General features: G+C 41.9%; 55 protein-coding genes (1 of these 55 running past the window's edge). 12 read left to right on the top strand and 43 right to left on the bottom strand.

The window, feature by feature from the left end; all coding sequences use genetic code 11:
* Nucleotides 1-788, bottom strand: the 5' portion of a protein-coding gene (locus MKX52_RS01835; protein ID WP_081112295.1) for a nucleotidyltransferase domain-containing protein. Its footprint begins 16 nt before the window's first position; the window shows 788 of its 804 coding nt (coding positions 1-788); the start codon lies at nucleotides 786-788; the stop codon falls past the left edge of the window.
* A 60-nt stretch (nucleotides 789-848) separates the two neighbouring features.
* On the opposite strand from MKX52_RS01835, the gene MKX52_RS01830 reads away from it, so the two are divergent.
* The gene (locus tag MKX52_RS01830; RefSeq protein ID WP_012008865.1) at nucleotides 849-1,163 is read left to right on the top strand and encodes a hypothetical protein; all 315 of its coding nucleotides are present in this window, start codon (nucleotides 849-851) and stop codon (nucleotides 1,161-1,163) included.
* A gap of 33 nt (nucleotides 1,164-1,196) precedes the next feature.
* Here the strand turns inward: MKX52_RS01830 and MKX52_RS01825 are convergent, their stop codons facing one another.
* On the bottom strand, nucleotides 1,197-2,153 hold the full coding sequence (locus MKX52_RS01825) for an acetylxylan esterase (RefSeq protein ID WP_342491353.1): 957 nt from the start codon (nucleotides 2,151-2,153) through the stop codon (nucleotides 1,197-1,199).
* Between the two features lie 237 nt (nucleotides 2,154-2,390).
* Between MKX52_RS01825 and MKX52_RS01820 the strand changes: the two genes are divergently transcribed.
* Nucleotides 2,391-3,176: a carbon-nitrogen family hydrolase gene (locus MKX52_RS01820; RefSeq protein WP_342491352.1), complete on the top strand. Its 786-nt coding sequence runs from the start codon at nucleotides 2,391-2,393 to the stop codon at nucleotides 3,174-3,176.
* A gap of 45 nt (nucleotides 3,177-3,221) precedes the next feature.
* On the opposite strand, the gene MKX52_RS01815 is transcribed toward MKX52_RS01820, so the two are convergent.
* Nucleotides 3,222-4,127 (bottom strand): LysR substrate-binding domain-containing protein, encoded by a 906-nt coding sequence (locus MKX52_RS01815; RefSeq protein ID WP_342491351.1) that lies wholly within the window; start codon nucleotides 4,125-4,127, stop codon nucleotides 3,222-3,224.
* A 118-nt stretch (nucleotides 4,128-4,245) separates the two neighbouring features.
* Here MKX52_RS01815 and MKX52_RS01810 point away from each other — a divergent pair, with 118 nt between their 5' ends.
* Nucleotides 4,246-5,019 carry a class I SAM-dependent methyltransferase gene (locus MKX52_RS01810; RefSeq protein ID WP_342491350.1) on the top strand — a complete coding sequence of 258 codons (774 nt, stop codon included), beginning with the start codon at nucleotides 4,246-4,248 and terminating at the stop codon, nucleotides 5,017-5,019.
* 215 nt (nucleotides 5,020-5,234) lie between these two features.
* On the opposite strand, the gene MKX52_RS01805 is transcribed toward MKX52_RS01810, so the two are convergent.
* The 6 genes from MKX52_RS01805 to MKX52_RS01780 form a co-directional block, all read right to left on the bottom strand.
* Nucleotides 5,235-6,611 carry an MFS transporter gene (locus MKX52_RS01805; RefSeq protein ID WP_342491349.1) on the bottom strand — a complete coding sequence of 459 codons (1,377 nt, stop codon included), beginning with the start codon at nucleotides 6,609-6,611 and terminating at the stop codon, nucleotides 5,235-5,237.
* Nucleotides 6,612-6,731: 120 nt separating this feature from the next.
* A complete protein-coding gene (locus MKX52_RS01800; RefSeq protein ID WP_342491348.1) occupies nucleotides 6,732-7,739 on the bottom strand; it encodes a LacI family DNA-binding transcriptional regulator in 1,008 nt (335 codons plus the stop codon).
* A 77-nt stretch (nucleotides 7,740-7,816) separates the two neighbouring features.
* Nucleotides 7,817-8,764, bottom strand: coding sequence for a dihydrodipicolinate synthase family protein (locus tag MKX52_RS01795; protein ID WP_342491347.1), 948 nt, complete (start codon nucleotides 8,762-8,764; stop codon nucleotides 7,817-7,819).
* A gap of 362 nt (nucleotides 8,765-9,126) precedes the next feature.
* Nucleotides 9,127-9,684 carry a shikimate kinase gene (locus MKX52_RS01790; protein ID WP_003214270.1) on the bottom strand — a complete coding sequence of 186 codons (558 nt, stop codon included), beginning with the start codon at nucleotides 9,682-9,684 and terminating at the stop codon, nucleotides 9,127-9,129.
* 134 nt (nucleotides 9,685-9,818) lie between these two features.
* Nucleotides 9,819-10,640 carry an ammonia-dependent NAD(+) synthetase gene (gene nadE, locus MKX52_RS01785; protein WP_211063376.1) on the bottom strand — a complete coding sequence of 274 codons (822 nt, stop codon included), beginning with the start codon at nucleotides 10,638-10,640 and terminating at the stop codon, nucleotides 9,819-9,821.
* A gap of 198 nt (nucleotides 10,641-10,838) precedes the next feature.
* Nucleotides 10,839-11,435, bottom strand: coding sequence for an urea carboxylase-associated family protein (locus MKX52_RS01780; RefSeq protein WP_012008858.1), 597 nt, complete (start codon nucleotides 11,433-11,435; stop codon nucleotides 10,839-10,841).
* A 79-nt stretch (nucleotides 11,436-11,514) separates the two neighbouring features.
* Here MKX52_RS01780 and MKX52_RS01775 point away from each other — a divergent pair, with 79 nt between their 5' ends.
* On the top strand, nucleotides 11,515-12,867 hold the full coding sequence (locus MKX52_RS01775) for an amino acid permease (protein ID WP_342491346.1): 1,353 nt from the start codon (nucleotides 11,515-11,517) through the stop codon (nucleotides 12,865-12,867).
* On the opposite strand, the gene MKX52_RS01770 is transcribed toward MKX52_RS01775, so the two are convergent.
* The 7 genes from MKX52_RS01770 to MKX52_RS01740 form a co-directional block, all read right to left on the bottom strand.
* On the bottom strand, nucleotides 12,862-13,620 hold the full coding sequence (locus MKX52_RS01770) for a YqcI/YcgG family protein (RefSeq protein ID WP_144468817.1): 759 nt from the start codon (nucleotides 13,618-13,620) through the stop codon (nucleotides 12,862-12,864). The genes MKX52_RS01775 and MKX52_RS01770 overlap by 6 nt on opposite strands.
* A gap of 180 nt (nucleotides 13,621-13,800) precedes the next feature.
* Entirely contained in the window at nucleotides 13,801-14,184 is a 384-nt protein-coding gene (locus tag MKX52_RS01765; protein WP_342491345.1) for a UPF0715 family protein, read from the bottom strand.
* A 103-nt stretch (nucleotides 14,185-14,287) separates the two neighbouring features.
* A complete protein-coding gene (locus MKX52_RS01760; protein ID WP_012008854.1) occupies nucleotides 14,288-14,917 on the bottom strand; it encodes a LysE family translocator in 630 nt (209 codons plus the stop codon).
* 112 nt (nucleotides 14,918-15,029) lie between these two features.
* On the bottom strand, nucleotides 15,030-16,217 hold the full coding sequence (locus MKX52_RS01755; RefSeq protein ID WP_342491344.1) for an MFS transporter: 1,188 nt from the start codon (nucleotides 16,215-16,217) through the stop codon (nucleotides 15,030-15,032).
* Nucleotides 16,218-16,271: 54 nt separating this feature from the next.
* The gene (locus MKX52_RS01750) at nucleotides 16,272-17,318 is read right to left on the bottom strand and encodes a Gfo/Idh/MocA family oxidoreductase (RefSeq protein ID WP_251184030.1); all 1,047 of its coding nucleotides are present in this window, start codon (nucleotides 17,316-17,318) and stop codon (nucleotides 16,272-16,274) included.
* Nucleotides 17,315-18,181, bottom strand: coding sequence for an HAD-IIB family hydrolase (locus MKX52_RS01745; protein ID WP_342491343.1), 867 nt, complete (start codon nucleotides 18,179-18,181; stop codon nucleotides 17,315-17,317). The genes MKX52_RS01750 and MKX52_RS01745 overlap by 4 nt, the downstream gene beginning before the upstream one ends.
* Nucleotides 18,156-19,481 (bottom strand): DegT/DnrJ/EryC1/StrS family aminotransferase, encoded by a 1,326-nt coding sequence (locus tag MKX52_RS01740; protein WP_144457168.1) that lies wholly within the window; start codon nucleotides 19,479-19,481, stop codon nucleotides 18,156-18,158. The genes MKX52_RS01745 and MKX52_RS01740 overlap by 26 nt, the downstream gene beginning before the upstream one ends.
* Before the next feature lie 109 nt (nucleotides 19,482-19,590).
* On the opposite strand from MKX52_RS01740, the gene MKX52_RS01735 reads away from it, so the two are divergent.
* Nucleotides 19,591-20,580, top strand: a complete 990-nt coding sequence (locus MKX52_RS01735) for a LacI family DNA-binding transcriptional regulator (protein ID WP_119124378.1) — start codon at nucleotides 19,591-19,593, stop codon at nucleotides 20,578-20,580.
* A 44-nt stretch (nucleotides 20,581-20,624) separates the two neighbouring features.
* On the opposite strand, the gene MKX52_RS01730 is transcribed toward MKX52_RS01735, so the two are convergent.
* The 3 genes from MKX52_RS01730 to MKX52_RS01720 all read right to left on the bottom strand — a co-directional run bounded on the left by MKX52_RS01730 (nucleotide 20,625) and on the right by MKX52_RS01720 (nucleotide 24,881).
* Nucleotides 20,625-22,247, bottom strand: a complete 1,623-nt coding sequence (locus MKX52_RS01730; protein ID WP_088000820.1) for an L-lactate permease — start codon at nucleotides 22,245-22,247, stop codon at nucleotides 20,625-20,627.
* A 39-nt stretch (nucleotides 22,248-22,286) separates the two neighbouring features.
* Nucleotides 22,287-23,234 carry an L-lactate dehydrogenase gene (locus MKX52_RS01725; protein WP_012008847.1) on the bottom strand — a complete coding sequence of 316 codons (948 nt, stop codon included), beginning with the start codon at nucleotides 23,232-23,234 and terminating at the stop codon, nucleotides 22,287-22,289.
* A gap of 216 nt (nucleotides 23,235-23,450) precedes the next feature.
* Entirely contained in the window at nucleotides 23,451-24,881 is a 1,431-nt protein-coding gene (locus tag MKX52_RS01720; protein ID WP_012008846.1) for a YfcC family protein, read from the bottom strand.
* 153 nt (nucleotides 24,882-25,034) lie between these two features.
* Here MKX52_RS01720 and MKX52_RS01715 point away from each other — a divergent pair, with 153 nt between their 5' ends.
* Nucleotides 25,035-26,162: a M20 peptidase aminoacylase family protein gene (locus MKX52_RS01715; protein WP_088000822.1), complete on the top strand. Its 1,128-nt coding sequence runs from the start codon at nucleotides 25,035-25,037 to the stop codon at nucleotides 26,160-26,162.
* A 42-nt stretch (nucleotides 26,163-26,204) separates the two neighbouring features.
* Here the strand turns inward: MKX52_RS01715 and MKX52_RS01710 are convergent, their stop codons facing one another.
* The 15 genes from MKX52_RS01710 to MKX52_RS01640 form a co-directional block, all read right to left on the bottom strand.
* Entirely contained in the window at nucleotides 26,205-26,927 is a 723-nt protein-coding gene (locus MKX52_RS01710) for an SDR family oxidoreductase (RefSeq protein WP_012008844.1), read from the bottom strand.
* Between the two features lie 124 nt (nucleotides 26,928-27,051).
* Complete coding sequence (locus MKX52_RS01705) at nucleotides 27,052-27,876, bottom strand: alpha/beta hydrolase (RefSeq protein WP_342491342.1); 825 nt, start codon at nucleotides 27,874-27,876, stop codon at nucleotides 27,052-27,054.
* A gap of 40 nt (nucleotides 27,877-27,916) precedes the next feature.
* The gene (locus MKX52_RS01700) at nucleotides 27,917-28,798 is read right to left on the bottom strand and encodes a glycine betaine ABC transporter substrate-binding protein (protein ID WP_342491341.1); all 882 of its coding nucleotides are present in this window, start codon (nucleotides 28,796-28,798) and stop codon (nucleotides 27,917-27,919) included.
* Entirely contained in the window at nucleotides 28,798-29,643 is an 846-nt protein-coding gene (gene opuAB / locus MKX52_RS01695; RefSeq protein ID WP_012008841.1) for a glycine/proline betaine ABC transporter permease subunit OpuAB, read from the bottom strand. Before opuAB ends, MKX52_RS01700 begins: the two co-directional genes overlap by 1 nt.
* Nucleotides 29,644-29,653: 10 nt before the next feature.
* Nucleotides 29,654-30,919, bottom strand: coding sequence for a glycine/proline betaine ABC transporter ATP-binding protein OpuAA (opuAA, locus tag MKX52_RS01690; RefSeq protein WP_012008840.1), 1,266 nt, complete (start codon nucleotides 30,917-30,919; stop codon nucleotides 29,654-29,656).
* Nucleotides 30,920-31,321: 402 nt separating this feature from the next.
* A complete protein-coding gene (locus MKX52_RS01685) occupies nucleotides 31,322-32,416 on the bottom strand; it encodes a toxic anion resistance protein (RefSeq protein WP_003217200.1) in 1,095 nt (364 codons plus the stop codon).
* A gap of 14 nt (nucleotides 32,417-32,430) precedes the next feature.
* Nucleotides 32,431-34,047: a YceG family protein gene (locus tag MKX52_RS01680; protein WP_342491340.1), complete on the bottom strand. Its 1,617-nt coding sequence runs from the start codon at nucleotides 34,045-34,047 to the stop codon at nucleotides 32,431-32,433.
* A gap of 70 nt (nucleotides 34,048-34,117) precedes the next feature.
* Nucleotides 34,118-34,933 carry an HAD family hydrolase gene (locus tag MKX52_RS01675; RefSeq protein ID WP_342491339.1) on the bottom strand — a complete coding sequence of 272 codons (816 nt, stop codon included), beginning with the start codon at nucleotides 34,931-34,933 and terminating at the stop codon, nucleotides 34,118-34,120.
* Nucleotides 34,930-36,039, bottom strand: a complete 1,110-nt coding sequence (locus MKX52_RS01670) for a cysteine protease StiP family protein (RefSeq protein ID WP_144473656.1) — start codon at nucleotides 36,037-36,039, stop codon at nucleotides 34,930-34,932. The genes MKX52_RS01675 and MKX52_RS01670 overlap by 4 nt, the downstream gene beginning before the upstream one ends.
* Entirely contained in the window at nucleotides 36,032-37,363 is a 1,332-nt protein-coding gene (locus MKX52_RS01665; RefSeq protein WP_342491865.1) for a phosphoribosyltransferase family protein, read from the bottom strand. The genes MKX52_RS01670 and MKX52_RS01665 overlap by 8 nt, the downstream gene beginning before the upstream one ends.
* Nucleotides 37,353-38,543 carry an HpcH/HpaI aldolase/citrate lyase family protein gene (locus MKX52_RS01660; RefSeq protein WP_144457188.1) on the bottom strand — a complete coding sequence of 397 codons (1,191 nt, stop codon included), beginning with the start codon at nucleotides 38,541-38,543 and terminating at the stop codon, nucleotides 37,353-37,355. The genes MKX52_RS01665 and MKX52_RS01660 overlap by 11 nt, the downstream gene beginning before the upstream one ends.
* A gap of 94 nt (nucleotides 38,544-38,637) precedes the next feature.
* A complete protein-coding gene (locus tag MKX52_RS01655) occupies nucleotides 38,638-39,417 on the bottom strand; it encodes a TerC family protein (protein ID WP_342491338.1) in 780 nt (259 codons plus the stop codon).
* A gap of 141 nt (nucleotides 39,418-39,558) precedes the next feature.
* Complete coding sequence (locus tag MKX52_RS01650; RefSeq protein ID WP_007498343.1) at nucleotides 39,559-40,137, bottom strand: TerD family protein; 579 nt, start codon at nucleotides 40,135-40,137, stop codon at nucleotides 39,559-39,561.
* 41 nt (nucleotides 40,138-40,178) lie between these two features.
* Complete coding sequence (locus MKX52_RS01645) at nucleotides 40,179-40,760, bottom strand: TerD family protein (protein ID WP_008342133.1); 582 nt, start codon at nucleotides 40,758-40,760, stop codon at nucleotides 40,179-40,181.
* 20 nt (nucleotides 40,761-40,780) lie between these two features.
* Nucleotides 40,781-41,383 carry a TerD family protein gene (locus MKX52_RS01640; protein WP_008342134.1) on the bottom strand — a complete coding sequence of 201 codons (603 nt, stop codon included), beginning with the start codon at nucleotides 41,381-41,383 and terminating at the stop codon, nucleotides 40,781-40,783.
* Nucleotides 41,384-41,795: 412 nt separating this feature from the next.
* Between MKX52_RS01640 and MKX52_RS01635 the strand changes: the two genes are divergently transcribed.
* Complete coding sequence (locus tag MKX52_RS01635) at nucleotides 41,796-42,788, top strand: LLM class flavin-dependent oxidoreductase (protein WP_342491337.1); 993 nt, start codon at nucleotides 41,796-41,798, stop codon at nucleotides 42,786-42,788.
* 209 nt (nucleotides 42,789-42,997) lie between these two features.
* Nucleotides 42,998-44,038, top strand: coding sequence for an acyltransferase family protein (locus MKX52_RS01630; RefSeq protein WP_342491336.1), 1,041 nt, complete (start codon nucleotides 42,998-43,000; stop codon nucleotides 44,036-44,038).
* Between the two features lie 20 nt (nucleotides 44,039-44,058).
* Here the strand turns inward: MKX52_RS01630 and MKX52_RS01625 are convergent, their stop codons facing one another.
* Nucleotides 44,059-44,838, bottom strand: a complete 780-nt coding sequence (locus MKX52_RS01625; protein ID WP_342491864.1) for a glucose 1-dehydrogenase — start codon at nucleotides 44,836-44,838, stop codon at nucleotides 44,059-44,061.
* A gap of 119 nt (nucleotides 44,839-44,957) precedes the next feature.
* Complete coding sequence (locus MKX52_RS01620; protein WP_039176249.1) at nucleotides 44,958-45,386, bottom strand: cell wall hydrolase; 429 nt, start codon at nucleotides 45,384-45,386, stop codon at nucleotides 44,958-44,960.
* A gap of 538 nt (nucleotides 45,387-45,924) precedes the next feature.
* Between MKX52_RS01620 and MKX52_RS01615 the strand changes: the two genes are divergently transcribed.
* Entirely contained in the window at nucleotides 45,925-46,983 is a 1,059-nt protein-coding gene (locus tag MKX52_RS01615) for a DUF4352 domain-containing protein (RefSeq protein WP_012008829.1), read from the top strand.
* Nucleotides 46,984-47,027: 44 nt separating this feature from the next.
* Here the strand turns inward: MKX52_RS01615 and MKX52_RS01610 are convergent, their stop codons facing one another.
* The 3 genes from MKX52_RS01610 to MKX52_RS01600 all read right to left on the bottom strand — a co-directional run bounded on the left by MKX52_RS01610 (nucleotide 47,028) and on the right by MKX52_RS01600 (nucleotide 49,420).
* Entirely contained in the window at nucleotides 47,028-47,366 is a 339-nt protein-coding gene (locus MKX52_RS01610; protein WP_144504148.1) for a hypothetical protein, read from the bottom strand.
* Nucleotides 47,367-47,504: 138 nt separating this feature from the next.
* Nucleotides 47,505-48,680: an ABC transporter permease gene (locus MKX52_RS01605; RefSeq protein ID WP_342491335.1), complete on the bottom strand. Its 1,176-nt coding sequence runs from the start codon at nucleotides 48,678-48,680 to the stop codon at nucleotides 47,505-47,507.
* Nucleotides 48,680-49,420 carry an ATP-binding cassette domain-containing protein gene (locus MKX52_RS01600; RefSeq protein ID WP_003217123.1) on the bottom strand — a complete coding sequence of 247 codons (741 nt, stop codon included), beginning with the start codon at nucleotides 49,418-49,420 and terminating at the stop codon, nucleotides 48,680-48,682. Before MKX52_RS01600 ends, MKX52_RS01605 begins: the two co-directional genes overlap by 1 nt.
* Nucleotides 49,421-49,581: 161 nt before the next feature.
* Between MKX52_RS01600 and MKX52_RS01595 the strand changes: the two genes are divergently transcribed.
* Together MKX52_RS01595 and MKX52_RS01590 are read left to right on the top strand one after the other, a co-directional pair.
* Nucleotides 49,582-50,283 (top strand): LytTR family DNA-binding domain-containing protein, encoded by a 702-nt coding sequence (locus MKX52_RS01595; RefSeq protein WP_088000793.1) that lies wholly within the window; start codon nucleotides 49,582-49,584, stop codon nucleotides 50,281-50,283.
* Nucleotides 50,284-50,480: 197 nt separating this feature from the next.
* Nucleotides 50,481-51,257 (top strand): GHKL domain-containing protein, encoded by a 777-nt coding sequence (locus MKX52_RS01590; protein ID WP_342491334.1) that lies wholly within the window; start codon nucleotides 50,481-50,483, stop codon nucleotides 51,255-51,257.
* 29 nt (nucleotides 51,258-51,286) lie between these two features.
* Here MKX52_RS01590 and MKX52_RS01585 read toward each other — a convergent pair whose 3' ends face one another.
* Nucleotides 51,287-52,216, bottom strand: a complete 930-nt coding sequence (locus tag MKX52_RS01585) for an aldo/keto reductase (protein ID WP_119124364.1) — start codon at nucleotides 52,214-52,216, stop codon at nucleotides 51,287-51,289.
* A 396-nt stretch (nucleotides 52,217-52,612) separates the two neighbouring features.
* On the opposite strand from MKX52_RS01585, the gene MKX52_RS01580 reads away from it, so the two are divergent.
* Entirely contained in the window at nucleotides 52,613-53,653 is a 1,041-nt protein-coding gene (locus MKX52_RS01580; protein ID WP_342491333.1) for a DUF4352 domain-containing protein, read from the top strand.
* Between the two features lie 54 nt (nucleotides 53,654-53,707).
* Here MKX52_RS01580 and MKX52_RS01575 read toward each other — a convergent pair whose 3' ends face one another.
* The 3 genes from MKX52_RS01575 to MKX52_RS01565 form a co-directional block, all read right to left on the bottom strand.
* Complete coding sequence (locus MKX52_RS01575; RefSeq protein WP_342491332.1) at nucleotides 53,708-54,793, bottom strand: SEC-C metal-binding domain-containing protein; 1,086 nt, start codon at nucleotides 54,791-54,793, stop codon at nucleotides 53,708-53,710.
* A gap of 191 nt (nucleotides 54,794-54,984) precedes the next feature.
* Entirely contained in the window at nucleotides 54,985-55,926 is a 942-nt protein-coding gene (locus MKX52_RS01570) for a response regulator (protein ID WP_012008820.1), read from the bottom strand.
* Nucleotides 55,927-55,930: 4 nt separating this feature from the next.
* Nucleotides 55,931-57,217, bottom strand: a complete 1,287-nt coding sequence (locus MKX52_RS01565) for a sensor histidine kinase (protein ID WP_342491331.1) — start codon at nucleotides 57,215-57,217, stop codon at nucleotides 55,931-55,933.
* Between the last annotated feature and the right edge of the window lie 454 nt (nucleotides 57,218-57,671).

Below are 57,671 nucleotides of genomic sequence, written 5' to 3'. Positions count from 1 at the left end.
TCAAGGGTAGACTGCAAAAGCTCATTTAATTCTTGCATCAGATTGTCTTTCGGCTGATTGTAGCTTTTCACCAATTCATCAAAACGCACTAGTTCTTTGTCGATAAATGGATGGACATGAGCGAGACGGTTCTCTACATCCATTTCTTCTCCGTCCATTTTACGTTTGAGCAGTTCGTGAATTTCTGTTAAAAGCGGGCCTTCCTCCACTAGATCCTTGAGCAATTCATGAAAGTCCATTGGTGGAACTGTTCGGTAACGTTCAATCCACTCGCAGGCAAGAAGCGGACGAAGCACATAGAAATACTTCTTGATTCGCACCTGCTCTCCTCGTAAATGCCGGCTCTCATTCCGCCTCGCCATATTGAGGTAATGATACATCAAAGCCGCAGGGTAAAACGCTCGATCCTTTAATTCTCTTAGCTTCTTTGCCAAAGAGAAAGATTCAGCATAGATGATATCAGAAGACAGCCATTCCATAATGGATGGATTTGATTTATTGAATAAACGAAGCGCCTTTCTCAGCTCCCAGCCGCTGATATCAAGCACGTCATCAATCGGTCGTTCAATGACATCACGATGCTCTTCCATCGCCCAATACCATTCTTTCCGGGGAACATATAAAAAACGAACATCATAATCACTATCGGTCGAGGGAAATCCCCATGCCCTACTGCCTGATTCGACGGCAAGACAAATCTTGACGTCATACGTTTCTTCGATGATTTTCAGCTCTTCCTTAATTCTCTCTCTCAAGCGTCCATCAACTCTTTCTATAGAATTCTGCATGACTTCTTCACGTTTTGGGAAAATACGAATAAGACATATATGAAAAAGGAGTTGGATCTGATGTCTATATCTCGCATTATGAAATGGATCACTGGGATTTTTGAAGCTTGCCTTGCCATCCCTGTGATCGGAGGTCTATTCGTTATTAGCAATGGCTATTCACCGCTTATGGTCATGCTTATTCTGCATATTATCACACTCGTCTTATCGAAGCGAGACCAGGGACCAATGATTGGAAGTATCATCGGAATTGTCACGTCCTGCCTTGCATGGATTCCGATTCTCGGATTCATTCTTCATATCATCACTGCCCTTGCTCTCATTATCACCGCGTTAGTGCCTGATGAAAAAACGAGACAGAATACGAGCTATTAAAAAAGAGGCCCTCCTAGAGCGGCCTCTTTTCTTTTAATTCGTTAAATGCTTTTGTAAGAAGGCGAGCTTCTCTGTTTGAAAAGCCGGGATGTACTCGTGTCCAAAGTAGCGATACACTTTTAAATCTTTATCTGTTTCTAAATGGTTGTATACTGCAAACACAGTAGATGGCGGGGTGATTTGATCGATCAAACCGATGGCCATTAATGTGGGCTGGTTCACCCATCCGGCTAAATTGATCAAATCAAAATAGCTTAACGTTTCAAATGCCTTTTCTTCCACTGCTGGATCACTGTTTCTGCGAAAGTATGAATTGATTTCTAAATAAGGCTGCTCCAATGCCACATCTACAGCACGTTCGAAATTCGATAAGTACGGATAATCTGCCACGACGACCTTTGGAATGTCTGAAAGTGCTGCAGCTGCAACCGCTAGTGCACCACCCTGGCTTCCGCCCACCACGCCAATCCGGTGTTCATCCACTTCTGGGAAAGACTGAATCACGTCGAGTGCTCGAACCGCATCTAAATAAACACCTCGATAATAGTAGGTCTCTTTCGATAAAATGCCCTTTGTCATCCACCCCAGAGCCTGCCCGCCTGGTGTCACTGTCTTATCTTCACTGCCGCCTTGACCTCGGACGAGCATACCAAATGTCGCATAGCCATGCAGTGCCCAATTGACAATGTCATGAATGCCGCCGTCATAGCTGGCATTATAGCCGTGAAAATGTACGAGTGCTGGGTGTGGGCCTGCTTGATCTGGTACTGCATACCAACCTTCAATTCGAGAATGTCCAAAGCTTTGATACGTCAGGCGATACACCTTCACTCCCTTTACTGGATAATCATAAGGTTCAAGTGCTGGCTCTGCCTCCACTTGGTTCAGTTCTTCAAGCGACGCCTTCCAAAAGTCTGAGAAATCAGAACGTGCTGTTTTCTTCGGTTTATACTTTTTGAGCTCATCTAATGGTAAATCAAACAATTGCATATCCTACTATCCCCCTTTGTTTTATTAGTTGTGTGTATCATATCACTGTTTTCTTGACGAAGAAAGCCATTTTCACCACAAAAGACAAAACCTTCTGACATTTCTATTGGCAAAGAAGATTGAAACCTTTATGATAAAGAAACTGGCTTGAAAACTAGAGATTCTTAGACAAAAACAAATCAACAGATCCATTCATGGATTTCACATTCGCAATCATTGAATAAAGGAGGCAACTGTATGAAAATCGCCCTTGTCCAAATGGACGTACAAATTGGAGAACCTGATGTAAACTTTCAAAAAGCAGAAGCATTTTTAGAAGAAGCGATCCGCCAGCATCCTGATCTGATCATTTTACCCGAAATGTGGAATACCGGTTACGCTCTTGAACAAGCCGATCAGCTTGCGGATGTAAATGGTGAACGCACAAAACAACTTTTCTCTTCCTTTGCCCGTAAGTACCAAGTGGTTCTTATCGCCGGAAGTGTATTGAACAAACGCACAGAAGATGAGAAGATCACCAACACAATGTATATCTTTAACCGCCAAGGTGAGCTTTTAGTTGATTATGATAAAATTCACTTATTCCGCCTAATGGATGAGCACAACTATTTAACCGCTGGTGATCAGCTTTGTTTATTTGACTATGATGAGGATGTGAAGATTGGTGCGATGATCTGCTACGACCTTCGCTTTCCGCAGCTTTCTAGAACACTTGTCAACAAAGGGGCAAAGGTGCTTATCAATTCGGCGCAATGGCCGTCAGCAAGAGTAGATCATTGGCGCAGCTTGCTCATCGCAAGAGCGATTGAAAATCAGTCCTTTATGATTGCTGTTAACAGAACAGGCACAAGCAGAGACACTGAATTCCCTGGTCATTCCATGGTGATTGATCCACTTGGCCGTATTTTACTTGAAACAAACCATGAGGAAGATATTTATTATGCGGACATTGAACTCCAGCTAGTGGATGAAGTGAGACAGCAGATTCCTGTGATGACAGATCAGCGTCTGGATATTTATTAGAAAGCAGGGCGCCCCCCTGCTTTTTGCATTTAATTAAACGTTTGTTTAAGTATTTTCCTGATTTTGATAAAGGTCCATTAGTGCTTGAGCGGCTTTCGTTAAATACCTTTCTTCCACATATGCAAACACAAGAGTGCGGGTTGGACTTGAATCAATTTTCAAATAAGTGACTTCGTTCCTTTCCTCTTGTGCCACCATTTTCGGCACAACTGTCACACCTAGCCCATTTTTGACCAATGCCTGCGCTGTTTGAATATGACTTGTTTCAAAGGTTATCTTCGGCTGAAAGCCATGATGATGACAGAGTTCTGTGACCACTTGCCGGAAACCATATCCCTCTTTCAGCATAATAAATGAGGCGTCTTCCAAAAGGCGAAACGGAACAGTTCCTTTCTGATCTCTTTGATGGATGATATCGTTCAATTCCGCCTGTAACCAAGGTTGAGCAGATGGCGGAACTGCAAGAAGAAGCTGCTCTGTCAGCATGTGTTTCGTTTTCAATGATTCATGCTCGACCGGCATAGATAAAACAGCCAAATCCAACTGACCAGCCAATAGAAGTTTTTCTAGCTCACGAGGTGATTCTTCTATTAGTCGAACGTGAACATGAGGATACGTTTGACAAAAAGTTTTTAGTAAACTGGGCAAGACATATCCCCCTGTGACGGCTGGCGCTCCAATGTTCAGCTCTTTCCCCACCTCATAAGCTGCTTCTCCCATCTCTCGCAACAAATCATCTTTTTCCTTCAAAATGCTCTCAGCCCTTTTAATGAACCGACTCCCTTGAGGTGTGGGTGTGACTTGTCCATACTTTCGAATAAATAGGGGTGTGTCTAATTCCTCTTCTAGCTTCTTTATTTGTTGGCTTAAAGAAGGCTGTGCAATGTGAAGCTCTTCTGCTGCTTTTGTAAAACTTTTCTGCCGGTACACTTCCATAACATATTCCATCATTCGTATATCCACTTTCATCACCTCATAGGTTTTAACTATTCATGTCATATCTTTTAGGTCTTAGACAAATACCAAAAGGAATTTTACGATAAAGAGACAACATAAGGGGGAGAAAAAATTGAATCCATATGCTAAAGCCGAAAACCAATTCTCACAAAATGCTGAGAACTATCGCGATTCACCTATATTTGCAGCCGGAGAAGAGTTGGAATGGATAAAAGCGGCAGCAAACACGAAGGGACACGAGCATTTACTTGATATCGGTTGCGGAGCTGGACATACCGTTTTTTCCTTTTCAGACATCATTTCTAAAGGAATCGGCATTGATGTCACGCAAAAAATGATCGAGGTTGCATCAGCACTTGCGGAAGAACGCCAGCTGAAACATATTACTTTTGAACGGGCAGCCGCAGAAGCATTGCCATTCGCTGATGAATCATTTGACATCGTGACGTGCCGGTTTGCCGCTCACCACTTTCCAAACCTTCCCGCAGCCATGTCTGAAATCAGCCGAGTCTTAAAAAAAGGCGGTGCATTTCTGCTCGTCGATCATTATGCACCTGAGAATGCGGTACAGGATTCATTCATTAATCATCTAAATAGACTCAGAGATCCTTCTCATGTGCGAGAAAGCTCTTTATCAGAATGGGAAGAGCTTTTCGCTTCCAACCAACTGACTCAAAAAGAGATTCGTTACTGGGATCTACAAATTGATTATCAGGACTGGATCACACGCGGACGCACACCAGAGAATGTTCAACAGGAGATCGTTACCCATCTTCAAGCCGCAGACCCTGATACAAAGCAGCTCTTTCATCTTCAATTCGATGCACAGCAGCACCCTATTTCCTTCTGCTTAAAAGCTGCACTTATTCGAGGAATCAAGAATTAAACTGATAGAAAAAGTCTACCTTCATCGGTAGACTTTTTATTTCGAATATACAGCTTCACTGTCTCTCAGATATTGCTTTTCATGTTCGTAATCATGTTTCTATTATATGATACATGAACGGAGATAGGTTAGGCATTTCAAAAAAATGTACGTAGATCCTCTGAATAAAAAAGAACCTACCCTTTTTAGAATAAGTTCTTCACTGCGTGCGTCAATCACGGTGCAATATCCTCTAATACTTTCTCGCGCGTTTCGATCATTTTAAAAGCAAGAATTGCTCCCACTACAGTCACACTTGCGAAAAGAATAAAAATAGTTGAAACACCGCTTACCTCTAAAATAAAGCCTATCATAATAGGAGCGATCGCTGAGGCCAGCCTAAGCCAAGCTGTAGCAAATGCCGTTCCAATTACCCTCATACGTGTTGGATAAATTTCAGGTGTATATAAATAGAGAAGAACTGTAATCGTCCCCATCATTCCGTAAGCGGCAGACCCTAAATAGATCACACTTTCTGGAGAACTTGCTCCGCTGATCCATAAAACAGTTAATAAAGCACCTGTTACGATAAATGCAATGGTTGCCCAGCGCTTTCGTCCTACTTTATCAATTAAAAATGCACAAGCGAATACACCGACGGTCTGTAAAATATTTGTCAGAGAGGCTGCCCTTAATGAATCTCCAACTGGCAAATTGTAAACCGTATTATAAAGACTTGGTAACCAGTTATTTAAACCATTCGATACAAAGTAGGCAGAAAACCATAGTCCCCATACGATCAATGTTCTTTTACGATAAAAAGTTGAAAAAAGCTCTTTCCAGTCGCCCTTTTCAGTACTGCTAGATACTTGCTTTGCTACAGGCATTCGCTTGTCAGTACTAGCTTCAATTTCTTCAATAATTCTTTCGGCTTCATCAAATCTGCCTTTCGAAATCAACCACCTTGGAGATTCACGTAACATAAAAAAGAATACAAAGACGATGAGACCTCCGATGCCCCCAATCAAAAACATCCACTTCCACCCAAAGCTAGGTACAACAAATGCACCGATTTGAGCTGAGATCATTAAACCTAAAGGAAAAATCATCTCATACAGCATAAAAAATCTGCCTCTCCCTTGAGCACGGGACAGCTCATTGATATATGAGGCTGCTACCGGCACCTCTCCTCCTACCCCAATGCCTTGTATAAAACGAAAAATAAACAGTGCCATAAAATTACCTGAAAACACACATGCAATACTCATGACGGACATGAGGAGTACAGTCCACTTTGCACTAAAAACACGGCCACGCCTTTCTGCTAACCACCCAAAGAAAATGGCACCAATCGCTTGTCCTATATAACCAGACCCAATAAGAAGACCAATTTGAGCAGGTGATAAACTCCACATGCCGATGAGAACTGGGAGTACAAACGCTAAAGACAGAGCATCAAAAGCATCAAAAAAGGTGGCAGATCCCATAATGATACGAGGTTTTAAATGCCATCTAGAAAAAGGTACACTTTCCATTCTCGTCAATAGTTGTGAAGCTCTATTAACAACTTGCTCATCATGAGAATTTGAATTTCCGCTGACTTCTAACGTCATGATATCTCCTCCTTATTAGAGGAAATGATGCAAAAGTACATGCTGAAGAGCGCTAAAGAAATCGCTTACATTTTCAATCAAAAGACATTCTAAAGCGTTCATATGAGTTTTCAGCATCTATCATTTCTTTTTTGGCGCTCCCGTGGTGCCCCGATCTATATAGTACATAGGGAAGATATGCTCCATTTCCTCTAACTGATCTCCATCTAATACCTGTGTTAGTAAAGAAACAGCTTTTCTCCCCATCCCAACTAAATCAACATGAACTGAAGATAAAGAAGGGGTTAGAAAACTTGCAATGGGCACATCATCGGCACCAACGACTGACAAGTCATGAGGTATAGACACATTTGCGTGATCTGCAGCTTTCATGACCCCCATCGCCAAAAAATCTGAAGAGCAAACAACTCCAGTCATGTGCTGGTTTCCTTGAAGAAATTGAGAAACCACTTCTACTACTTTTCCCCCATCAAATTCATCTAGCTCAAATACAAGTTCTTTGTTCATTGTTAATCCTAAATGTTTCAGTGTGCGCTCATATCCATTGTAATACCTTACACTATGCATCGAACTCATTGGACCATTGACCAGCCCAATGGTTCGATGACCTTTCTCAAATAAGGCCGTTACAGATTGACACACACCTTCTTCATCATCTGGTCTGACACATGGGAAAGGAGAATCCTCTAAGTAACTTCCAACCACAATAATGGGAATAGCTAAACTTTTTAACCAATCCATGCTCAATTCTTCATTTCTTGGAGAAAATAAAATGGCACCATCTACAGCTTGTGTTTCAAGTAATCGCTGCTGCTGCACAGATGTAAATGACATCAACATATTGAATTCAGTTTCATCTAACTCTTTCGCTATACCATCTAAAATCGTCGAAAAAAATGGATTATTCAAAATATATGAACCACGCGGAACCACGACCGCTATATTCCCAGTCTTTCTTTTAACGAGCCCTCTGGCTCCTAAATTAGGGCGATAGTCTAACTCATCAATCACTTGTTTGATTCTTTCAGCCGTTTGAGCACCTACTCCTGGTTTACCACTTAATACTCGGGAAACAGAGGCGATAGACACTCCAGCTTTCAATGCGACATCTTTAATACTTACTGACACATTTCATACCTCCGGGAGTCTGTTGTTTTATACACTATTATAACCTGACTCACCTTCATCATGAAATCAAAGGTCTGTTATCTACCGACGTTTTCCTTAAGCAAACCAACACTTTGAAGGCCTTGGCGAATTTCTTCTTTTTCCTCATCAGTTAAAGGTAATACCGGCTTCCTAGCAAGCGAACTACTGATCAAACCTCGCTGATACATCGCTTCTTTCATGCGTAGATGAGAAGTAGATGAAGGTTCATCCATTTTATACAAAGCATGCTTTAATTCAAAGATTCTATCGTAAACTTTATTGGCCGCTACAAGGTCTTTTTCTTCCACACATTTCACAAGTTCAGCGATCAAATCTGGCACGAAACAGCCGAAACCTACAAGTGCTCCATCAATGCCTTGAACCAATGTTGGCAATAAATATTCATCATGACATGTGAGTAACGATACATCTGGTGCATGTTTTTTCAATGCACGTACATCGACCTCGTATTGTGCCATGTCTCTTTGACCAATTTTAAACGAAACAACGTTCTCAATCTCAGACATTTCTAGTAATTGACTGGTTGTATATGAGGTTTTTGTCCATGTTGGATATTGATGAACGATGATTGAAATATCAATCGCTTCTGCAACATCTTTAAAGAATTGGACAGGTGACTCAGGCTGCATACCGAATCTTAGCCATGAATGTGGTGGCATGAGAAGTATACCTTCTCCACCAGCTTCTTCAACAGCTTTTGCATGTTGGATTGCTTCAATTGTCCCTTCAGCAGAAACCCCGGAAATGACAGGTACTTCCCCTTTTAATTCGTCGGCTGCAATACGCACTGCTTCAGCTCGTTCATGTGGCAGTAAAGTCATAATCTCGCCAGTATGTCCATTGACAACGATCCCGTTAATGCCTTTGTGATCTGCCACCCAACGGACAAGCTTACGAAAAGCAGGTTCATCAATTGAATAGTCATCTTTAAAAGGAATTAAGACAGCCGGGAATACACCGCTCCATTTTTCTTTATTTTTCATAAACAAATTCCTCCCCATTCGTTATAGTAAACGTTTACGGTAAGCGTTTACGTAAACTATCATAGAATGACATTGCGAAAGATGTCAACTTTATTTTTTAAAAATTATAATAATTCAAAATACTATTTTAGAATTTTAAGTACTATTTTATTTTTTCAAAAAAAGAAAATGAGAGATATATTTTGTTTGTCACATGAACCAATAAACCTCATCATCATGATTTGATTGATGATGCATGATCACTTTTTCCAACCAGCCACACATCAGGAAAAGGATAAATAAATTTTACTGCCAAAACATCATCATATCTACGAAGAAAAAGGTATCAATAAAAAAAGTCTACCCTAAACGGCAGACTTTTATTATTTGGAATATAAATCCCAGCCAAGCTTGAGTGTGTCCACAATATAATTGGCAACTTCCTCAGCCTCTAAATGATCTGTTTCCACTCTGGAGTTATGAAGAGAATAAATCTCCCGGCGTTCTTCAAACAGCTCTTTCATTTCATCAAGCGTCCGGTTGTGAAGAACAGGACGATTTTCAATTAAAATATCAAGCCGCTGCTTCCAATTCTCCCAAGATAGGTCAAGGAAAAGAACCGTACAATGTTTCAAGCAGGCGCGTTTGATTTCTTCCTGTTTGAATGCACCGCCTCCAAGTGAGACGATCTTTAGCTGTGTATGTTCACATAAATCGACGATATAATCCTTTTCAGCCTGTCTGAAGAATGCTTCTCCTTTTTGCTGAAACATCTCTGGAATCGTCATGTTGTATTTTTTCTCAATCTCCTGATCGACATCAATAAAATCTCGATATAGCTTTTTAGCAACCAGCTGCCCAATGGTTGTTTTCCCAACACCCATAAAGCCAATGAGAACAATATTCCGTTGTCTTACAGGGATTTCTCTATTGATTTTCATGATCGTGACACGTCCTCCTTACGACAAGGAATGCTACATAATGTTTCTATTATATGATAAATGGAGCGCGAAAAGATAGACAATCTTAAAAATATACAGGTAAAAACCCCTCCTTCACTGGAGAGGCCTCTTTCTTATTTCCACCAGTCATCAAACATGGAAGCGGGTACTTGACGTTTATGCTCTGATTGAACATAGCGCTTCTCAATCGCTTCTACTGCTTGTTCTGACACGGGCTTACCTTCTAAGTAATCATCAATTTCATTGTACGTAATGCCTAGTTCTGTTTCATCCGTTTGCTGAGGTTTGTCATCAAGCAGATCGGCTGTCGGTTTCTTTAAGTATAGGCGCTCTGGTGCTTGCAGCGCTTCTAGCAGTGTCCGTCCTTGGCGTTTCGTCAGACCTGTGAGCGGGAGAACGTCTGCACCGCCGTCCCCATACTTCGTGAAGAACCCAGTGACAGCTTCGGCTGCATGATCTGTACCAATGACAAGTAATCCTTCTTCTCCTCCGACAGCATATTGCGCAATCATTCTCATGCGTGCTTTGACATTCCCTTTATTAAAGTCAGACAACGGGCCGCCTGTGTCTTTTTGGTATTGTTCACTGAATGCCGTCACGGCAGGCGCAATATCATATTTCCACGACTTGTCCGGCTGAATAAATGATAAAGCGAGCTGTGCATCATCTTCATCCTGCTGCACGCCATGCGGGAGACGCACCGCAATAAAGACGGCCTCTTCTTTTCCTTCTTGACGCAGTTCAGATGCAGCGAGCTGTGCAAGACGGCCAGCGAGCGTTGAATCCTGTCCGCCGCTAATGCCGAGAACGAATCCTTTCGCACCGGTTTTTTTCAAGTAGTCCTTTAGAAATCCAACCCGTTTTTCGATCTCCTGCTTCGGGTCAATTGAGGGCTGCACATGCAACTCTTGGCTGATTTTTTTCTGCAAACTCATACACTTTTCCTCCTAAGCATCCTCTACATGAAGAGAACAGGTTTTACTCTGAATTCATTGATTTGACAACGTTTTTTGAATCTCCATTATATCATGTTTTCAGGAAGAACATTTTGTTAAACGTTCCCCTATTTCATTCATGATCAAACATTCACAAATGAAAAAGACCATGTCTATACGAACTGGCCCTTTTCTTTTTCAATCAATTTCAACCCGTATCGATGTACAGCTTGCGCCATTACACTTCCCAATATCAGCAGGACATGCGGATACGGCCACAATGAGGTCCATTTCGGCTCGCAGACGAATGTAATCACCGGGAAGAGATTTTGGCAGCTCCACAGACAGCTTTCCTTTTTCATCAATGACTGTATTCATAAAGGCATTAAAAGGATAGTACATATCCTCCTTGGGAATCCCAAATGGTTCAAAGGCATTCCGCAAATTATCGTAGCATGTATGCATGACCTCTAAATGCGTCCGTCCATATAAAAGCTGATACATTTCTTGCCGGCAGGCGGGCATGTATAAATCATGGCATTCGACTGTGTCTTCAATGACCGTAAACATCGGTTTGTATAAGTTAGAATAAAGCTTATCGCCTTTTTTTACCTTTGACGAAAATAGGCTGTCCATTGTCGCACCTTGGTCAAATTTTTCATAAAAATCCTTTTCATGATAGGCCATTACATCTGCTACTTGCTGTCCTTCAACATCAACCACCCGCATACATTGGCCTTTTCCTAAACGAAAGCCGAGTCTGCCCTTTGGTAAAATGACATATTCTCCGTTCATCACATGCACTCCTTTCCTTGACAGTATGCCCAAAACGTCCTTTTGATCATGTATAAAAAAAAGAGGCGGTCACAAGCTAATGTCATTGAAACAGAAAGGTGTTGCACATGCATTGAAAGAAGAACAAACTTTATCTTGGTGGCAGCTTTCTCTCATCGGAGTCGGCTGTACGATTGGCACTGGTTTCTTCCTTGGTTCCAGCATTGCCATTACGAAGTCCGGTTTTTCCGTCTGCATATCTTTTTTACTTGCTGCGGTTGGGACCTATCTCGTCTTTAAACATTTAGCTGCGATGACAGCTGATAACCCTGATAAAGGGTCGTTTTGCTCCTATGCTCGTAAAGCATATGGACGCTGGGCAGGGTTTAGTAATGGCTGGGTGTATTGGTTCGCAGAAATGCTCATTACAGGAAGTCAGTTAACAGCGATTTCCCTTTTTACCCGACACTGGTTTCCATCTGTGCCGCTCTGGGTGTTTTCTGCCATTTATTCTGCTCTTGCCCTGCTCGTGATTATCATCGGTCTTTCTTCTTTTCAAAAGACAGAAAATGTCCTTGCGGTACTGAAGACAGCGGCGATTTTTCTGTTTATGATCCTTGCAGTGCTGGTGTTATTCGGCATTCTGACAGATCATAAGCCGACCTTGCATCTGCCAAACAAAGATCACGAATGGATGCCGCTCGGTGCACTTGGTCTTTGGAATGGATTGATTTATGCGTTTTATGCATTTGGGGGAATTGAGGTCATGGGGCTGATGGCGGTTCATTTAAAAGACCCGAAGGATGCAGCAAAATCTGGACGTGTCATGCTGATCATTCTAGCGGTCATCTATATCGTCTCAATAGGACTTGCTCTCCTCCTTGTCCCAGTAACAGCCTTTAACGAGAACAGTAGTCCATTTATTACATCATTAGATCCTTTTCATTTATCGATCTTTCTTCATATCTTTAATGGCATTTTCATTATTGCCGGCTTTTCAACATTGGTTGCCTCACTCTATGCAGTCACGACGCTACTTGGCACGATGTCGGAGCATCAAGATGCACCTGCTTGTTTTAAACAAAAAGACCCATCTCATGTCGGTTGGCCTTCGATTATTTTAACGGCTGCTGGATTAATTGTCTCGATTTTGCTTGCACTCTTTTTGTCCAAACACATCTACGAGCATCTCACAACAGCAGCAGGTCTTACCCTTCTGTATACATGGGTCTTCATTCTGTTCTCAAGTAAAAAACTATCAAAGCCATCCACTCGCCAAACGTGCGAAATGTTTCTTGCGCTTCTCTTGATTGGAGCCGCCATTTCAGGCACTTTAACAGAGGCAAGCGGACGACCCGGCTTTTTTATCAGCCTTGGGATCATTGCAGTGATAGCCATCATGGTGCTATTTATGAGGAAAAAGTGGAAGCAGCAGGATCAGACCGCATCATAATTTCATCATGTTTTTTAATGCAGTAAAAGGACATTTGGCGGAGGCAGGTTTCTCCGCCTCTTCATCTGGAAGAAAGTATTGCTTCCATTCATGATTAGTCGGATCACCATACCATTTTAATGATGGATGAACCCCGACCTCATCATACGCTTTAAGCCGCTTGCGAACGAGCTGGCTCATTTTTTGACCAAACTTGGTCGATCCATTCAATTTCTCAAACACCCATCTAGGCTGAAATGCCATTAAGACATAAGGAAAGTGGCGGCTTTTTCTCAGCTTATGAGCCGGTGTGGAGCATAAAATAAAATACGCTTCCCCATGAAAGCAATACTCCCACTCATGATGATGAGTATCTAGTGGAATATCCTCAGGCCACGGCACTTCATCTTTCTGATGCAGTCGTTGAAGCAATGACCAAAACTGCTGCTCAAACTCTTCAAGTGAACTTTCCTTTAAATCCTGCGGTGTTTCAAAAAAGCATATAAATGAAGCATATTGACCCGTTTCTTTCGCACAACTTTGATATTCTCTCAGCAGCTGCGCTAATTCTTCAACAGCTTCCTCTTTTCTTGGATCACCCACAAACCCATAGCGTAAATGATCGAGAAAAAATCCCTGTCTTCCTGGGACACAAGGGAATGTATCTGCCTCATCTCCTACCATCTCTCCAAATAGCGTAAAAGCATCCTGCTTCCATTCTTCTAGTGATCGTAGATTTTGATCAAGGCAACTTTTTGCATACAACTGGGCCATTTCCTTCCACCTCGTTTTAGCGTCTTCTCCATAGCCTATGAGAAAAAAAGGCTGTGGTGACTGTCCCTAAGCGACTTTCCATGCGCATTCAAGAGGTGGAAGTTCTCATTCAAATTGAGCATGTATGTGTGTCTTTCACGCCATGCCGCTTCTTTTAATAGGGCGTTTTTTGTATCTTCCCTATGATCGGTTCTTCATCAAAAAAACAGAATCGAGCACCCAATAAATGAGGGCTGAGCAAAAGCTAAACAGATAGACTTTGTAGCTAATGAACACAACCAGTCCATAATCAATCCACAGTGCTAACGCAGAACAAACCAACCAAGCCGCAAGAAAATAAACAAGTAAGTCGCGACCTCGAAACCTTTTAGGATGCCGGTGTAAAACAAGCTGAATCGGTGCAGCAAAAACTACATAGGCGATCAAAATGAGCAGACTCGTCATCTCCACATAACCAAAGCCTACTTCAGCCGGGATAAATAGCAGGGTATATACGAATGTTGCTGAGATCACTGATAAGATCAGCATGCACACATAGTTGAATACTGGAAGAAACATACGCATTTGCAAAGCTCCTTGCATTTCTTTTATATCTCACCATTATTCAAGAATGTGTTATGTCTGTCAATCATTACAAAAAAGCAGACTGACATGTCAGTCTGCTTTTCTACCCAATCAATGCCATGATCCCTTGATACCCAAAATAAACGCCGAAACCAAGTAAAGATAACCCTGCAAGCACGGATAAGCCATGTAAGACACGTTCACTTAAATAGCGCCTAAACGAACTCGCCAGTAGCGCCATACTGAAATCCCAGATCAACATGCCGATAAAAATAGCCATGCTGTACATCAGCATTTGAGATGCCCCATACTTTTCGATCGTATTGGCTAAAATACTGCCGTAGATGCCCAGCCAAAATAAAATACTGAGCGGATTGGAAAGAGAAATGAAAAACCCCGTCATGAACGACTGACCAATCGACGTGTTTCCACCATCCTTTTTTGGGCTCTCCTGCAAATTGATTTTACGCAGACTTTCAATCCCCGTATAAGTTAGAACGAAAAAGCCGAACAGCCACAAAAAGGTTTTCACAAGAGGTGCAGTCAAAAGCTGGGCGACACCAAAATAGATGAGGAGCATATAGACAATATCCGCAGCCATTGCCCCCACACCAAAAATCCACGCATGCCAAAAGCCACTTTTAATCCCTCTATCAATTTGGGCTGCATTGACTGGCCCAACAGGCGCTGAAAGTGACAACCCTAAAAAGATATAACCAAAAAACACCGCCACATAGACGTCCTCCTTTTGATGCTGACTTGTACATATTATTCAAACGCTTAGTGGTTTAGTACAAGTCCTTGTCATCTTTTCAGGCGGACTTAGGGGAAAGAGTGGATATCGCTTACTGATCTGCTTTCAGTGCCGATTGCTTGGGGAGAACGGTTTCTTTTTTCTTCACACGATTCATTTGAATCGCAGCTGCAAATAAAAGAACAGCTAAGAAGGCGAAAACAAAGATGGCACTTGCTGCTCCTGCCCATTCAAGACTAAAGCCGATCAAGAAGGACAAGCAGGCTCCGCCTAAACTTGCGGCTGCAATAAAGTAACTCGTGGCCTCGTCGATGGCATTTTCAATCATTAATGCAGATGCAGTCAGTGCGATTGGGAACATACCAGCTGCACACAGGCCGATGAAAAAGATGAGAAGCAGCTGAAAGGTGATGTGTGTTGTCAGCGCAAAGATCACGAGCAGCAGAATCATGAGTGCTGCACTTAGCTTTAAAAAACGCAGCGGGTGCAAATGATCTGCTTTTCTCGCAATCACGGTTCTGCCGATGACAATGGCTGTCCAGAAAGTGGAGACTGCAAAGAGACCCCAATTGTCTCCTCCCTTCTCCAGCATGATCGACGGCAAAAAGTTCGCAAAGTTCGTTTCAATCCCTGCGTAGAAAAAGGCAAAGCAAATCATGATCACCACAATGATTCGATTGTTTCGATCAACAAGTAAGGACGGTTTTTTCACCCCATTGGAAGGAGAAATCATCTGTCCACGAGGCAATTTGTTCATAAAAGCAATCCAAAGCATAAGGAAGAAAGTTAGTGCACCGACTTGAAATAAAAACACATAGTGCCACGTCTGTTCGTTGACAGTCAGTAAAATCACAAGTGGAAATAATAGCGCTCCTAACCCAAAGAAGACCTCCATGATGCTGATTCGCTTCGCACTGTTTGCCATCGAAATCACATACGCTCCTGCTGTTGTCTCAAGACTGCCTGCTCCACTGCCAAGAAAAAAACCTGCCAGCACAAGAGTTGACCAGCCCGGCACCAAAAGCCCAAGCAGAAGTGATCCAATCATCAGCAAAAGCCCCATAGTCAGAACAGCGCCATAGCCTTTTTTCCTCACAAGGATGGGGGATAACAGAACCCCTGTCAAAAAACCAATAAACTGAAAAAAGATTAAAGAAGATAATTCCCCGGGACCCTTATCGTAACTAGCCAGTAAATAAGGAGTTAAGCTGCCAAAAAACACATGAATGGTCCCAATAAAAAAATAAAAGACACAGCCAAAATAAAATACTTTTTTCATCTTTTCACTTCCTCTAAAAAGGAGCGGAGTTTTGATATCCTCCGCTCCACCTCTTTAATATGCCCGAGCAGACTCGACCGCCTCTTCCCTCTCGAAGCATGTATTAAGCGCAGCCTGTGCGCGATACCCGTCTACAAAATCAGCGACTTTCATATGAGATGGATATGGATCTGTATTCACCCAGTGCATCAACTGGTCACGGAACGTATCAGACCATCCATAAAATTCATTTGGCGGATCTGTCAGCAAGGTTTGCGGCATTTGATGGCGCTCCACACACAAGCCATCGCTGATCTCATATTCGTTTTTCATGTTCGTATGGTATTTGAATACCTTGTCATGACCAACGACTTCTACACTGAATCCGCATTCCTCAGGCTTCGTGCTTTTGGATGTGACCAAGTGAAAGAACACTTGATTCTCCATCTGACCGAAAATTTCGGTATGATCATCCACCTGTACCTTTTTCTCTTCTTTTTCCTTTACATGCGTGAGCATCTTGGTATTAAGTGATTCTTTCTTCATCTCACTGCCAAATAAGTACCACAACATATCAATTAAATGAATGCCAAGATCCCCTAATGCACCGCTCGTACGCAGACTCTCACTGCTGTCTCTCCATGAAAATGTCTTTCTTCTGAGGGCACTGTTTTTCTTAAAATGCGTCCTGACCGTTAAAATCCTGCCTAATTCACCATTCGCAATCAAGTTCTTCAAAATATTCACAAAGGATAAGTAACGATAGTTAAAGCCCATACTGGCTTGAACCTGGAACTGTTTGGCTGTCTCCACCATTTCCTTCGCTTCCTTAAGCGACACAGCCATCGGCTTTTCACATAAAATGGGCTGTCCTGCTCTTAGTGCCTGAAGGGCATGGTCTTTGTGACAAAAATTCGGGGATGCAATGATCAACCCATCGGATGCATCTGCTAAAGTTTCGATACTTGAATACACACGTCCGCCGTACTGTTTTATGAATCCCTGTGCAACTGACTCGTGTAAATCATAGACACCTGATAACTCTGCACCTTTGATCGTTGATAATGCTCTTGCATGTGCTTTTGCAATATTCCCTGCTCCAACAATTCCAATTTTCTTCATGAATGTGCCTCCTCATGTTTATACATCACTGTTTTCAGTGTTTCATAGATTCCTTTTGCATACCCATGATGACAAATTTGATGATGATGCCGCTTGGCTTCGGCCGTCGCATTTTGGACAAGGAAACCGTGCGTGACGGATTGAAGCATCCGCAAATCATTTCCACTATCTCCAAAGGCAAAGCCCTGATCTTTCGATAAATCATATTGGTTCAGCATAAAGCGGACAATTTCATCCTTCCCTGTGCCGACTGGTAAAAAATCGACATCATAGCAATCCGCAGGGTCTCCTGCAAGCGGATTGCATTTGTTGATGTTGACCGCCACCCCGCGCTCTTTGGCAAGTGTTTGGATGAATGATAGATGATGAAGATCTGTCCGTTCATCCTGCTCCTGATAATAGAAATTCTTCTTATATCCTGAGCTGCCCAGCTGCGTTTGCGGCCTGAGATGAATTCCCTTTTCACGTATGGTTTCGAGGATGTCTTCAATTTTTTCATCTGAGAATCCTTGCGCATCCAGACGCTTCATCCACTCCGCATCTGGCTGTCCAAAATGAGCATCTGATGTATACACAATCTCAGTCCCTAAGTTCGATGCAATGAAATGCGGGAATTGATGAAAACCGCCTTTTTCCATTTTGCTCGTCACAGAATCAAGGCTGCTCCCCGTCACCCATCCTAGCATGAGCTGTCCTGCTTCGCTCTTTTCTGCCACAAAAGCCTCCAGCCGCTTGACATCCTCTCGCTGCTCCTCTGTCATTTCGTGAGAATAATAGGTTTCATCAAAATCACAGAAGACGATCCACTTCGGATTTTTAGGCTGATTTAGCAGTTTTTTATTGAATGGAAGACTTGATAACATGATGAACCCCCTCGATGACCTTCTCCTGATCTTGCAGTGGCATGCCTGGATACAGCGGCAGGTGAAGTAATTGCTGTGCTGCTTTTTCCGTGTGCGGCAGTGTCGTCCGTTTATACTTTTGAGAAACGAGATTTGTTTGATGCTGATGCGATAGGATTGGGTAATAAACATCTGTCTCTATGCCCATTTCCAGCAATTTCGCGGCAAGCTCATCTCGTTCTCCCTTCAGCACCCTGATCGGGAACAAATGCCATACATGATCATCTGTCAGCTTCGGAAGCTTCAAGTATCCTTCATCCTCTAGCGTTTGCAGCTGGTCAATGTAGCGCTTTGCTAAGTAGAAACGTTTAAAGTTTTGTAATCCTAAATACTTCATGCGTTCGAGTCCGATCGCCGCCTGCAAATTATCAATTTTCGAATTAAAGCCATAGTCACTGCGTTTGACATTTTTCTTTCCTACTTCAAAGCCGTGATAGCTGATTTCCATACATTTTTCTGCTAAGGCTTCATCATTTGTCGCGATGGCTCCCGCCTTGCCGCAAACACCAAGGTTTTTGTATGGATTAAAGCTAAGAACAAGCCCATCTCCATATGCGCCAAGGCCGGTGCTGCCGATCGCCTGACAGCCATCTTCAATGATTTTCAGCCCATGCTTTTTCGCAATCGCCGAGATCGCCTTCATATCCGCTTGTTTTCCATATAAATGAACCGGAAGAATGCATGCCGTTTGATCTGTGATATGCTTCTCTATTTCACTCGGTGCCATGCAGTAAGTATCTGGATCAATATCGGCATAGACCGGAACAGCCCCAATCGCAAGCACTGCATTTTCTGTTGCAGCAAAGCTATTCGCTGGCAAAATGACCTCATCTCCTGGATGGACGCCTGCTGATATGAGGCTGATCATTAGGGCATCAGTTCCACTTGACGTGGCAATAACATATTTCTTCCCTAAATACTCAGCGAGCTGCTTTTCAAACGCCGGAATATATGGTCCTGAAGTAAAACGGCCAGAGCTCAATACTTCTTTCAGCACCTGCATAATGTCATCGATCTCATCCTCTGAAATCAGTTTATCGACTGGTAGAAACGGTATCTTTTTTTCCTTATTTTGTTTATAATGGAAGAGAATTTTTTCCAAGCCTGTGCGTCCTATATCTTGCTCAAGGAACGTCACCAGCTTTTCATTTGCTAGGTGCTTCTCAACTGAATCAGACTTTACTTGAACACCTTGATTGATCATATCCAGCAAAGGAAGATAATCCTTGCTTTTACCTGATATCTTCGTCAATATTTGCATTCCATTCCCTCCAATTAATCAATTCCATTAGTTAATATTTAACTTGTTTCACATTGTAAATGATGTTATCGATTTCAGAACAATAACTTTGTGTAAAGGATTTGTTAATATGTGTACAATTTATGAAATTGCCAAACGCTGCGGGGTTTCAACGACCACCGTTTCCAGAGTGCTGAATCATCATCCTTATGTGTCAGAGGAAAAGCGCCAGCTCATATTACAGGTGATGAAGGAAATGGAATATACACCGAGTTCAGCAGCTCGCACTCTACGTTCACATCAGACAAAAACCATTGCTGTGTCTGTCCCAGCTGTGGACCATCCTTTTTTTGCACAATTAATTAAAGGCATTTCAAAAGAAGCATTGGACCAAGGCTATAAAGCCATCGTGCTTCAGACGTTTTATCAGGAATCTTTAGAGCTTGAAGGGCTTCAATTATTAAAAAGAAGAGAAGTAGATGGAGTCATTTTAGGAGCATTAGAAAATCCGTGGGAAAAGATTGAGCCATTTTTAACGAACGGCCCTATTGTCATGGCGAATGAATATCATCAAACAGCAGACATTCCGATTATTGGATACGATGAGCGTGAAGCTGCCTATAAAGCAGTTGACTACTTGATTCAGTCGGGGCGGAAATCGATCGGGTTTTGCTTTGATACAGAAAGCAGTGAAGCGCAGAAACAAAGGAAACAGGGCTATCTCGACGCTCTTTCTGCCCACGGCTTGCCGCTGCATGACGATTGGTTGTTCGGTGAGGCCTTCACCATTGAAGACGGCTTTCGATTAATGGATATCATCCACGACATGAAAAATGCACCTGATGCTATTTTCACCGGTAATGATCAAGTCGCTGCTGGGCTCATTAAACAAGCCATTTCATATGGTTATCACATTCCTAAGGATCTAGCGGTGATCGGCTATGACAATCAAGACATTTGCGAGGTGACAGCTCCAACGATCACCACAATTGACATCCCGATCGTAGAGCTGGGCCAGCGATCTGTGCAGCAAATGATCGAGCTCCTGCAAGACCAAAAACCATTACAGCGTGAACATATCCAGCTACCTACCCGGCTCGTGACAAGGGAATCGACATAAAGAAAAAGACTGAGAGCTGTCTCAGTCTTTTTTAGTCTATCAACCTATACAAATTGAGCAAGAATGAATGTCCATACACACACTATGCCGAGCAGGATAAAGCTGTACTTCACAGTCTTTTGGAAGAGTTCAGATTCTTTACCTGTTTCTCCAACTGCTGCTGTAGCAATGGCGATAGATTGTGGAGAAATTAATTTCGCCATGACCCCGCCCGTTGTATTTGCTCCGATTAACAAACCAGCCTGTGAGCCGATTTGAGAAGCAGTAACTGCTTGAAGGTTGCCGAATAATGCGTTGTTACTCACGACAGATCCTGTAATAAACACCCCGATCCAGCCAAGCACTGGGCTGACAAGCGGGAACAAATCGCCTGTTTTGGCAAGTGCAAGCCCAATGGCTGAACTTAGACCAGCGAAGTTCGCCAAGTTGGCAAAGCCCATGACAAAACAAATGGTGAGAACTGGTACCCAAAGCTCTTTCACTGATGCTTTTAAGCAGGCAGCGCCTTCTTTTAATGTAATATGTCTGCTAAACAAACCTGTCAGCATCACTGCAATCAGAATGGCCGTACCCGTTGCACTGATCACATCAATTTTAAAGATCGCATCAATAGGTGTTGCTGTTTGCGCAATTGGTGGTAATTTCACAATTTGCTGATGTAAAAATGGCATTTTCACTAAAATGGTTGTCCAGTTGAGCGGGCCTCCTACAGCAAACAATGCTTTAAATGCTGGCAGACTCCATACCGTAATCACAGCAGTTAAAATATAGAACGGAGACCATGCTTTCAGCACTTCAACCCCTCGATACGTTTGTTTCTGTTCAATGGCTGGTGCTCCTTCTTCACGATAAATGTGTTTCGGCTGCCATTTTCGAAGGAATAAAGCCAAAATTCCCATACTTGCTAAAGCTGAAATAATATTGGCAAGCTCAGGACCCATTGTCACCATTGTGACAGCTTGCAAAATGGCATAGCTTCCACTCACAACAAGCAAGGCAGGGAGCGTTTCTTTAATCCCTTTGAATCCGTCCACAATGAGAATAAGTAGGAACGGAATACAGAATGAAATAAACGGAATCGTAAACACAAGGGTTTGAGATAATGCAAGCGGCGTCATATTGCCCATTTGCGCCCCTGTAATGACTGGGATACCTACAGCACCAAATGCGCCAGACGCAGCATTGGCAATTAAGCAAAGCATCGCAGCTTTCAGCGGTTTAAATCCAAGCTCTGTTAAGAGAGCGGCACTAATCGCAATCGGTACACCAAACCCAGCGGCTCCCTCTAAAAATGCGTTAAAACTAAAACCAATTAATAAGAGCTGAAGACGTTGATCTTGAGAGATTCCTGCAATACTAGAACGAATAACATCGAATTTACCAGATTTTACAGCTATTTTATAGAGCCACACCGCCATGATGACGATATATCCAATCGGCCACAGCCCATTAGATATACCGAGCAGCACAGCAGATAATGCTTTTTCAATTGGCATATGGAAGAAGAAAACCGCTGTGACAAAACTGACGATTAAGGTAAAACAAGCGGCTAAAACACCTTTTAACTTAAAAACGGTTAATGCAAGTAGGAAAAACAAAATTGGAAGCATGGCTACCAATGCACTCACGAACTCATTACCAAACGGATTATATATTTGCTGCCACATAGTGATTCATCCTTTTCTGCTCAGATAGGTTGCTTTTGATTAAAAATGAGGAGCCAAAATCTCTTTTAACACATTCACACTGTGTGCGAATTGTTCTTTTTCTGTATCATTCAGTGCAAGCTCTATCACTTCTGTTGCGCCATTTCGATTCACAAGGGCAGGTACACCAATGTAGACATCATCTGCTCCGTACTCTCCATCTAAGTAAGTGCTGACAGTCAAAATACTGTTTTCATTGTGCAGAATCGCTCTTGTTATGCGGGCCAAACTCATCGCTACACCGTAGTAAGTAGCGCCTTTTTTCTCAATAATTTGATAAGCGGCATGACGAACATTTTCCATCATCTCATCTAAATCTTCTTGTTTGTATTGATCATTTTTCTTCATTAATTCTGTAATCGGTACACTTCCGATATTCGCATGACTCCAAACAGCAAGCTCTGTATCGCCATGCTCTCCAATGATATACGCATGCACATTGTGTGCCGCTGCGTCAAAGTACTCACTGAGCATGTATCTAAATCTTGCGGTATCAAGTGTAGTTCCACTGCCGATCACTCGTTCTTTTGGAAGTCCACTGAATTTCCAAGTCGCATATGTTAAAATATCAACAGGGTTTGTGGCGACTAAGAAAATACCATCGAATCCACTTTTCATCACATTGTCTACAATGCCTTTAAATATATTTAAGTTTTTCTCCACAAGGTCAAGTCTCGTTTCACCTGGCTTTTGGTTCGCTCCAGCACAGATACACACAATGTCTGCATCCTTACAATCCTCATAATCTCCATACCATGTATTCACTGGGTGCGGAGCAAATGCTTTCCCGTGGTTTAAATCCATGACGTCACCCATTGCTTTATCTTGATTCAAATCGATGACAACCAATTCATCTGTGATCACTTGATTTATTAATGTAAAGGCATAACTGCTACCTACAAAACCTGCTCCAATAAGTGCTACTTTGTTTACTTTTTCGTTTGTCATTTATCTCATCCTCCTGAGTAAAACTAGGTTGTTTTTTGCATGTGAAGTATTTCACATTCTTATTGTGCAATACTTCACAAACTTTTGCAAGGGGGTTGCTCAAAAAAAATATGTAGCGAATTTGTGAACACACTTATTATACTTTCAAAGCGCTGTCCCCATGCATATTTCCACAAGAAAAAAGCTGCCAAACCATAGTCAGCAGCTTTATATATATTAATAAGGTCCCCAGTTGATCATCACGCCGATACAAATAAAGACAAGGCCAATGACAAACCAAATGAGTGCAAGCGGCACCATAAAACGCAGCCACTTCACATAAGGAATACCACTTGCAGCAAGCACAGCCATCAACACACCTGACGTCGGATTGATACAGTTAACCACCCCTTCGCCAAGCATGACCGCTTCTACAGCGACCTGTCTTGTGATGCCCATTAAATCAGCTAGCGGCGCAAGAATTGGAATAAAGACAACCGCTTCTCCTGATCCTGATGAAATCAAAAAGTGAAGAAGTGCACTCGCAATGTACATCCCAATCGCACCAGCAATTGGACTAAATCCTGTCAGCATACTCGCCAAGCCATTGACCACGGTATCAAGCAGCTTACCGTTTTCCAAAATGACAGAAATGCAGCGTGCCATTCCAACAATGAGTGCGCCGTAAACAAGGCTTTGACAGCCGACGATAAACGTTTTCGCAATATCATTGGCTGCTAATCCACCAAGCAATCCAGCCGCAATCGCCATGAAAATGAAGACTCCTGCCATTTCCTTATCAGTCCAGCCAAGCTGAAGCGCGCCATATAAGAAGCCCCCAAGAGACAATCCACACACTGCTAAAATCAATTTATGTCTGCCCGTAAATGCAGGCTTGTCCACAGATTCTGCATCAGATCCGCCAAGCCCCTTCGCAGGAAACCATTGATCACCCAGAAGGCTTCCCTTCTCTTTATTCTTGAGGCGTCTTGTATATAAATAGATGTACACAATACTAGATATAAGAAAGCAAAGATATATAATGACACGCAGGCCAATGCCAGAAAAAATCGGTAGCTCTGCAATCGTCTGAGATAACCCGAGTGGGGATGGAGACAAAATGGTTGCGTTAAACCCGGCATAACAGCCGATGTAAATGACCGCCGCTCCTGCTACAGCATCCCATTTCAAGGATCTTGCCACAATGATCCCGATTGGAATAAATCCGATAACAGAGTTCACGACAATCCCGGTCGTTCCAAGCACTGAAAATAATCCTCCAACAATACAAATAAACAATAATTGCTTTGTTTGAAATCTGCTGATGACATGGTGGATCATTCCGTTAATGGCACCTGTTTTCTCCAAAATGGCAATGGTTCCGCCAGTAAATAAAATGAGAAAAATAATAGAAGAAGACCCTACCATCCCCTCCTGAATAGCTGTAAAAAAGCCCACTGGACTTACGGGTGATTGATCAATGCGGTGATAGCTGCCAGGAACAGCTGTTGTAATCTCCCCTGATGTTTTTCGGTCAAATTCACCTGCTGGCACAAAATACGTGGCAATGGTACAAATGAGCGCAATGATAAATAAGAGAACATACGCATCCGGCATTTGAAGTTTTCTTTTTTGTTTCTCTGGTGGTGATACTGCTGCTGTTTTCATGTGTCAAAACCCCTTTGTCCCGATCGGAATTTCACTTAATTTTCAGAATAATCAAATGATGTGTTATATTATAAACACTGATGATATTTAAGATCAATATTATTTCACTAAAAGAATATTTTGACAGATTTTCTGTCAGCAAGGAGGCTATTCATGACAACTTTGACAAACGACATGCAGCAAACGGTGAAAGACATCTTTGAACACCTGCACGCTCACCCTGAAATCAGCTGGGAAGAAACGAATACGACGGCTTATCTTGAGGACTTATTGAAGAAAATAGGCTGTCAAACTCGAACATTTGACGACTGTACAGGAGTGATCGGTGAAATTGGAGAAGGTTCACCAGTGGTCGCGGTGAGAGCCGATATTGATGCACTTTGGCAGGAAGTAGATGGTGAGTTTCAAGCCAATCATTCATGTGGTCACGATGCACATATGACAATGGCTCTCGGCACCTTCATGGCATTAAAAGAAAAAGAGCTCCCAAACGGCACCATCCGGTTCATTTTTCAGCCTGCTGAGGAAAAAGGCGGCGGTGCGTTGAAAATGATTGAAGAAGGTGTGCTAGCAGACGTAGATTACTTATACGGAGTACATGTGCGCCCAATTCAAGAAACATTAAACGGACGCTGCGCACCTGCGATTTTGCATGGATCGAGTAATCATTACATCGGCACAATTATTGGCGAGGAAGCTCACGGTGCACGCCCGCATCTAGGGGTCAACGTGATTGAAGTGGCTTCTACCCTCGTGCAAAGACTCGCGCATATCCATGTCGACCCAAGAGTTGCACATTCTGTGAAAATGACCAACCTACATGCTGGCGGAGGCAGTTCAAACATCATCCCTGGCAAAGCTTCTTTTACATTAGATGTCAGAGCACAAACAAATGAAGTGATGGATGAACTAGAAAAAGAAATTGAAAGAGCCGTACATTCTGTAGCAGATGCCTTTGGCGCTTCCATTTCACTTTCAACAGATCATCGTCTACCTGCCGCAACTTTGAATGAGGAAGCCGTCCAGATGATGTCTCAAGCCATTGAAAAGGTTTTAGGCAAGGAGCAGCTCGATCCGCCGCTCGTAACGACAGGTGGAGAGGATTTTCACTTTTATGCTGCAAAGCTTCCGCATATCAAATCCACGATGCTTGGTTTAGGCTGTGATCTAGAACCTGGTCTACATCATCCATATATGACATTCGACCGTTCTGCTATTTTTACTGGCATTGAGATTTTGACTGAAGCTGTTTATCAAACCCTTCAGCAGCATTCATCATAAAATAAAAAACCACCCGTTTTTTAGCGGGTGGTCTACTTGATATTATGCATTCAAATCTGACATGGCTGGGACGTTGATTTCTTTTACACAAGATACCCTTGATAAATGAATCACACATCTCGCAAGCTCCACAATATCCTGTACAGGAATTCTCGTTTCATCGTACAGAGCGATCGCTTTCTCGGCTCCATCTTCATATGGTACCTCCGCTGCCAATTCACCCGGATTGATACAGGTAACGGATATTTTATCTTTTCTCACATGCTCTCTTAGTGCATTCACAATTCCGCGCAGACCAAACTTAGATGCGACAAAAGAAACTTGTGGCAGGTTTGTATGATCAAGCCCCGCAGTTGAGCCAACCACGATGATTTTTCCATTCTCCGATTTTCTGACGTTCGGAAGCAGTGCTTGGATGTATGTAATCGTTGAGGTGACATTCACATTGATTAAATGAGCAATATCCTCTGGCTGATCATGATCAAATGAATAATCATCTTCAAAGCCTCGTTTTTCCCATAAGCCGACGTTGTAGATGAGGACATCAATGGTTTTGTTCCCCAATGCTTCGATCATCTGTGGAATATGAGATTGGCTTGATAAATCAATTTTCAGCCAAATTCTATGTACACCGTCATCTAATTTCAAACTGCTCGGTTCACTTCGTGACACAATCCACACTGTATCTCCGCTTGAAGGAAGACCCTTCACAAAAGCATCCCCTAATCCTTGACTTGCACCGAATATGATATAGTTTTTACTCATAGCTCCTCCTTCTATATCTCATGAGCTATCAGTCAGACAGCAGCTCATCTGTAAGCGTTTTATACCTCTATCATATAGGTTCTAAGATCTGGCTGCCTCTTTTATGCCTGTCTTTATTTTTCGCTTATTTGATTTCCTTTAACTCCACTGGTAACGCACGTTCTTCTATAAAGCATTGAACCATATCCATAAACAGTTCTTTCTTTTCAAACGTAAATGTATGTCCAATAGCCGGAACGATCACACCTGCTGCCTGCGGATGTGAATTCGTTATTTTCTTTGCTGACCGTTTCATAATGCCTTTCTCCTTTTCTCCCACTGTAACAAGAATTCGTGCCTTTGCTTGTTGAAACGTGTCTGGGAGCTTGTAATGGAGATTTTCTTGAAACATCGTCAGAAGGGTTTTCTTCTGCAAACTTTTTGAATCCGCCATATAGTGATTGAGTACACCCTTTGGAAGCCCCATTTTTTCAGCTTGGAGCTCGATAAACCAATCTTTCTTTAATAATGGATGCGTAAGAGGTAAAAGAGGTCTCACCATCAAGTAAAGCCATGGCAGCGGCTTCACAAGAGCGCTGTTAATGACGGCTATGTCTACGATGTCAGGTTCTTTTGATAACACCTCAACGGCAATCTGTGCTCCTAGAGAGAAGCCAACGAGTATCACTTGACGGCCTTGCGCATGCTGCTTGATCAACGAGACGACTTCAAGAGCACTTTCTCGCATGGAAAAGGACTGTTCATCTGCTCTTGTCCCGTGACCAATAAGATCAGGCGTATAGCATTCATACGCTTCCTTGAATGTTTGTATCTGTTCCTGCCACATCCAGCTACTTACTCCTCCGCCATGCAGGAAAATCATGATCGGCTTAACCCTCATCGACAACTCGTTCACCTTCCTTATATATAAGAAAAAAGCAGCCGCTTTTTGAGCAGACTGCTTTTTCATATGCTCCCTTCTTATTATAAGGGAACTTCATCACAATTGGCTATTTTTTCAAATCTTCAATCGAGTTGACGTTCTTCATATATGTCGGAACAACTAGACCCATGCGAAGACCTTTCATACTTGTACCTATATCATCATATTTCCCTTTAAACTTTGCTGCATACGTTTTATGCGTATTTGGCAGCCAAGCAGATAATGATGCATCCGCACTTCCAGTTGCAATTGCTGTCCACATTGGACCTGCTTCCACCTGAGTCAAAGTCACTTTAAATCCGAGCTCACGCAACACTTCTGCAGCAACATTGGTACTTGCAATCTCACTATCCCATGCAACGTAGGCAAGATTGACTTTGGCACCATTCGACTTTTTCACGCCTTTTGTCCATTTTGCTACTTGGTCTTTATGTTTTTTCACATATTTAACGGCAGCATCCTTTGGATTGATACCATCTTGGATATCGATCATGACTTCGCCCATGTCATCTTGAGACCATTTAAACTGACCAAGCATTTTGGCTGCATCCGGCTCATCCTTTGCAAACCCCTTACGAGAAATCGTATGAATCTCTTCCGCTTCACCGTAAGATTTTTTTGGATCATCTAAATATTTTAAATCATAGCGAGAAAACATCCAGTGTGGATTCCAACCAGTGATGATGATGGGCTTTTTACGGTCGTAAGATTTCTTGAGTGTTGCAGTCATGGCTGCACTTGATGCAGACACGACCGTCCAATCCTCTAAGCCGTAATCCTTTTTCGCTTGATCCGTTAGCGCCATAATCCCTGAACCAGGATCAATGCCGATAATGGTTTTATTCACCTGCTGTGCCGCACTCGCATTTGAGTCCGACTTTGCACCACAAGCTGCTAGTAAAAAGACAAGCAGGGCGGTCATCCCAATGTAGAGAGACTTTTTCCACATTAAGCATTCCCCCTGGTTTTTTTCGTTTTAATGTTTTGTGTAATACGGTCAAGTGTAATTGCCACAATAACAATGGCAATACCTGCTTCAAAACCAATTCCTGTTTTCAGCTGCGTTACCGCACTATATACTTCTGAACCAAGTCCTGGTGCACCTACCATTGCTGCGATAACAACCATTGATAGAGCAAGCATGATACTTTGGTTAATACCAGCTAGGATGGTTTTTGTTGCAAGTGGAAGCTGAACTTTGAACAAACGCTGGAATGTCGTTGAACCAAAGGCTTCTGTTGCTTCAATTAAATCAGAAGGTACTTGTTTAATACCGAGAATCGTCATACGAATCGTTGGCGGCATAGAGAAAATAACGGATGCCACAACGCCAGGCACAACCCCAATGTTAAAGAAGAAGATGGCTGGTAATAGATAAACGAATGCTGGCATTGTCTGCATCAAATCTAAAATAGGTGTTACAATTTTACGCACAGTTTCCTTCTGTGATGCCCAAATACCGATCGGGACTCCGATCACGATGGAAATGACCACAGCAGTTAAAACGAGCGCAAGTGTTTGAAGCATTGGATGCCAGTAGCCTAAATAGTCGATCAGTAAAAACCCGATAAGTGTGAAAAGAGCAACTCCTCTTGTACTGATCCACCAAGCAATACCGGCAAAAATAAGGGTTAAAATAATAGATGGAATCACACCAAGTGCTGCCACAATTCCATTTACTGTGCCTGCTAATCCATTTGTGATGCCATCAAAGAAACCACCAAACGTTAATGTTAACCAGTCAACAAATTGATCGATATAATCCGCGAACGGAATTCTAGGTAAATCACTCATACTAAACATCTTATTCTACCTCCTGTGCAGAAGGCTCTTGTGTTTTAATTTCCTCAAGCTTGTTAGAAGACATGTTGATATACTCATCATTACCTGATAACGCACCAATTAATGCACCTCTGACCACAATGCCCTTCATTCTGTTTTTCTCATCAACAACGGCAATCGGAATGTTCGCATCAGACACTGCATCAAAGATTTCTGTCAAATACGTAGATTCCAATACGGTTGTAAATTCTTTATCAAGAACAGTTTCTAGCGACGTATTCGTTTCTGCCGCCTTTTTCGCTGCTTGTGCAGAAATAACACCTAATAAATGCTTTTTCTTATCGACTGCATAGATTGACGAAATCCCAAGGTTTTTCATGAGCGTAAGCGCAACACGAGCCCCTTTGTCGATCTGAATTGTTTCTGCACGTTTCATAATATGACCAGCGGTTAATACTTTAGAAAGGTCAACATCTTCAACGAAACGTTCAACATATTCATTCGATGGGTTCATCAATATTTCTTCTGGTGTTCCGATCTGAACGATATTCCCGTCCTTCATGAGCACAATACGGTCGCCAATCCGAAGCGCCTCATCTAGATCATGGGTAATGAAAATGATCGTTTTCCCTACAGATGTATGAAGCTCAAGCAATTCATCCTGCATGTCTTTACGAATTAATGGGTCGAGTGCGCTGAATGCTTCATCCATTAATAAAATGTCAGGGTCATTTGCTAATGCACGTGCCAATCCAACACGCTGCTGCATCCCACCACTTAATTGGTTTGGATATTGCTCTTCAAAGCCTTCTAGTCCAACAAGCTTTAAAGATTCAAGCGCTTTTGAGCGGCGCTCTTCTTTGTCTACACCTTGTAATTCAAGACCATACTCTGTGTTTTCAAGAATGGTGCGGTGCGGGAACAATGCGAAGTTTTGGAAGACCATGCTGATCTTTTTACGTCTGACTTCACGCAATTGATCCTTTGACATATTTGTTATCATATCCCCATCAATATATATTTCGCCGGAGGTTGGTTCGATTAACCTATTTAGCAGCCGCACAAGTGTGGACTTTCCGCTCCCTGATAGCCCCATGATGACAAATATCTCGCCGTCATACACATCAAAATTTGCTCGATTGACACCAACTGTTGCGCCGGTCTCTTTAAGGATCTCTCTTTTTGTTTTCCCTTTTTCAAGCATTTGAGATGCTTTTTTAGCATTTTTACCGAAAATTTTAGATACATTATTTATCTTGATTTTGATATTTCTCTCTTCAGAATTCATATTTTCCCTCCAAATTAGCATCTTAATAACCGTAACATAAGCGTTATGATGCGAACAATCTTTAGAATTCGCTTATTTCTGCACAATATGTATGAATTCCATATAAGAGGTCTGGTGATTAGAGTTTATACGCCGTATTACTCGTAAATCCTATAGAATGCTTCATAAACTACATATTTTACGGGGTATTTCCTCTCACCAGACAATATTTTACTGGAAATTCCTAATTGTGCTAAAAAATGACTCGAATCCTTACCATAGCGGACTTTTGCAAACATGGGTGAACCATTCCCCTGAACAGGATTTACCCGAAAATGGTCACGTAGAAACCTTTTTTATTCAAATTTTAATTAAAATATTAAAAAAACTGCCTGCAACCTTAGTTACAGACAGCTTATTTTTTTAGGACTCTAGTGCAGCTCGCTTAATATTATCTTGCAGCTCAAGCATACGTTTTGTTCCATCTTCGCGTAATCGTTTGTTTTCTTCTTCGATCTGTTTTGTCTCTTTCATCCCTTGTACAATCGTATTAAAGGAAGATTCAATTGTTTCAATGTCGATACTTGGACGTCCAGACAATTTGGCAATCTCCACGCTTTGGCTTGAAATGTTTTCAGCATTTCGTTTTAGCATCTCATTTGTTCTTCTATCCAGCTCACTCATTGAATCAGCCACAAGCTTTTGTCTTTTCGCTGTCACAGCTTGAATGATGCCATTTTTAAAGATAGGTATCGTGATGATGAACGCTGAGTTGATTTTACCGATGAGTTTCGTATTCCCACGCTGCAATAAACGAATTTGCGGTGCCGTTTGAAGAGCTACCATCCGTGCCATATCAAGGTCATATACACGCTCTTCCAATGCTTGAATACCGTTACGAAGTGTATCAAGCTCCATTTGTGCTAGCTGGTTTCCACTAGCCGCTTTTTCTTCATAAGAAGGAACCAATTGCTTTAATTCCTCGATTTTCATTTGACCGGCAACGACATACTTTTCAAGCTCCATATAGTATTGAATGTTATGCTCATACATTTCTTCAAGCGTCACAGTCGATTTGGTCATTTCGTCTTTATATTTACTGATTTCCACATTAATTTTTTCAATTTCTGCACCGAGCGTTTGATATTTACTGAAAATCTTTTCAATCATGCTGCCGCCGCGCTTAAAGATTTTTGACAGTAAACCACCCTTTGGCTCGTCAAAATCATTTTTATCAAAACGATCCATAATTTTTCCAAGCTGTGTCAGCATCGTCCCTGAGTCAGTCACGCTTGTTGAACGCATCATTGAAAGAATACGATCTGAGAACTTAGAAATTTCTACAGCCGGCTGTTTTCCGTATTCAAGTAGCTCCAGCTGATTTTTCGCATCGATCTGTCTAGCAATATTTTGCACTTCTGGTTCATTTCGAAGCTGAACGCGAATATCGTCTGCCTTCTCAATGGAGATTTCCTCTTTATCAATTGAAATGATGTCATTTCCGTTTGTATTTGTCATAAGTTTTGATCTCCTTATCGGTTTTTAATGGATTGAAATAATTTTCTAACGATGGACGGCTCTTTAAACTCCTGGTTCATGACCATCTCATCAAGCCAATGGGTATCAAATAATTGGTCATCTATATACCGCTCGATACACTGGTATCCCGCCGGATGATACACGAAGAGATCCACACCCATTTCATTTAGAAAAATGAGGGCAGCCGCATCAGAACGAGTCAGCTCACCATTATATTCCGTATGATATAAAATCACTTTCGGTACGGTTTGCGCATAATCAAAAGTTTGAATGAGTTCAATAAGCTCCTGACCAATATGCAGTACCTGTTTGAATAAATAAATACGGACATCTAATTCAGTCTCATTGCCTTCTTTTAATAGCTTCGGATGCTGACAGCTTCGAGATATCGCCTCTGCTATCGCACGCTGCGTTCCCTCATATAGATGAGAAAATTGCCACACATTGCTTTTCATTAATAATTCAGGATCAATCTCTCCAGCAGATGAAAGGGCGTGCTGATAATGAAATTGATAATTCGATGTCACTTCTTTCGTAAAAGGGAAATGGCGAATGGTCTTCGTCTCTTTCCATTCCATTAACGTGTGGATACGATCCCAGTATTCACGTTTGTCTCGTGTGACTCCCATCATTTTCGCAAAGAGATTTGGAATCTGTATCGTGTCGCGGTCTGCTTGAAAATTAGGGCGAATAAAGGATCGTTCCTTTGCAATCAAAAACAACTCATCATACGTTGTCTTCAGCGTAATAGAATGAGGGGTATGATCTCTGAATTGCCACGGCTTATACAGCATTGAATCTTCCGTATGGAGCACCTCTTCAAGCTCTCTTGTCGAGCGGTACGCCACCGTTGATTTCCTCTCCGGCTTTTCAGTAGGGAACGGTTCCAGCTTCGTAGTCCCCGGATACTGATCAATAAAAGTCAGCTTTTCTTCTGGATCTAGTTCGCGGAACGAATCCTCGCCCTCTGGATGAAATAGTACAACATCACAGCCAATCAGCATGACATAGTAAAGAAAATAAAGCTGACTTTTATTCGCCTCTCCATACCAAATGACAGCCGGCATTTTTTCTTCTATATTGACTTCCTTCAGCCATGGACCTAGATGATTATTTGAGAACTTTACGACATCCAGCAAAACACGGCGGAAATCGGGATGCTGAAATCCGCCTTCATGCAGCTGCTTGAAATGCTCAAACACCTTGATCAATGAAAGACGGATATGCCGGTTCATCACTGGGTTTGGATGGCGTACAATCAGCTGTTCACCATCTAAGAAAGCCACAAAGCGATTCACGGACAGTCCCTTTTCTTCTTGGTTAATCAAATGAATGCGTTGAAGCGCTTGAAAATGCTCCGGCTCAATATGACGATTGAGCGTTTCACTTAAAATATGAATGCCATCTGTTTCATATAATTCATGTAAATAAATAAAATAATCGGTTGCATCATGCGGAGTTCCAAGGACCCGGGCGGCGAGACGCGGCAAGGACAATGTATGCTCATCCTTTACATAACCATCTCTTTCAGGGAGCGGCTTTTTCAGCACGTTTTTCCAGGCTTCCTGCTCCGCCCGTGTTTGGTTAACAATGATTTCTTTATAACTCACGCCGCTCCTTCCTTTCTCCTATATTTTCTCGAAAGCTACTACTATCATATCATTCACCCTTCTACTTCTGCTATCGAATCGAGGGCTTTTTTGCGGTCGTCATCTGCTTTTTGACACAAGCGGTGATTTCATCTGCTGCTGCCATGCCAGATGCTACTGTCGGCTCAAGTAACGGATGAAAGTCGAGCACTTCTCCATGCCTTGGGGCAAAGCCCATATCCGCCTGTCGAATAAGTCCTGCATCTAAGAGGGAATCACCCGCTCCATATACATATTCAAGCGCCAGCCGTTCCTTTAGAAAAGCAACAGCATCCCACTTATTGAGCGGTGCCGGAATAAAATAAAGCTTCCGCCCTTGTAGAGACACCTGCCAGCCTCTTTCCTCGCCCCACTGCTTCAATTCGGCAAGTGGAATGCGAGAAAGATACTCATCTTTCATAATCAAATAAAGAAATCTTCCCTCTGCTGTCCGGGTACGCTTCACCCATGCCGCAACTGGCAGTTCGGAGATGGCTCTTAGCATCTCTCTGACTGACATACACGCTTTGAGCCTCTCATCAACAATGACCTGCCAATCCTCAAGCGGCTTGCCGTGATGCAGGATACAGCCCCCATTTGTCGTGACGGCATACTCGGGTTTGAGCTCTTGCTGAAAGAAGGTGATCCGTTCATATTGAGCGGTCGTTCTTGTCGTCACTGGAATGAACCAGCCTAACTGATGAATCATCTGCAAAGACTTCTTCGTTTCAACCGACATATAGGAAAGCGGACGCTCATCCAGCATCTCAACTAAATCATAATCTCCATCATACTCATACTGATCTAGCACTCGGTGTGAATAAATCAGCGTCCGGTCTAAATCACTGGCAAACGCACTTGTCTTCATGATGTCTGCTCCAACGGACGAATAAGTCCACAGCACGTATAGGACATATTGGCATATTCAATGACAGGAACGCCTCTGTCCTCTGCCAGAAGCAAAATATGCTTTAGCTTTTCCTGAGACCCAGGCTGAATTAAGATTTTCCAAGGAATTCTTCTCAGCAGCACACGGGTCGTCTCACCAACACCCGGTTTAATCAAATGAGTGTTTTCAATTTGAAACTCCTGACCGATCGCTTCAATCGACGCCATCCCCCGCCAATCCGCAGGCATCCCTTGCGTGAGGATGGTCTCTGCTTTCTCTTCTAGATTTGGTTCGAGGCTAGAAAAGGCTTCTTCAATTGTATCCACATACAGATTGGACACATCCTCATCAAGCAGCTCTTCATAATATTTTGCCCCATGGAAATCATCGGCATTGATCCAACGGTTGTTTAGTACCGTCCGACTAACAAGTCCAGATACAGTCGAATTCAGACAAGCACTAGGAATGAGAAAGTCCTCTCTCGTTCCGTAGACTGGTGTACAATAGCCTGGATCAGCGAGTACAGCCAGTTCACTAGAAAGACGAATACCGTACTTTCTTTCAAAATCAATCACCGCTTTTTGGAGCTCTCTCGAAATCGCACCTTTTCCGGTCCATCCATCAATAAAGGCAATCTCATAGCCCGGATGTTCCTTGAGCATATAATGCAGCGCATTCTCATCAATTCCTCGATCACGAATGATTGAGATGCTGTAATGAGGCAGTTCAAGACCATATGTCTTTCGAATATATCGTTTGATGAGCACCCCGATCGGCGTTCCCGCTCTAGCCAAACTGCAAAGCACCGTTTGGAAGCCTCGCCTTTTCACAATCTGTTCTGCTACAACAGCTACTGCTTCTGCTACCTTCTCCTTACTTTCTTTCAGAGATTCATAGAATAAATCCATATAAGATTCCGTTGGTTTATATTCAATCGGCAGCATTTCTGAATAATGCGCACCACTCTGAATCGAACGCTCCCGCTCCTCTGTACTTTTTTCCATCTCAATGGATGATAAATCTTTGAGTAAGAAGGTTACATCCTGCTCTGGATAGCTTCCCATCTTTGTATACACATTAGCCATTCACCTTCACCTCGTCTGATAAAGTCACAATATGCACATGCTTCACATGCCGCTCAGCAAATAAATGAACAAGCGGAAGCAATGCCTCCTGAGAGACCCTTTTCTCAAAGAAGAGAAATACATCATCATATTGACCTTTTGGTATGTTGTACACGTAATGCTGAATTCGAGCATCCTCTGGACTCACAAAGGTGAACCCATTTTGAACAGCATATCCATCCTTTTCAACTGGATGAATAGGGCTTCTCGTCGTTGAATGAAAGAGAACGCCCTCTCCCATATAGGCAGCCACTCTCATCGGTACATACATCAGCTCACCTGTTCCTAAACAAAGTGTCTGCTTTCCTTTGCGTTCCTTCTTCAGTTTCAATCCAGCCTCTGCGGCTGCTTGGTCGATGGCTGCCGTATTTGCTGCGTTTAAACCAAAACGACCCGTTTCATGTATATATGGCGAATGACCTGCCGAATTGGTTGCATGAGAACGTGCATACGGCACTTGCTGAAAGAAAGATTGAAGAGAGTGAAAAGAGAGATTTGGCAGATCCTTTTGCTCAGCAATCTCATACGAATAAGCTGGTTCATCCAGCGTTTTGCCCCGAAAGACCATTTGCCCTTTTAATAAAGACAATGAGGTGATGTGAATACCAAGCTCCTTTTCAAGCTCACAGATGGCTTTTTCGTGCTCCTCTGTCCTCCAGTCTAAAATAGAAAGAATCGTGTAAGAATGTCGCGGGTGCTTTGCATGAAGATCCCGGATGATATTGATATTCGTACGGCCTGTCGTGACTTCATCATCTACTAGCACGATAGGACGGACTGTTCTAAGCAATGATACGTCTGCATAACAAAGCTGATCCGTTGCATGTGAATGCTCTTCTTCAAAGACCAATGAAGGATCAAGATCCAGCAACTGCTCACGTGTCGTATGAATGTAAGATGCTCCTTCTAAGACGTCATACACACCGTGTCCAAGAGCGGTTGCTGTTTCTGCAAAGCCGATCACGATCGGCTGTTTTCCTACTGAAAGTTTCTCTTTTTTGAGCGCTTCGTAGGCTTTAGATAATACTGCGTGGTCATCTGTCTTGAGTGCTTCTACTAAAAGATCTTGATGCGGAGACGTCTTGCCTGTTTGCTCTTTGGCATACGCCATGGCTAAAAGACCCGAGACAAGGAGCGGTTTGACTGGATGAACAGGAATGTGTTTGCCAAGCACCTTACTAACGAATAAAAAGGCTCTTTTTTTGTTCACCCTTGCCGCCATGTCAAAAAGATGCTCTTTTTCTAGGTCAAGCGCACCTTCTTTGAGATCAAGCTCAACTTCCATATGTTCCAAGATGCTCAGCGTATGCGGCTTCTGCTTCTGTGAGTATGTCGATATAGCTTCTGTTTTCATGAAACACCCCGTAAATATCTGACTTCATTAAAATGTGCTCTGCCCATCTGTAATGGGGCTTCGTTTCATTCATTTTATTAGAGAAGGTACTCTTCATTACGCCAACTGTGCCGTCTGCATGTTCAAGAATGCTTAATGCATCCATATACTCTTCCTTCGTCACAACGTACATGCTTTGAACCGGCTTGAGATGTGTTGGATGAATAACCGTCTTCCCATGAATGCCGTTAGCCACATCGAGTTTTGTCTCCTTCAGTAAACCTTGTACGTCATCAAATTCAGATGAAGACGATTCACCACTCTTATGAGAAAGTGCCCGAATGAATGGCTTTTGTTCCTTTCGCGCAGGACCAAAATGCTCCCACACAGCCCCAGATATCACAAAAGAACGGCCAAAATAATTGATGATATCTGTAATCAAGTCAGCAATCAAATGAATTTCATATATGGTCGTGTCACGATCACGGCGAATCCCGTACAAACCACAAAGATCCGTTGCCCCAATGCGAATATTCAAAATATATTCCTCGTCATTCAGCAAAATCTGCTTTAACTCTGACAACACCGTATATCTTGTTTCTTTTTCTAGTAAATCGGGTGTTTCCAAAATGGGCATCCCATAAAGGGTTGTCTGCGTTTTGGCCGATGCCTGTTTCAGACTGTCCAAATATTCCTTCGCATTATGAACGGAGCACTTCGGGAACACAAAACCGGTAAGTAATTGAAGAGAGGAACCGAGCAAGTCTGCCATTTTGAGCAGCTGTTTCGGCGAACGAACGCGAATAAATATAAGAGGCACATGTTCAGCCGTTTCAGGAGCATGCGTGACTTTCTCTTTGAGACTGGTCAGTTGTGCCACTAGATTCTGTTCAGCCATATCCACTTCTTGATCACCGATGGCATCCTCCAAGCAAAAGACAACAGAGCAAAGCGCTTCATATTTCTGCGACAGCAGCATATCTGCTATATCTTGTCTTGTCGCAGGCATATACAAAGTAGCACCTAATGCATGCGCAAGTACGTGCCTTGGTGTCAATGAATGCATCGCCCCCGGCCGCTTGAAAAAAAGATCGTGCTGCCTCGCCTCTGATAAAAATCGAAAATACCGCATGCTGTGCCACCTCCTGTTGTTTAGAGAAAATCAATAACCTGATGATTCAAAAAAGGATGGAGCCGCTAGTCAACTCCATTCCTTTTTGATCATCCTATTCTTCTTTTGAAGCCGCAGCTTCGTTTGTCACATCTTGATGTTTCTTCTTATTGATTTTATGAACAATAAATGTTCCGATAAACGCTAGAATAATAATCGCAAAGAATGCAAGATGCGGAATTTCAATATGTGCAGCACTTAAACCCATTTTGATAGCAATAATCCCGATGAGAATAAACGCGGTATTCTCAAGCTCTGGAATACGGTCAATGAGGACAAGGAATAACTGTGCCACTGTACGCATCATGAGAATACCAAGCATTCCGCCTAATAGCAGAATCCATACTTGCTCAGATACTGCGAATGCCGCAAGAATACTGTCCACCGAGAAGGCAAGGTCCATAATTTCCACAGAAATAACGGTTGCCCAGAACACGCCAAATACGCGAATCATCCAGCCTTCTTTTTTCAATTCCTTCGCTTCATCATCTCCGTCACCTAACCAGAAGTGCTTAATGACAAGCCATGCTAAATATGCAGCTCCGAGAACCTTAATCCACCAGAACTTAATCAGCAGCATCCCTACGCCAATGAATAGAAAACGGAAGAAATAAGCGCCAATTAATCCGTAGGTTAATGCCTTTTTACGCTGCTTTTCTGGTAAGTGTTTCACCATGACGGCTAATACAAGTGCGTTATCTGCTGATAACAATCCTTCAAGCACAACAAGGGTCCCAATGAGTCCCCAAGAGACAGGGTTTGTTAATACCTCTGCCCACATATGCCAATCAAAAAACGAGGCATAGGTGTCCAACATATGTTTCAAAATGTCCAACTGGTTTTCCTCCTATAAGTGTAGAAGCATCAGCAGGCTTTCGCCTGCTGTTATTCTTGATCGCTGTTTCTTTCTCACTTTGGAAAAGGCCCTCATATGAGTTATTGGCAGCGCCTCTTGAATCGATTGATGTCTCGTCGTTTATACTTCTAACCCATAATTTTGACAAAGAGCTGCAAGTCCGCCAGAGAATCCGCTTCCGATCGCGTTAAACTTCCAATCGCTTCCGTGGCGGTATAGTTCACATACCACAACAGCTGTTTCGATTGAGAAGTCTTCCCCTAAATCAAAGCGAATCAATTCTTCCCCGCCCTCTTCATTTACAACACGAACAAACGCATTTGAGACTTGTCCAAAATTCTGGCTGCGCGCCTCTGCATCATGAATCGTTACTGTAATTCCGATACGATCAATGTTAGCAGGAATTTTTGAGAAATCAACGAGAATTTGCTCGTCATCTCCATCTCCTTCACCCGTCCGGTTATCACCTGTATGAGTGACACTGCCGCTTGGATGCTGAAGGTTATTATAGAAAACAAAGTCTGTGTCTTGCTGACAACGATTGTTTGCATCCACTAAGAATGCTGAAGCGTCCAAATCAAATTCGGCTCCACCTGAATATTTATTCGTATCCCACCCAAGACCGATCATCACTTTCGTCAGTCCTGGGTTGGTTTTTGTTAAATCGACACGTTGTCCTTTTGATAGCTGAATCGCCATATTCGAATCTCTCCTGTCCGTTGAAAATATAAAACGAGCTGTTACCCGATATCTAAGCCGAAGTCCGTTGCAATGCGGGCAAGTCCGCCTTGATAGCCCGATCCGACAGCTGAGAATTTCCATTCTCCGCCGTGACGGTATAATTCACCTACAATAATCGCTGTCTCAATAGAGAAGTCCTCTGCCAAATCGTAGCGAATCAGTTCTTCATTTGATGCTGCATTTAAAATACGGACGTAAGCGTTAGAAACCTGTCCAAAGTTTTGGCTGCGTGCTTCTGCGTCATGGATTGTAATGACGAAGGAGATTTTCTCAATACTCGCTGGTACAGTTGAAAGATCAACATTGACCTGCTCGTCATCTCCGTCTCCTTCACCTGTACGGTTATCGCCCGTATGTACGATACTTCCGCCACCGCCAGTTGTTTGATTGTAGAAAACAAAGTCAGATGGAGAGTTTGCTTTCCCTGCTGCATCTAAAAGGAATACGCTTGCGTCTAGATCAAAGTCATGTCCGCCATCATACTTGTTTACATCCCAGCCAAGACCTACGACTACTTTTGTTAAACCTGGATTCGTTTTTGTTAAATCAATTTTTTGACCTTTCGCTAAAGAAATTCCCACTAGGAATCTCTCCCTTCTGATTAAATGTAGTTTCTCGTAATATCGGCAAGCTTCGCATCGTTTGTACCATTTCCTACAGCAACAAACTTCCATTCATTTTCGTGGCGATAAAGCTCTCCAACGATTAATGATGTTTTCCCTGCATATTCATCTTTTAAATTATATTTCACTAGTTCTTGATTGTTTGAACGATCGACAATGCGAATGTACGCATTTTGAATCATACCAAAATGTTGATTTCTTCTAAGTGCATCATAGATGTTCACTACAAACACCAATTTATTCACATTGCCTGGCACCTTGCTTAAGTTGACGAGGACTTGTTCATCATCTCCGTCTCCTTCACCTGTCAGGTTGTCACCTGTATGCTCAACACTGCCGCACTTGCTTTTCAAGTTACCAAAGTAAATCAAATCTTTATTTTCAACAAACTTATCATTTTTCAGCATGAGCACTGAAGCGTCACAATCAATATCAGCGCCGCCTCCGCCACCAAACAGCTTACCTAAAAATCCGCCGCCTTGTGAAACTGGGTCCCAACCAAGTCCAACAAGAATATTCGTTAGCCCTGCTTTGCCTTTTGTTAAATCAATACGTTGACCCTTTTCTAATGTAATCGCCAAATCAATCACTCCTCCAGCATAATAAAAATCTATTTATTAAGCGATGGACCCTATTAAAATCATCATACATGAAAATTCGACAAATTTCATGAAATGACCTTGGAGCCTCTTACTCTTTTTTCTATTTACTAGTATATACGATCTACGTTCAAGATAGGTTTCAAACAGATGATATTTTTTTAACGAAAGATCCATGTTGAAAATGATTCATGTCGTAAATGAAGTGTTTCATGTGAAACATTGTCGAAAATTCTTGTCCACAGCTCTTACTGATAAATAACGTATTAATGTGGTTTCATATGTTGAAATAGAAAAGATAAAGCATAAAGTCAAAGAATAAACCCTTTCGTTTCCTTCCATCCGTTGATTTCTTTATACTTATATCCAACGTATTATCGAAAGGATGTTGATGATGCCATCACTTCATATATTAGATCAAGTCGCCATTCCTAAAGGTCAGACAGCACAAGAGACATTGATTCACACAACGCAGCTGGCTCAGCTTGCAGAAACCCTCGGGTATGAGCGTTATTGGTTTGCTGAACACCACAGCACAAGAGGGCTCGCTAGTACAGCACCTGAAATATTAATGGCACATATTGCCGCTCATACATCGACCTTACGTACAGGGTCTGGCGGCATTTTACTTCCGCAGTACAGCCCCTTTAAAGTAGCAGAGGTCACGCGGCAGCTTGAAGCTCTGTATCCAGGACGAATTGAAATCGGTGTCGGTAAATCTCCGGGCGGAATTGAAAGGACGAGACTGGCTTTGACAGACGGCGTGCATAAAGACCTATCTCAGTTTGACCGCCAGCTGAAGGATCTTCTCTTTTACTTATCAGACAGCCTGCCTTCTGGACACCCGCATGCAGGAGTCAAAGCTTCTCCGCTTGTTGATGCTCATCCGCCGGTTTGGCTGCTTGGTTTAGGAGAAAATAGCGCCATGCAAGCAGCAGAGCTTGGAATCAACTATATTTTTGGTCACTTTATCCACCCTGCACGCGGTAAACAAGCATTCGAGACGTATCGATCTCACTTTTCTCCATCTGTCTTTTCCACTCAGTCGCACGCTATGTTTGCCGTGTTTGTCATTTGTAGTGAAACTGATGAAGAGGCCGAACGGATCGCCAGTAGTACAGATTTATGGCTGCTGCGTGTTGAAAAAGGACTGGACAGCCGCGTCCCCTCTATAGAAGAAGCCAGCACCTATCACTACACCTCGCAGGAAAAGAAAAAAGTGTTACAAAACCGCCAGCGGATGATCGTCGGCTCAAAGGCAACGGTAAAAGAGCAATTACTTCGCTTGATGGACCGCTATCAAACGGATGACATCATGATTCTCAACAATTCATTTGATCCGATAGAAAAACAGCGTTCCTTCAAACGAATCGCAGAACTATTTTGAAGCCAATCCCCTTGGCTTCTTTTTTACGTTGTCATAAAAAATGGGAAATGTAACATAGAGATGTCAAAATCCTTCCGCCTGTCATCTGATCGCAAATGTGTCTTCTAATCGTTAGCGAACTGTAAACGCATAAAGGGTGTACCTTTTATATAGTAGAGGTACATATAAAAGAACCGTTTACGACGCTAGAAGGAAGGAGATGACAGGTCATGAATAAGAGACTCGACTGGGTCGATGCGGCTAAAGGAATCGGTATTCTGCTCGTGGTCATGGCGCATGTGCCCATTCCAGATTCGTTCAAGCAATTCATTTACTCTTTTCATATGCCGCTTTTCTTTTTACTATCCGGCATGATGTTTCGATCATCCTCACGCCCTGCTCTGTCATTTATTCAGAAGAAAGCCAAAAGCTTACTCTTGCCCTATCTCTATTTCTCTATCATTACGTATGTTTTCTGGTTCACCGTTACTCGTTTTTTTGCCTTTAAGGGACAAACGGATATTGACCCCTTCGTTCCTTTTACAGGTATTTTTATATCCAATGCAGATGAAGCTAGACTCACGCATAACCCAGCCATCTGGTTTTTAACAACGCTCTTTTTAGTGGAATTGATCTTTTTCTTTATGCACCGTCTGACAAAAGGGAAACCTGCCGTTTTGATTTTACTAACCGTCCTTTGCGGAGGCGCTGGATTTGCCTCTACCTTGCTTTTAAACCAAAGTCTGCCGTGGAATGCCAATGTCGCCTTGACGGCTGTTGTGTTTTATTCAATCGGATTTTTGGCAAAGCAATGGTTTGTGGAATTAAAAACAGACCCAACCCTTCTTCTTTGTACAGGTCTGCTTGTACTGACGGCTTACATGCAAAGCTTTAATTCGCGGATCGATATGCGCGTGAATGACTATGGTGATCTTTTTCTTTTCTATGTATGTGCACTGCTCGGTTCAGCTGCCGTGATTTATTTAAGTTTCAAATTCAAAACGTCCCCTATTTTGACGTATCTCGGACGAAATTCCATTGTCATTCTTGTCTTGCAGTTTGCCGGCATCGATATCATGAAAGCATTTGTTTATTATGGACTTGGTATCAATATTGCAGATACAGCGCAGCTCTCTTGGACTCTCTTTTACACGATTGGAACATTGCTGCTTATGGTGCCATGTATCTCCTTCCTAAGCAAATACCCGATGCTGCTCGGCAAACCAGCCAAAGCCGCACACCGATACGAACAAAAAACATCCGCCGGCTGAAAGGGCGGATGTTTTTTGGATTAATCATTGATTTGAGAAGGGTAAAGCGTCATTCCTCCATCTACAAATAAAGTGGTGCCTGTGATATACGAAGCTTCCTTAGATACGAGAAATGCAGCAGCGGACCCAATCTCCTTCGGTTCACCAAATGCTCTCATCGGAATCTTTTCAAGCTGCTTTTGTTTTTTCTGTTCATCCTGCAAATCATCATTCGATTCGGTCGCCATTGTACCTGGTGCAATCGCATTGATCCGAATACCTGCTTCCGCATAATCAAGAGCCAGCGTTTTTGTCATCATGTTCATTCCGCCCTTGGAAGTGGAATAGTGAACATTGAACGGGCGCGGTATTTCCTGATGGACACTGGATATATTTAAAATAGACCCTTTGATGTCATGCTCCATCATATAGGCGATTGCAGCCTTTGCCCCTAAAAAGGCGCCTGTGATATTCACATCAATAACTTTTTGCCATTGCTCGAGCGTCATCTCATGCGGCATCACTTCTTCACCATTAAATCCTGAATTATTGACGAACACATCGACTGTACCGAAATGCTCCAGGGCTGTATCCATGATGGCTTGAATGCCATCCTCTTTGGAGACATCCGCGTGTACTTTCACCGCCCTACCTCCATTCTGCTGAATGGCTTGTACCGTTTCTTCAGCACCCTCTTCATCACCTTTATAGTTCACAACCACATTCATCTGCTCTTGTCCAAATCGTAATGCGATGGCTTGTCCGATTCCTTTTGAAGAACCTGTGACAATGGCTGTTTTTCCTTTTAAATCTTGATACATCATTATTTCCTCCTATCACGTGCTTCATCTAGTTGATACACAATGGTTACCCATTTTGAAAAAAAGAAAAACACAACCCTCTGCAATCGTTGACTACGAGGATTGTGCTGTTCATCAAGCTAAAAAGTGTTATAGACATTTTCACATGTTTCAGCAGTTGGCTGATAAAAGCAATGCGACTTATACCTTGCCACAAAAGGCTGATTGTACCACGTCGCTGGACAATTACCAGGCGGTTTAAAATACCAAAGGCTGAATTTTGCTGGCCAAAATCGTTCTCCGTTAATATTCCTCCGCGCAAGTGTTTTTTCCGTTTCTCGTGCTCGTTGATAAAAATAACCGTGCGTGACTGCTTCAAATGCATGCTCTTGATAAATCATTTGTGGAATCGTACGCAGCCCTTTAAAGTCAGAGCAGTTGGCACGCAACCGGTTGATGCCCACATTTCCTACGAGCAGCATCCCTTGCTTCCCTTCACCTTCTGCCTCAGCTCTCAGCAGTCTGGCCATGAGATCAATATCAGAGCTTGTCGCTCTTACCACTGCCATACATCCACCTCCATTCGTTTCTCTTTTATTTTATGTAGGGTTTCTGTGTAGATGACTGCCATTTTGAAGGGAAAAGACACATTCCGTGTCGTGAGCCTGTCTAAATACCTCAATATTTTGCTGGACATGTGTCTCTCTGGCAACAACACACAAACCAAGTAATCATGCGCATAACAGGAAAAAATATTCATTACTATAGACTCATTTACAAGTCATAAAAATCCTTCTAATTGCTACACCATTATCAAAAACAGTCATTTGAACCTATTCAACAATCCGACTCAAAACCTTAAAATATAAAATGTTGAGTTTTTACAGGAGACATCAAATCATAATTTACAAGTTTCTCCTCTCAACTTAGTGTCATTTTTACTATTTGAAGCTGTGCAAACTTAGAAACGCACTGAAGTATTGACAGTACTTTCGCTTCATTCTACAGTAAAAAACATACAGTATTTTTCTTTTTGTGCAAAAAGAATGATATGAACTAAAGCTTTCCAATGAAATTCACCATAAAACCCGAGGAGGAAAACACGTCATGTTTAAAAAGAAATTATCCCTGTTTCTTCTAATCTTGTGTGTCACTGTTGTCGCTGCTGCTTGTAGTGGTGGAAAAGAAAAGTCAGCTGCAAAGGAAAAAGATACAAAATCCCTTGATTCAGCAGAGGTAAAGGTAGAAAGTGCTGAGTACACATTACCACCTCAATACGATACATCTGTACAGGATGATCAGTATGTACTAAAAGTGAACGTATCTGTAAAAAATATCAGCAAAGAGCCTCTAAATGTTGATAAAAGCAACTTCACGCTTTACCAAGATGACTCACAAGTGTCTACGATCTCACCAGATGATTACAACGAAGTATTATCTTCTAGCTCTCTAAATGCAGGAAAAGTATCAAAAGGCGGTCTTTTCTTTGTTGTTGATAAAGAAAAAGACTATCAGCTTGTGTACAATGAGCCAGGTAGTGGTTCTAAAAAAGATGACAAAACACTAGAATTCGATATTAAAGGTAAAGACTTAATGAAAAAAGCAGATACACTTCAAGCATCTGCAAAAGCCCTTTCTTCTTATATTGATGTCATGATTTTTGGTAAGAATAACGACGAGTTCGAAAAACTAACAGGTGATAACAAATCAACTGTTGTAAACCAATTTGATAAATCATTCAAACAAGGCTACATCACGTCATCAGGTATTTCTTCTAGCTCAGCAAAGGACGAAAACCTTGATAAGCTTTTAAAAGCTGTAAAAGAAACATTAGCTGAAAAATCAAAAGTCTCAACAAAAACAAAAGCCATCAGTGGTGATAAAGCTGTTGTGACTGTAACTCTTACACCAATTGATGCAAGCCCGCTTGTCGATCGTCTAAAAGAGAAAGCGACTGAGTTCTACAGCAAAAACCGTTCAGCGTCTTATGATGAAGCACAAAAATATTTACTCTCGATCTACCCAGAAGAGTTCAAAAAATTAGGACCTTCATCTTCTGAAGAAACAGTAGAAGTCAACATGAAGAAAAATGACATCGACCAATGGAAACTTGATTTGAACGATTACAAAACAAGCTCATTAGTTGAAAAGTTCATCAAGAACTAATGGAAAACCCCCGATGCCGGGGGTTTTTTCTTATCATTTACCGTCTATGATGAAGGATTTTCTTTTACAGCTTCATACTCTTTTATCACCTCAACCGGATCAACCGCATCCTCCTCTTGTGCGTATTCCTCTACATAAGGATCCATTAATTTCTCAAACTTTTGCTCATCGTCTACTAAAGCAACATACGTTTCATATCCTTCAAAATCAGATGGATATAAATGTGCAACGGAACTACCCGTTTCTAATGCCTCATCTATCGCTTTTCTTAATTCCAATAATCCTTTCCTGTTCCCCAAAATAAACGCTTCAAAATGGTGTGTTTGTTGAGCATATATATTACATAGCTCTAGCACATCATCGTCTTCTGTTTGATCAAACATACACGAATCACCTCTTTAAATAAATTAGGATAATAATGTAACATTATGACATTCCTTTCACCCGATTGTGAATCTCTTTTAAATAAATCTCTGGATATAAAAAAACTTGCAGATAAAATCTACAAGTTTTTACTTTCTTTATTTTGCAAGCATCCACTTTTCTTTCATAAACAAGCTTCTCACGATGACAAACAAGATGACGACTGCGAGAGCTGAGGAGCCGAGTGTTAGAGTGACGGCCATCGGATCGATGATGCCAAACATTAATTGCTTACAAAGCGCGTGAATATTAAGGAATGGGATTGCAAAGTAATACGTATCTAGCTGCGTAGCACCTGCTCTCATGGTAAAGAACATCGGGATTACACCTAATGTAATGATCATGGACATGTACGATTGTGCTTCTTTTACTGAGCTTGAAACGACACTGAGTAGCAGTTCAATCATCGATACCATGAAGGAGAAGATGATGAGCGCCGCAAACATGACGGCGATAATGCTCCACATTTGATCACCAAAGTTCAGTGCTTGTTTTAGCTTTTCTGTAAAGAGCAGTGTGGATAAAAGCAGCATGCCGATCGCTACAATTCCACTTAAAATCCCGAACATGGAGACAGCCAGCCATTTTCCGATGAGAATTTGGAGTCTGCTTGCAGGTGTGAGGAACAACGCTTCAATGGATTTTCGGTCTTTTTCACCCGCTACAATATCAAGCGCAGCTGGCAAAGCACCTGAGATGACGGAGGTCACCAAAATCATTGGAAGAAGAATCGACAAAAGCATAGAGGTCATGCCATTTTCTCCTTCATCGCCTTCTTCTACATCAACGGACTGCACCTCAAATGGATGAATAACTGACGTGTTGATTTGATCAGCCGCTAAACGCTTTTCTACGACTTGGTTTTGATACTGCTCCAATAAGGATTGCAGCATTTGAACCGCAATGACCGAATCATCATCTGTTGTATACCCATGAATTTTAATTGCAAATGACTTTTGATGCTGAAGCATGTCGTCTGCCTCTTTCGGCATTTCCAGGTAAGCATTCGCCTTTCCATCTTTGACAGCTTGCTGCGGGTCATCAAAAGTTTCAAGTGTGAGGTTTTTGACCTCTTTGATCATTTGATTCATTTCCGTTGGAAGCTGTTCATTCAATGCGACCGTATAGGTTTCATCTCCTGGATCTGCAATCATGCTTTCATAAAAGAACACCAATCCAAGCATCGTCAAAAGAGGAATCAGCACTGTTAAGAGTAACGTTTTTCGGTCTCTTAGCGCATCTGTCATTTCTTTTTTAAATACGGTTTTCCACATTATGAAATCCCCCTAGCGAGCTTCGACATAAAGATATAGTTCAAGTCATCACTTTGTTCCTGTGTATATAATTCTGGAAGTGTCCCTTTATACACAAGTTCTCCTTGATGAATCATCATCACACTGTCACAAAGCTGGCTGACTTCTTCCATGATGTGACTTGAAAAAAGGATGGTTTTATTTTGCTGCTTGAGTTGATGAATAAAATCTCTGAAAATATTACTTGATGTGATATCCAAGCCTGTTGTCGGCTCATCAAATAAAATAATATCAGGATCATGAATTAAGGTTCTGGCAATCGCCACTTTTTGTTTCATTCCTCTTGAGAATCCTTTCACCTTGCGATCCATGTATTGTCTCATCCCAAAACGCTTTGCCAAATCCTCTATTCTTGCTTTGATTTCATGCTGATCTAAGCCATACAATTTGCCAAAGTATTCAAGGTTTTCTCGTGCCGTCAAACGATCGTAAAGCCCCGTCTCACCGCCAAACAAGACACCAATTCGCTTTTTCACTTCCGTTGATTCTTTCACCGTATCAAAGCCTGCGACAGTGACTGATCCGTGCGTAGGTTCTAATAATGTGGCAACGGCGCGTAATAAGGTGGTTTTCCCTGCTCCATTTTCTCCTAGGATGCCAACGACTTCCCCTTCCTTCACGGAGAACGTCATATGCTTCATCGCTTTTACAACCTTTTTCTTATCTTTAAACCAGCAACTACAATCGCTGAGAGTAATCATGTGGTTCGCCCCTTTCAACTTTCTAAGTCTATGATAGAAAAAATGACGCTTGCTTGACATAAAAATGTCGCGAAACGTCCTTTTTCTGTCTTGAAATGATCTATTTTAAAAAAACAAATGGTAAAATAGACAAATAATAAGAAGAGTCATAGGTGATTTTTATGATAAAAGTAGGTCTCGTTGACGATTACCGAGTAGATTTAGAAAAGCTGCATGCCATTGTAGGCAGAATGGAGGCTGTGGAGATTGTCTTTGTCACGCAGTCAGCAGAAGATGCATATGAGAAGGTCAAAAAAGGAGATATTGATCTGTTGTTCGCAGACATTGAAATGCCCGGAATGTCCGGTTATGAATTAGCGGATCTCATTCACTCTCATGCACTGAATGTCGATGTTGTCTTTGTGACAGGAAACAGCGGATATGCGGTCCATGCGTTTGATTTAAATGTTCATGATTATATTATGAAGCCCTACCAAGCTGATCGAATTGCCAAATCCTTAGAGCGCTACATGTCCACCAAGCAGGAGAAAAGCATTCATGGACGGCTTCTCATAAAGCAGCAGTCAGAAATTCACGTGCTTCAAAAGAAAGATGTCATTTTTGTTGAGCGAACAGGCCGGTCAACCACCATTGTCACAACAACAGGAGATATCCAAACATATCAGACACTAAACGAGTTAAAGGGCGATCTAGCTGAAAAAGATTTTATCCGCTCTCACCGATCATTTATCATCAATATACATTACATTAAGAACTTCTCGGCATATGCCAAAAATTCATTTATCGTGTCTTTTGAAGGTACTGATAAAAAAGCCATGATGACCAAGCAGCAATTAGAATACTTTAAGAAATATTATTTTTAAGGAGAACGAACGTGAACGCTTTCTATCTTGGATTCCGCATATTTGCTCTCATATGGCTAGGTCTTGCGTTTCATGCAGTAACTGAAGCTTTTCTGCCTCAATCATCAGGAGTGCTGTGGCTCCTCACTTTTTGCGTGATTGGTCTTTATACATGTTTCATATACAAAAGGTTTTTGCCTCATGTAAGTGGTTATGTAATGTTGGGTGCTTTTGTGCTCTTTACCTGTGCAGGTCTTTCCCTTTTTCTGACGCAAGGAAATGGATGGAGCTCTCTTCTGGTTTTTGTGATCATCATGACAGCAGATATCCTTTCATTGAAGATGATGCAAACGGAGAGACGATTAAATGGGCGGCTTCAAGAGCTGATCAACGCAGAATCAAGAACCAATGAATTGCTACTTGAGCTGCGCAGTAAACATCATGAAACTGCTAGACATTTAAATGCCTTTTCCGCGTCAAACGACGAGCATGAGATCAAGGATTTGATTCAGCAATACGTCAAACATTTCCCTTGGATGAAAGGAGAAAATGCCTATTTGGCCTCAACCCTGCATTCCTTTTTTCAACGGGCTGAAAAAGAGGACATTGCCCTTTCTCTAGACCTTCAAGCGCCTTTTTCATCGCTTCCTTTTTCTAAGGCGGATCAGGTTAGTTTTACTGGAAACTTGCTTGATAATGCTCTAGACGCAGCGATTGAAGCGAAGCAAGCAGGGAAAGAGGGCAGCATCTCGATTGCGACCTCTATTCGAAGCGGGCTCTTTTTAATCCATTGTGAAAACAGCACAAAAGGAATGGAAAAACACGTGTTAGACCATTTGTTCAGAAACTTTGGACGCTCGACAAAAGGCGGCGATCATCAAGGAATGGGGACGTATATCATTCATCAGCTTGTTAAAAAGGCAGACGGTACTCTTGATTTCACTTACCGTTCTCCATATTTGCGACTTGTCATCAAAATCCCCCTCACGACATAAAAAAAGGTGCAGCTAAGCACCTTTTTTTATTAAGAGAAAATCTGGTCAATTTGATTGATTTCTTCTTTTGTTAATTGAACGTCGTTTGTTTTGAGATTTTGCTGAACTTGCTCAGCTCGTTTTGCACCTGGAATAATGGCATCAATCCCGTCCTGTGCTAAAAGCCAAGCGAGTGCGACGTGTGCCGTTTCGGCGTTTTTAGATTGTGCAATTGCCTTTAGCTTGTCTACTTTTTCGAGATTTTGAAGGAACGCCTCACCTTGGAAAAGCGGATCTTTTGCTCGAATATCATCAAATGTCGCATCCTTCGTAAATTTACCAGTCAACAAACCTGACGCCAACGGGAAATAAGGAATAAAGGAAATACGATGCTCGACGCAATAAGGGAGAAGATCCTTTTCTGCCTCACGTTTCAGCAAAGAATATTCCGACTGAAGCACATCTAAGTAGCCATCTCGATTAAAGGCTTGAAGCTGTTCAAAATCAAGGTTAGATGCACCAATCGCCCTGATTTTCCCTTCATCCTTCAATTCCTTTAATGTGCCTGCTACTTCTTCCAGCGGCGTCCGGCCGTCCGGGAAATGCATATAGTATAAATCAATATAATCTGTTTTCAGTCGTTTCAGGCTATTTTCGACCTGCTCTCTTAAAAAGTCTCGGCTGTTATCCAATTCAATTTGTCCGTTTACTTCTTTATGAGCCCCTTTTGTCGCAAGGACAAGGTTTTCTCTACCGCCTCTTTTGGCAATAATCTCACCAATCAATTCCTCTGAACGGCCCAGCCCATAAATAAAAGCAGAATCTAAGAAATTGACACCTTGATCAAGAGCTGTCTCCACAAGCTCTCTTCCGGCATCTTCACTCAGGTTCGGGAACAAATTATGTCCACCCACCGCATTCGTACCAAGCCCTATCGGATTCACCTGTAAATTAGTTCGTCCAAGCGTTACCTTTTTCAAAAGCTCATCTCCCTTATCTGCTTAATCATCCTTATTTTCCCATGAATCCTTTTCAACATTCAAGTATCCTGCTCTCTGAAGCAGCAACACCCTCACTTCAAGATTTTTACCTAAAAAACATTTAAAACAGATAATAAATCTACAAATTAATTCTTATTGACCGGTATTTTAGACTTACAAATTTCCTTTTATTATTGATTTTTGTGTCAATTTCTTTCAAAGATAGGGACTAAAACCTATTCCTCAGCATGATTAAATTTCGATAGAATGAAAAGTGCAAATCGTCATAAGGAGATTTTCCCCTGTAACACCCGAATATACCATCCTATCTGTTTCTTTTATCATAGTCAGATAGCGGGAATGAAATGACGAAAGAAAAGCAAAGGAGCATTAACTGTGAATCTTAAAAAAATAAGCGCACTCCTCATGATTTCATTCGTGATGATTATCTCTGCAGCTTGCCAGAGCTCAGCAAAATCAAGCAACGCTGATCAAAAATCAACAAAAACAGCAGAGGTAAAAGTCGATAGCTACGTATATACGTTACCAGAAGACTCATCAACTACGCTAAGAGACAATGAATTGGTACTAAAAGTCAACCTGACGATTACAAACAAAGGCGACAAAGCTCTCTCATTATATAGCTCTGACTTCTCCCTTTATCAGGACGATGCCAAAGTATCTGATTTAAAATTTTACGGCAGTAAAGACCGTCTTGATCTTGGTTCATTGAACAAAGGAAAATCACAATCAGGTGCTCTTTATTTCCTAGTAGACAAAGGGAAAAAATATCAGTTCGTGTACCAAGACAGCATCAAGAAAAACAGTGATTCGATCGAAATCAACCTAGATGGAAACAAAATATTGGATACAGCAAAAAAGCTGGATAACCCTGCAAAAGCGCTATCCGCTTATACGGATATCATTGTGTTTGACAAAAAGAACGATCAATTTGCAGATTTAACGGGCGACAATCAATCCGATGTCGTGAATAAATACCACGATATGTTCGTAAAAGACTTCAAAAGAACCGCCGGCATGTACGGCAATGAAGTAAGTGACCGTGATATTCTGTCGATGTACAAACGGATTCAAGACACCATGAAGGATAAAACCAAAGTAGAAACAAGTGTAAAAACCATCTCTAATGACGAGGCGAAGGTTGTCGCTCAAGTAACAGGCATTGATGCTACTAACTTAAAAGACAAACTAGACAAACAAAGAGACGAGTTTTACAACCGCAAGATCGGCTCTAAAGAAGAATTGTATAAGAAAAGCTTAAACTTGTACGCATCTGAATTCGAGAAGCTTCCCCCAGTCTCCAGCCCGACTGAATACGAAGTGAAAATGAAACGTAATGGGGATGGTCAGTGGAAAATTGACCTCAACGATTACAATACATCCCAGTACATGAGTGGTTTTATTAAAACAAGATAATCATGAATTAAAAAAAGACGCTGGCCCAATGAAGGAGCCGCGTCTTTTCTTATGCTATACCGTCGCCTCTTGTTCTTCTTTCACCGCTTTTTCGATATCTTTAAAACGGCTCGATACAGTAGACGCACTAATGCCATACTTTTTCGCTATTTGCGCTTGAGAAAGCGGGGCATCGCTTGCAAGTGAATGAATGTAATATTCGATTCCCGCAGCAAATGATGCTGCTTTACGGATCACAGGTGATTTCTGATCACAATAGGCTTTCCACACAGTTAACGCGCCATCAGTCAGGCTTTGGTCCCCGTGTTCCTTCATTCCGTCTTCAATCAGCTTAGCTGTTTCCAGTTGAACGTCACTTGCCCAGTCCATGCGATCTGCTGTTAGGCCCGTATCGCCTTCTGTTTGAGCAGATGTTTCTGATTCTTCTACTTCTTGCTTCGCAAACATGCACTCCAACACGTTAGGGAATGATTCTCTCATAAATGTGCTGCGCGTTCCTCCATTTGCCTCATATGCTTCAACAAGCTGACGAACTTGAAGAAGAAGCGTATCTGTAAACTCTTTCGCAAACATCGTATATTGAATGAAAAACTCTGCTTTTTCTTCAAATTGAACAGGGAATCCAAGCACGAGACTTCCCTTTTCAGGTAGCACTGTTTGATCCGGTTTTACATCTACTTCAACCTTTTCAGCTGTCACCATATTCTCAAAGTAAAGAGACTCGTCCGTTTTTTCATTTAATAAAAGCAAAGATGGTTCCATGTCTGTCCATGATTGAACCACTTGTTTTGTTTTCGGACGGGTAATATCTTCCGCTTTCTTTGTCAGGAATTCTTGGAAGATGGTTTCTTTTTGGTCCGTTAATGGACGGAAAAAGATGCCCCATACACTCAAATGAAAGACCGAGATTTGTTGCGTTTCTTTATCCATATCTGCAAGAAAAGAAAACTCATTAATGAATTGATTGATGGCTCTCTGATGTTTAGAGAATGCATAATTCATTAAATCCTTTTGAACTTGTACAGCTTCCTTAAACACAAGCTCAGACGTTTGTTCTCCGCCTGACTTTTGACCACAGCAATGTTTATATTTTTTTCCGCTTCCGCATGGGCAGAGCGCATTTCGTTTAATTTTTCCCAAAATAAAACCTCCGACATTCTAGTCTAACCTCACTATTTTAACAAACGTTTGCACAAGAGAGTTTTATTTTCAAGAAAAAAGAAAAATCAGAATCATCAGTTAAATGATAAAGATACATAAACATCACGAAAGATCATAGGAATAGCGGTCTTTTCCTGTTTATTTTCTCCAATCATTCCAATAGATTTTCTTCAGCTCATTCCCTCAAATAACTGCTTTGCTTCAAAATAAAAAATTTGAACAAACTTCTTCGTATTGACTCTGCCCGTTGAACCTGCGGATGGAGAGGTCTTCTGCATTTCTTTCATTCTTTGGCTGACATCGGTAAAGTCAAAAAACTTTGACGCATAGTGCTCAAACTTAGGATTCGAGAAATCTGTTAATCCTAGTGAAGCAAAATGATTCAAGGAATGATGAATAGCACGTCTAATCCGCTGCTCTGCCGCTTTCACTTCTCTCATCACTTCGACATCGGTTGCCCCATGATCCAGCTTCCTCTCCGCCGTTTTGATAAAGAGCTGCTTTAATGGCGGGAAATTGACCTCATGAGAATTGGCTGACTGTGTTTCATGTAGGTAGATCAGGATCTCTAGTAAATCCTTAGATCCACTCTCTCCAACAATTCCTAGTTCAGATAAAAGAAATTCCCCCGCCTCTTTCATCGTCCTTTTCTTCAAACCAGTACCCGTCGTATGATGAGAAATAACAGGCTCTAGCGGCAGCACATGGCGAAGGGACGCTTGAATATCATAAATCGATTTCTCCAGCTTGATCCGCTCGATGACTTTTCGAATCACACTGACGATTTCAATGCGATTGACAGGCTTATGGATATAATATTCAATCCCTAATTCATAGGCTTCTGCCATCATCTCTTTCGCCTCTACTTGGGAAATCATCATGATTTTGCCTTTGAATTCAGGGTGAATATGACGTATGGTTTGAATGCCATCTCTAGCAGGCATCAAAAGGTCAATCAGAAGGATGTCTATTTTTTTTAGGTTCAATGAATGTGCCTCTAATCCAACTCCGTCATCGGCTTCATCCACGACCTCTCCCAAATCTTCATCCTCAATGATTTGGCCTAAAATCGAGCGTATTGCACGATCATCATCTGCAATGAAAAATCGCATACACTCACCCTCTCTGTATTAAATTTTGTATAGGAAGGATTAGCTGAAAAGCTGTTCCCTTAGTTTCTCTTTGTTCGATTTTAATTTGACCACCAAGCTCTTTAACCAGCTCTTTCACATAGGATAATCCAATCCCAGTTGATGGTGTTCCATATGCATCAAATTTGGAAGTATAGCCTGGATCAAATACTATGTCTCTCATTTTTTCTGGAATCCCCGGGCCATCATCTTCAATCCGAATCTCTATTTTATCATGACTTCCTTTCAATACGAGTGAGATCATTCCGTTACCCTCTATGGCTTCAACCGCATTTGCCATTAAATTATTAATGAGCGATAAGAAAATGAACACATGGTAATCATGCAAATGAATGCCTCTTATATCAGATGAAAAGGAGATGTTTTTCCCTAGAGAGAGCGCATACTTTTCTTGAATGCGGAGAACAATTTGAACAAGCTCTTCCGCCTTCATATAGTCTTGCATATTTTCCTTAGAAATCAGCTTAGAAAGCCCAGCATAAATACGCTGATTGTCCTTTTTCACTTCATGGATTTCTCCTGCAAGCTTCAACAGTTCTTGACTCACTTCCTTACCTGCTTCGTGTTCATAAAGGAGACGATACAGCCTGTATGATTCTTGCGTAATATGCTCTGTATGTTTTAACGTTTTCTTTAAATGAACCGTTTCTTCATATAAATTAGAAATGACCATCATCATATGCTCATTTTGTTTCATGATTTGCTTCTCTCTAGATTGTGCCTCATACAGCTTCATCATATTAAAAAAGCTGATCACCACAAAGCTGTGAGCAAATGCAATGAGAAACATATCACTTAGCTTTGATAGCGTCATCGTCGTATCAAATACTAAATATTGTACAAACAGCTCAACAAAATCAGCCAATAATTCAATTATTAGACCAATGATGCCAATAAAAATAGAGCGCTGTTTAAAACGTCCCGTACGGACGGCAAAGAACAGGAATGCATATGTAAAATAGAAAAAGAAACTTGGGAATTGCTGATAAAATGATGCGGCGAAACCAGCATGATGCTGAATTAAATCTAAACCTACTCGAAAAAGCACAATGGCTGCGCCTGTTAAAAATCCGGGCAAGAACGGTCTAGATTTTCTTAAGAGTAATAAACAAAAGAAAAACGCAGGTGCGCCAAAGCTGATCCGGAACGTTTCATTCACAGGATAAAACTTCAGTTCTCCTGCAAGTGGCACAATCACCACCATGAAAATTAATATGAATGCGTCTTTTTTAACAAGCTGGTTTAAACTCAAATGACTGACATCCCTTCCCCTTTTTGCATAGCCACAGTATACAAGGAGACTCTTTTCTTCACAATGTACAAAAAAATAATTTTCACAGCGCGTATTTCCCCAAAATCCTTTTTTATGACTATTCACCGAGATGGCATGGTGACCTTTCAGCTATTCAGCATGTTGGTGATTGTCTACAATAATGGGAATTGTTTAGACAATCATCGACAAATCGATTTTTATTTGTAAGTTTTTCTGTAGATTTACGTCAGATTGTATAGTTTCCAAGATAAATTGAATAAATAATTTTAGTGAAACTATATGTAAGCGTTTTCTTAGTTTTCACTAAAAACCCTTTTTGTTTTTTCGCCGCCAAAGCCTTCATTTGAACATATATTTAGGTGTAAAGGAGTGGTACAAGCAGCGCATGACAAGTTCTTTGAAGATGTGTAACATGTTTTCGTGCCTATTTGAT

This window comes from Bacillus sp. FSL R5-0422 (genome assembly GCF_038610765.1).
Lineage (GTDB): Bacteria > Bacillota > Bacilli > Bacillales > Bacillaceae > Bacillus > Bacillus pumilus_O.
The sequence above is the reverse complement of the archived record's forward strand: the minus strand, read 5'-3'. Positions and strand labels throughout refer to the sequence as shown.

Excerpts from the sequence above, each read along its gene's own strand:
- opuAB (WP_012008841.1), bottom strand. The coding sequence starts at position 29,643 with ATGAGTGATTTACCTAGAATTCCGTTCGCGGATTATATCGATCAATTT.
- MKX52_RS01570 (WP_012008820.1), bottom strand. The coding sequence starts at position 55,926 with ATGCGATTTTTCATTGCAGATGATGATCGTGCAATACGCTCGATTTTA.
- MKX52_RS01670 (WP_144473656.1), bottom strand. The coding sequence starts at position 36,039 with ATGGCTAATGTGTATACAAAGATGGGAAGCTATCCAGAGCAGGATGTA.
- MKX52_RS01745 (WP_342491343.1), bottom strand. The coding sequence starts at position 18,181 with ATGTTATCAAGTCTTCCATTCAATAAAAAACTGCTAAATCAGCCTAAA.
- MKX52_RS01610 (WP_144504148.1), bottom strand. The coding sequence starts at position 47,366 with ATGTTTGATCAAACAGAAGACGATGATGTGCTAGAGCTATGTAATATA.
- MKX52_RS01615 (WP_012008829.1), top strand. The coding sequence starts at position 45,925 with ATGTTTAAAAAGAAATTATCCCTGTTTCTTCTAATCTTGTGTGTCACT.
- MKX52_RS01685 (WP_003217200.1), bottom strand. The coding sequence starts at position 32,416 with ATGACAAATACAAACGGAAATGACATCATTTCAATTGATAAAGAGGAA.
- nadE (WP_211063376.1), bottom strand. The coding sequence starts at position 10,640 with ATGAGTTTGCAGAAAAAAATCAGCCAAGAGTTGCATGTGCAGCCCTCA.
- MKX52_RS01805 (WP_342491349.1), bottom strand. The coding sequence starts at position 6,611 with ATGACGTTAGAAGTCAGCGGAAATTCAAATTCTCATGATGAGCAAGTT.
- MKX52_RS01605 (WP_342491335.1), bottom strand. The coding sequence starts at position 48,680 with ATGTGGAAAACCGTATTTAAAAAAGAAATGACAGATGCGCTAAGAGAC.
- MKX52_RS01730 (WP_088000820.1), bottom strand. The coding sequence starts at position 22,247 with ATGTGGCAGCAAATATATAATCCGTTTGGTAATGAGTTCGTGAGTGCA.
- MKX52_RS01660 (WP_144457188.1), bottom strand. The coding sequence starts at position 38,543 with ATGCGGTATTTTCGATTTTTATCAGAGGCGAGGCAGCACGATCTTTTT.
- MKX52_RS01820 (WP_342491352.1), top strand. The coding sequence starts at position 2,391 with ATGAAAATCGCCCTTGTCCAAATGGACGTACAAATTGGAGAACCTGAT.
- MKX52_RS01755 (WP_342491344.1), bottom strand. The coding sequence starts at position 16,217 with ATGAAAAAAGTATTTTATTTTGGCTGTGTCTTTTATTTTTTTATTGGG.
- MKX52_RS01775 (WP_342491346.1), top strand. The coding sequence starts at position 11,515 with ATGTCATTGAAACAGAAAGGTGTTGCACATGCATTGAAAGAAGAACAA.
- MKX52_RS01620 (WP_039176249.1), bottom strand. The coding sequence starts at position 45,386 with ATGGCAGTGGTAAGAGCGACAAGCTCTGATATTGATCTCATGGCCAGA.
- MKX52_RS01825 (WP_342491353.1), bottom strand. The coding sequence starts at position 2,153 with ATGCAATTGTTTGATTTACCATTAGATGAGCTCAAAAAGTATAAACCG.
- MKX52_RS01770 (WP_144468817.1), bottom strand. The coding sequence starts at position 13,620 with ATGGCCCAGTTGTATGCAAAAAGTTGCCTTGATCAAAATCTACGATCA.
- MKX52_RS01740 (WP_144457168.1), bottom strand. The coding sequence starts at position 19,481 with ATGCAAATATTGACGAAGATATCAGGTAAAAGCAAGGATTATCTTCCT.
- MKX52_RS01830 (WP_012008865.1), top strand. The coding sequence starts at position 849 with ATGTCTATATCTCGCATTATGAAATGGATCACTGGGATTTTTGAAGCT.
- MKX52_RS01710 (WP_012008844.1), bottom strand. The coding sequence starts at position 26,927 with ATGAGTAAAAACTATATCATATTCGGTGCAAGTCAAGGATTAGGGGAT.
- opuAA (WP_012008840.1), bottom strand. The coding sequence starts at position 30,919 with ATGAATTCTGAAGAGAGAAATATCAAAATCAAGATAAATAATGTATCT.
- MKX52_RS01650 (WP_007498343.1), bottom strand. The coding sequence starts at position 40,137 with ATGGCGATTCAGCTATCAAAAGGACAACGTGTCGATTTAACAAAAACC.
- MKX52_RS01815 (WP_342491351.1), bottom strand. The coding sequence starts at position 4,127 with ATGATGGAATATGTTATGGAAGTGTACCGGCAGAAAAGTTTTACAAAA.
- MKX52_RS01795 (WP_342491347.1), bottom strand. The coding sequence starts at position 8,764 with ATGAAAAATAAAGAAAAATGGAGCGGTGTATTCCCGGCTGTCTTAATT.
- MKX52_RS01750 (WP_251184030.1), bottom strand. The coding sequence starts at position 17,318 with ATGAAGAAAATTGGAATTGTTGGAGCAGGGAATATTGCAAAAGCACAT.
- MKX52_RS01715 (WP_088000822.1), top strand. The coding sequence starts at position 25,035 with ATGACAACTTTGACAAACGACATGCAGCAAACGGTGAAAGACATCTTT.
- MKX52_RS01590 (WP_342491334.1), top strand. The coding sequence starts at position 50,481 with ATGTTGGGTGCTTTTGTGCTCTTTACCTGTGCAGGTCTTTCCCTTTTT.
- MKX52_RS01665 (WP_342491865.1), bottom strand. The coding sequence starts at position 37,363 with ATGGAAGTTGAGCTTGATCTCAAAGAAGGTGCGCTTGACCTAGAAAAA.
- MKX52_RS01725 (WP_012008847.1), bottom strand. The coding sequence starts at position 23,234 with ATGACAAACGAAAAAGTAAACAAAGTAGCACTTATTGGAGCAGGTTTT.
- MKX52_RS01630 (WP_342491336.1), top strand. The coding sequence starts at position 42,998 with ATGAATAAGAGACTCGACTGGGTCGATGCGGCTAAAGGAATCGGTATT.
- MKX52_RS01635 (WP_342491337.1), top strand. The coding sequence starts at position 41,796 with ATGCCATCACTTCATATATTAGATCAAGTCGCCATTCCTAAAGGTCAG.
- MKX52_RS01675 (WP_342491339.1), bottom strand. The coding sequence starts at position 34,933 with ATGAAGACAAGTGCGTTTGCCAGTGATTTAGACCGGACGCTGATTTAT.
- MKX52_RS01765 (WP_342491345.1), bottom strand. The coding sequence starts at position 14,184 with ATGCGTATGTTTCTTCCAGTATTCAACTATGTGTGCATGCTGATCTTA.
- MKX52_RS01780 (WP_012008858.1), bottom strand. The coding sequence starts at position 11,435 with ATGAACGGAGAATATGTCATTTTACCAAAGGGCAGACTCGGCTTTCGT.
- MKX52_RS01705 (WP_342491342.1), bottom strand. The coding sequence starts at position 27,876 with ATGAAAAAGCAGTCTGCTCAAAAAGCGGCTGCTTTTTTCTTATATATA.
- MKX52_RS01600 (WP_003217123.1), bottom strand. The coding sequence starts at position 49,420 with ATGATTACTCTCAGCGATTGTAGTTGCTGGTTTAAAGATAAGAAAAAG.
- MKX52_RS01735 (WP_119124378.1), top strand. The coding sequence starts at position 19,591 with ATGTGTACAATTTATGAAATTGCCAAACGCTGCGGGGTTTCAACGACC.
- MKX52_RS01595 (WP_088000793.1), top strand. The coding sequence starts at position 49,582 with ATGATAAAAGTAGGTCTCGTTGACGATTACCGAGTAGATTTAGAAAAG.
- MKX52_RS01720 (WP_012008846.1), bottom strand. The coding sequence starts at position 24,881 with ATGAAAACAGCAGCAGTATCACCACCAGAGAAACAAAAAAGAAAACTT.
- MKX52_RS01625 (WP_342491864.1), bottom strand. The coding sequence starts at position 44,838 with ATGTATCAAGATTTAAAAGGAAAAACAGCCATTGTCACAGGTTCTTCA.
- MKX52_RS01790 (WP_003214270.1), bottom strand. The coding sequence starts at position 9,684 with ATGAAAATCAATAGAGAAATCCCTGTAAGACAACGGAATATTGTTCTC.
- MKX52_RS01700 (WP_342491341.1), bottom strand. The coding sequence starts at position 28,798 with ATGTGGAAAAAGTCTCTCTACATTGGGATGACCGCCCTGCTTGTCTTT.